A 56368-nucleotide genomic window follows, 5' to 3' on the forward strand; every position below is an offset into this window, starting at 1 on the left:
CCAACCGCCCCAGAAACCCGGGAACCGGCCCATCCGTTTAACGCCCGATGTCGGCGGAGGCGGCTATCTATCCAACCCCGAATTCCGTGTCAAATCGTTTTTTACAAAACTTTCCGACCAACCCGCCAGCCAACCCGAAGGCTTTCGGCGGAGCCGGCAGCTTCTAAAGAAACTACCGAACCCAGTCAAGCAACTTTCCGAAGAAAAGTAGAAGCCAGACTGGAGAGAAACACTTCGAAGTTCTTGCGAACTCTTTGGTATTTCTTGGAGGGCGGCTTCTAAAGAAGCCAAACCTTCCGGTCAACCACCCTTTTTACTTTTGATTTCCTGGCGACCAAGGCCGCTTCAGAGCGCAAAAATTACCCAGGACGCGCCACGAGGGAGCGCCGCAAGTTCGAAAGGATTCGATTGAGGCTGCGGAACTTAACGATCCACTTTCAGAAACGCAAGCCCCGAAGGGCGAAGGTTCCGTCCGGCGGGCCGTGGCCCCGAAGCGAGGGGCGGCTTCTAGAGACCCCTCCCCGCCCCTGCAACCCTGGAATCGCCAATCCATCCCCAGGCGCCCCATTCCGCTGTGCATGAACGACGTCACCCGAAATGCCCCCGAAGGCGGCAGGGGGACTTGCCTCGAGCCTCCGCCTCCCTCAGAAGGCTGAGCACTTCGAAAGCGCCGCCGTCATAGGCAGCTGCGCTTATATAAGGTGACCGGCGTCCATGTTGTCCCAGAAGGCGCGTTACGCCCTGCGCGCGATGATCGAACTGGCTCGGGAGAACGGGCAGGTGACCGCCGGCGAGCTGGCCGAGCGCGCCGATGCGCCGCGCAAGTTCCTGGAAGCCATTCTTCTATCTCTGGCGCGCGAGGGCCTGGTGGTCAGCCGGCGCGGCAAGTTCGGCGGCTATGTGCTGGGCCGCCCGGCCGACCAGATCAATTTCGCCGAGATCATCCGTCTGGTCGACGGCCCCCTGGCCCTGACGCCCTGCGTCAGCCGCACGGCCTTCCGCCGCTGTGAGGACTGCCGCGACCTGGCGACCTGCGCGCTGCGCGAGGCGCTGCTGCGCGCCCGCGACGCCACGGCCGCGGTGCTGGAAGGCTACAGCGTCGCCGACGCCGCCCAAGGCGCCGGCGCCGAACTGATCGAAGGCTGAGCGCGCGCTCTATATAGAGACGCCCCCCTCCTTGATCCTCGCTCAAGTAGCGAAGCGATAGCGAGGATCAAGCGCGGGCGTCAGCCCGCAGAGATATAAGCCTTGAGGCCGTCGGCTTCGGCCTGGGTTTCGCTGATCTTGTACTTCACCAGGTCGCCGATCGAGATGATCCCGGCCAGACGCTCGCCGCGCACCACCGGCAGGTGACGGATACGGCGGTCGGTCATTCGCTCCAGCAGAGCATCGACCGTCTCGTCCGGCTGAGCGAACACCACATTCACCGTCATGCAGCTGGCGATCGGCTTGGTCAGCGCGCCTGCGCCTTCCTTGGCGATCACCCGCACCACGTCGCGCTCGGACAGGATGCCGACGACGGCCTCCTGCTCGTCGATCACCACCATGGCCCCCACCTTACGCGTATGGAGCAGGGCGGCGGCCGCTCCCACGGTCTCCTGGGGGGAGGCCGTGAACACGAGGTCACCCTTGGTCTTGAGGATCTGAGATACCAGCACTGCGCGTTCTCCCTTTTTCTCTGGAGAACAAGGGTCTCGCAAACAGGCCCCATGATCAATGGGGTGCGAAAACTTGGTCACTCCGGCTTGAAAGCTTCGCCGGTCGGGCCGGCCCAGCGCGCGAACGGCCCGATCATCAGCACGCCAGCGACGAAGCCGATCAGGTGCGCTTCCCAGGCCACGCCGCCCGCGCCCATCGTCAGGAGGCTGCCGGTTACGGCCATCACCAGGTTGACGACCAGCCAGCCAAGGCCCAGCGACAGCACGCGCGGCCCGAACATCGGTCCGACCTGGCCAGGACTGTCCATGACCCGAGCGGCCGCGCCCATCAGGCCAGAGACTGCGCCCGAGGCGCCGATCACCGCCGCCGTCCGGTCCGGATGGATCGCCGCATAGCCGATCCCGGAGGCGACGCCGCAAGCCAGGTAGAACAGGCAGAAGATTCCCCCTCCCCGGCCGTTAAGTCCCAGCAGCCGCGCGACCGGCGCGCCGAACGCCAGGGCGAAGGCGCCGTTCATCAGGGCGTGAACCCAGCTGCCGTGCACGAACATCATGGTCACGACACCCGTCCAGGCGCCCTCCCAGAAGTCGCGCGGGATCAGGGCCAGCGAGACGACCGTCTCCTGGCTGGCCGACAGCAACAGGGCGTGGGTTCCGATGATGGACGCCGCCGCGAGCAAGGCGGGCCAGGGGGCGTTGAAGATCGGCTCGGGGCGCTGGGTCGTCATCGCTCTTCTATCTAGGCTGCTTCGCGGCGATGCGAAGGGGGCGCCTTGAGACCCTTCGTCGCGTTTTGGGGACGCCGCCACGGCCCTTAACCAATTTTTCGAGACCTTGGGGCTAGGTGTGAGCCTGTATCTTTTTGGCACGGGTGTTGCTTGCCGCTCCGTGTCGACAGTTCTCGGAGCCTCTCATGGCCTGGCATCGGAAGAATAAGACCCGCGCGGCGGCTCTCGCCGTCGTCGTGGTGATGAGCGCGGGCGGGGTCGCCCAAGCGCAATCGATGTCGACCAACTCGGCCTCGTTCAACGCCGGCTACGGCCGCAGCTCGGGCCAGGAGAACCGCATGGTCGACTATTCGACCCGCGACGTGAACGGCAACCGGGTGATCGTCGACGGCGTCATGCTGACCGGCGCGGACCAGAGCGTCTATTCGTCGAGCCGCAGCTCCGGCTCGCTGGACGCCTATTCGGGCGTAGGCGGCCTTGGCGGCTACGCCGGCTCGACCGCGATCGGCAACAACCTGACGGTCATCACCCAGGGCAACAACAACACGGTCATCGTCAACTCCAGCCAGGTGAACAACGGCAACGTCTCCGCCGGCTCGAACGTCGTGAAGGGCGGTACCGCGCAATGAACCTGAAGCGCACAGCTCTTGTGCTGACCCTGATGGGCGCCACGGCGTTGGCCGGTTGCGGCAGCGTGCCGGTGGCCTCGACGGCCGGCAACTACGCCACGCCGATCGGCACCGCGCCGGTCACGGCCAACCCCACCGACTATTCGGCGGCGCTGGTCTGCCTGAACCAGTACGCCCGCGCCAACCACGTGGCCGCCCCGCGCGTCGCCATCGGCCGCATCGCCGACTACACCGGCAAGGAAGAGTCCGACGGCTCGGGCCGCAAGGTCACGCAGGGCGCCTCGCTGATGGCGTTCTCGGCCTTCGCCAAGGCCGGCATGCCGATGGTCGAGCGCTTCGACACCTCGGTGTCGGAGTTCGAGCTGAAATACGCCAACAACAAGCTGATCTCGGACCGTCCCAACGCCGCGCCCGACGCGCCGGCGGACTTCCGCAAGATCCTGGCCGGCCAGGTGCCGGGCTCGGACTTCTATGTGGTCGGCGGCATCACCGAGCTGAACTACAACATCCGCTCGCAAGGCATCGACGCCTATGCCGGCGACAAGGACACCGACGGGCTGAAGGGCAACTTCCGCCGCCGGGTGTTCGTCATGAACATCGCCCTGGACCTGCGGATGGTGAACACCCGTACGCTGGAGGTGGTGGACGTCATCTCCTACCAGAAGCAGGTCGTCGGCCGTGAGATCAGCGCCGGCGTCTTCGACTTCCTCAATGGCAACCTGTTCGACATCTCGGCCGGCCGCGGGGCTCTGGAGCCCATGCAGCTGGCGGTGCGCGCCCTGATCGAGCGCGCCACCGTCGAGATGTCGGCCAACCTGTACGGCATGCCGGGTCCGCAGAGCTGCCTGCGTTACGACCCGTTCGGCGACGCCACGGTCGGCCAGACCGGCGCCTTCACGCCCGCTTACGACAATCTGGGAACGAACAATGCGCAAACCCGCGATGACCCGTCTCGCTGGAACGCTCGCCGCGATCCCGATATCCGTGATGCTAAGCGGGGTCGCTACTAGCCAGACCACCGGGTCCGGCGAAGTTCTCAACAGCCAGATCAATCTGAGCGAGATCTTCTCGGAGCAGACGCTCAACGTTCAGACCGTAACCGAAGGCGTCACCGCCAGCACCTTGGCGCACGCCAACGGCGTCTCGGTGGGCGTGACCAACGCCGACGCCTCGATCACCTCCGACCAGGTCAATCAGGGCGCGGTCTACGGCCACACCGTGGCCAATATCGGCGCGGACGCCGGCGCGGCGAGCGCCGTGCGCACCACCGCGGTCGGCAACTCGGCCGCCTTTGGAGCCTCGAACGGCACGGTCTCGGGCTTCTCGGTGCAGACCAATACGGCGGAAGTCACCGCGCGGGGCCAGGTCGAGGCCGAGCAGGCCAGCGCCGCCGACCTGACCGTCTCCACGCTGGCCATGGGCAACACCCAGGGCGTGACCCTGGACAACAGTTCGGCCGGCGCACGGATCACCCAGTCCAACCAGGCCAATGTCCTGGCCGATGGCGGGGCGATCGTTCAGTACGTTTCGGGGACCAGCGCCGTCACGGCCACAACGACAGGCAACAACATCAACGTCGCGGGCGGCAACCAGTCGGCCGCCCGTCTGATCACCGACCAGGCCAACACCGCCGACGTCACCCAGGCCAGCAAGTTCACCGCCTACGGCAACAGCTACCTGACGGCGACCATGGCCACGGCCACCGGCAACAATCTGTCGGCCGACAACGAAGGCCCGCTGCTGGACGTCGCGTCCCACCAGTGGAACACCTCGTACGTCCGGGGCCAAGCGGAGGGCTCCTCGTATCAGTTCGGCGCGGCCCAGACCGGGGCCTATGCGATCGGCAACTCTTCGCAGGTCAACAATGTCGGGACCGAGGTCGTCCTCGACAACCTGCAGACCAACACCGGCGGCGGCGTCGAGGCCGTGGCCCGGTTCGAAGGCGCCGAGGGTTACGACGCAGTGACCACCGCCACCGCCATGGGCAATGCGGTCAGCAGCTACGCCTGCTCGCGCTGCAACGCCCGCATGACCGTGACCAACACTCAGAACAACAGCGCCGACATCGGCGCCTCCTCGTCGACGACGATTTCGTCCAGCGGCCGCCAGGTCACGGGCGTCTCGACGGCGATCGGGAACAACGCCGGCTTCACGGTCGGCTCGCCCTACTAGAGCTGGAGACCTGACGGCATCACGCGAACCGCAAGCCACTTCGCTCGAAAAATGCTCTAGAGACCAAGGCCCCGTTTGGGCTTGGAGTGCTCTGATGACTTTCCGTTGGTTCGCGGCGCTTGCCGTGTCGCTCGCAACCTTGACCGCCTTCGGTCCGGCTACCGCCAGCGACGTCGGGACGTCGACCCTGCGCACGCCCATCGCCGCCGAGTATGGCTTCAAGGACCTGCTTCGCGACCCCGGCACGCCGCGCGCCGGACCGACGGACGCCGACGTCACCATCATCATGTATGCCGACTACAACTGCGGCTACTGCAAACGGATGGAGCCGGTGCTGGTCAACGCCCTGAAGGCGGACCGCCGCCTGGCCGTCGTTCACAAGGAATGGCCGATCTTCGGCGACGTGTCCGAGCATGCCGCACGGGTGGCGCTGGCGGCCAACTATCAGGGCCAGTACCCTGCGGTGCATCGCGCCTTCATGTTCTCCCCGACCCGGCTGAGCGACAAGGCGACCGTGGAGGCCATCGCCAAGCAGTCCGGCGTCGACTGGGCCCGCCTGACCCGCGATCTGAAGACCCATGCGAGCGACATCGACGCCATCCTCAAGCGCAATGAGCGCGAAGCGATGCTGCTGTCGCTGCAGGGTACGCCAGGCCTGGTGATCAACGGCTACCTGGTTCCAGGCGCGCTCACCGACGAGCAGTTGAAAACCCTGGTCCAGAAGATCCGCGCATCGCAGAAGCCGGCGGCCTGAAGCGGCCTACTCGGCGTTGACGACGTTGTAGCGCTGAAGTTCTTCGCTGCTCAGACAGCGCAGGGTCGACTTGTCGCTGCCCGAGAAGGTGTCGGCCTTCTGCTGGTACATGACCTCGGTCAGCAGGCGGCGCGAGATGCCCATGCGGATCAGGAAGTCGTTCTCCTCGGTCGCCAGCAAGGCCGAGGCCTGCTCGCGGCGGGCGATGTTGTTCAGGGTCATGTTCGAGTCGTTGCCCTTGCGGGTGACGTCGACATAGGCCTGGTAGTCCGTGCTGGCCGTGATCGTGAACATGTGCACGGCGAAGGCCGCGCCCTCGTCGATCGTGCGGATCGCCCCGCCCATGAAGGCAAAGTTGCAGGCGCTGGCGCAGCCCCAGCCGTTGGGCACACGCGTCGGCACGCCCATGGCGCGGATCATCTTGCCGATCTTCAGCCCCTCAGCCGCGTCGCCGCCGCTAGAGCCGATCCAGACCTCGTCGATCGGATCGCGGCTCTCTTCCAGCGCGCGCTCCAGCTTGTCGGCGGCGCCGGGCACGATCGCCCCGCTGAACTTGACGACACGACGGCCATCCACCTTGGCCGACTGCACCTGCACCGGGCCAGATAGCGGACCGAACACCTTCTGGATGCTGGGGCATGTGGGATTGTCGGCGTCGGGCGTGTTGGCGCGAGCCGCGCCAGCGCCGAGCAGGAGGACAGAACAGGCGGCCAGGAGGACGGATGTCTTCATCGCGTCGGAGCCTACTACGGAGCGGCGGCCAGGGTGAAGCCCGTCGCGCCCACCGCGCGGCACAGAGTCTTGGTGACCGTGGTCTCCTCGCCGCTGATGATCACCACGTCGCGCACGGCGCGGCACAGGGAGCCGTCGGCGCGCTTGGTTTCGCTCATCACCGACGAACGACCGCTGACGTCCGGACGGCTGGTCGAGGTCCACTGCGCCTGGGCGCCGACACCCTGGGTGACGACGCTCTGGGTGGCGGTGGCGGCGGCGGTCTGTTCGCCCGGATTCAGCAGGCAGGCGATCTTGTCGGTCAGCAAAGCGCCAATCACCAGTCCGACGACTTCCGCATTCTTGATGCCGGCCTTCTTGGCGGCGAGCGAAGCGCCAGCGGTGACGCCCGCGCCCAAGGCGGCGTTACCCGATGCGCACGGCGCGCTCTTGGCCGCGCCGGAAGCCAGCTGGGCCAAATTCTGCGGAAACGGCGCAGCCTGCGCACTAGTGCTGACAACACTGATGGCGACCAGGGAGATCACGGCGGCGGAAAGACGCGACATCAGGCGGGCTCCATCATTTGATAGCCGGTTAGATCGTGCGCGAGGTATCGATCGAACGCCGTCATGTGTCGAGGTCTAGACGCGCCAAAAGACGACGATGCGACAACTTGCCCCGCAAGCACGTGGACGGGTTCTGAGGGCTACCGAAAATGGGGTTCAAGCCCGGAGCGCCGCCGCCTTTGCCCAAGCCGCGATCAAGCGTCTTACGAAACCGGAGTGAAAGCGGTCGAACCGGAAGCACGGCACAGGGTCCGGGTGATCTTGGCCTCTTCGCCGCCGATGATGATGATCTCGCGGACGGCGCGGCAGTTGGCGCCGTCCGGGCGCTTGCTCTCGTTCAGAACCGACGTGACGCTGGCGACATCCGGGCGGCCGCCAGCCGGAACGGCGGCGCGGGCTGTCCCTGCGCTGAACGCAGTCAGGGCAACCAGGGTCAGCGTGATCAGGGCGGCGGCGGAACGCGACATCGAACTGAACTCCAAATGATCGTGATCAATTAAATAGTGTGCGATCTGTTATCGAGCGATCATGAATGTGTCGAGAGGCAGACATGTGAAAAACGGGGCCTGCGACAACCTGTCCCGCAGTGCGCAACCGCTTATCCGAAAAGGGCTTCAGGCCTGGGTGGCGCATCCCTTGCGCGCAACCTGCGCAGGCCGGCTGTCGCCCCAGACGGCGACCTTGGTCAGCAGCTCACGCGGGTTGATCGGCTTGCCGACGTGGTCGTCCATACCGCTGGCGCAGTAGAAGGCCACCTGGTCGGGCAGCACATTGGCGGTCAGGGCGATGATGGGCGTCAGCGCCGCCTCTCCAGCCAAGCCGCGGATGGCGCGCGTGGCCGCCAGGCCGTCCATATGCGGCATCTGCACGTCCATCAAGACGACGTCGTAGCCGCCCGTGCGCGCCGCCTCGACCGCCGTGACGCCATCGGCGACCACGTCCGCCCGGTGCCCTGCTGCACGGACCAGGGCGCCGATCAGCTCGCGATTGGCCTCGTTGTCGTCGGCGACCAGCAGCCTCAGCGGGCGGACCTCGACCGCAGCGGGTTCCACTGCCGAAACCGCCGGCGCGGCGGCTACGGCCAAGTCCAGCACGAACCAGAAGCGCGCGCCCTGCCCCGCGATGCTGTCGACGCCGATCTCGCCGCCCATCAGCCCGATGATCTCCTTGCTGATCGCCAGACCCAGGCCTGTGCCGCCGAACGTACGAGACACGTCCGGTCCCGCCTGGGCGAAGCGATCGAAGACCAGATCCAGCATGGCCGCCGGCACGCCGACGCCGGTGTCGGCCACCGCCAGCTCCAGTCGCGCGGAGCCGGGCTCAGCGCCAGGCCGCAAAGCCGCGCTCAGGGCGACTTTGCCCGCCCCCGTGAATTTCACCGCATTGCCCAGGAAGTTGACCAGCACCTGGCGTAACCGCTCGGGGTCGCCCTCCAGCCATTCGGGACAAGCCGGATCGATGCGCAGGCTGAGGTCCAAGGTCTTGGCCTGGGCCTGGGCCTCGAACAGACCCACGGTCTGGGAGAGCAGCTCGCGCAGGGCGAACGGCCGGATCTCCAGGTTCATGCCGCCGGCTTCCAGCTTTGAGAAGTCCAGCACGTCGTTCAGTGTCTCCAGCAGCACGGCCCCGGCGTCGCGAATGCGGTCCAGCCGCCCGCGTTGTTCGTCGTCCAGGCGGGAGGCGGCCAGCAAATCGGCGAAGCCCAGGATGCTGGTCAGCGGCGTGCGCAGCTCGTGGCTCATATTGGCCAGAAAGTCCTGACGCGCAGCCATGGCCGCCTCGGCGCGCTCGCGGGCCTCGGCCAGAGCGGACTGGGCCTCGACCTCCTCGGTGATGTCGGCCTCGTTGACCAGGACGCAGGGCTCGCCGGTCATCGGGTCGGGCGTACGGCGGACGGTCACGCTGTGCCAGCGAGGGCCGTGCGCGGTCGCGACGCGATAGGCGCCCTCGACGACCTCTCCGGCCAGGGCCGAACTCCACAACGCGCCGCCGACATCCCCATTGGCGAAGATCTCGGCGAAGCGCACGCGCGCCCCTGGATAGCTGGTCATCGCCGCGGGGTTGCCGAACAGGCGATATCCGTCGGCGTCATAGAGAGAGACCAGCGCGCTGGTGTGGCGCAGGGCCTCGAGGGCGCGCTGCTTCTCGGCCGGCGGCGCGACCGACGCCCCCTCGAACAGCATGGCCCGCCCGCCGCCCGGCAGATCGATGCGCGAGATGACGCTGTCCAGCGTGACCGCTACGCCCTTCGGATAGAAGGTCCAACGCTCCTCGACGGCGTCGCCGGCCTCGATGCGACCGGCGATATCGGCCATACGCCGCTGGATGGCTGGAGACTGGTCGGAGAAGTCGCGCGCCAGCAGTTCGTCCAGCGAAGCCGCGCCCCAGAGGTCCAGGGCGGCTCGGTTAGCGTAGACCTTGCGCTTTCGGACATCGTCAAACACCCAGATCGGCCGCCTCAGGCTGTCGAAGCCCAGGGTCAGCGGAACGGTGGTGTCGGAAGCGGAAAAGTTGTCCGTATTCGACTGCAAGGCGAGTACTTGTGCTCCGGTGGGGCGGGTTGCTAGCAAGGTCAGGCTTGGCGAGCTGTTAACACGCAAGGTTATCGCACCCTGATGGGGTATCGCCGCGCTCCGGGGCCGGCGGCGATTTAGACGTTCCCTCGGCGCGCCGCCTGCTATACGCCGCTCACCTTCACGACATTCCAAAGCTTTAAGTCTGTAGATCATGGCTTCTCCGACCCGCGCGCCCGTTCTCGCCCTCAAGGACGTCCGTCTCGCCGATGGGGCCAAGCCCCTGTTCGACGGCGTCGACCTGGCTCTGGAGCCGCGCGTGCGCGCCTGCCTGGTCGGTCGCAATGGCGCGGGCAAGAGCACTCTGCTGAAGATCCTCGCCGCCCAGGGCGTCGAGCCCGACAGCGGCGAGCGCGCCGTCCAGCCGGGCGCCAAGATCATCTTCGTCAGCCAGGAGCCGGAGATCACCGGCGAGACCCTGCTGGACTACTGCACGGCCGGCGGCGCCCAGGACTATCTGGCCCAGTCGGCCCTGGCCGACTTCGGCCTGGATCCGGAGAAGAGCTCGCAAGGCCTGTCGGGCGGCGAAAAGCGTCGCGCAGCCCTGGCTCGCGCCTTCGCCGAAGAGCCCGACGTGCTGCTGCTGGACGAGCCGACCAACCACCTGGACATCTTCGCGATCCAGACGCTGGAAGAGGAGCTGGCCGCCTCCAAGTGCGCCGCTCTGATCGTCAGCCACGACCGCGCCTTCCTGAACCGCGTCACCCAGCGCACCTTCTGGCTGGAGCATCGCAAGGTGCGCCGCCTCGAAAAGGGCTTCGCCGAGTTCGAGACCTGGAGCGAACAGGTTCTCGCCGCCGAGGCCGACGAGGAGCGTCGCCTGAACAAGGTGCTGGAACGCGAGAACGCCTGGCTGGCGCGCGGCGTCCAGGGCCGTCGGGCCCGCAACGAAGGCCGCCGCCGCGCCCTGATGGACCTGCGCGCCCAGAAGAAGGACCTGCAGGGCGACAAGCGCGGCTCGATGTTCATGGCCGTCGAAACCGCCTCGGTCTCGGGCAAGAAGGTGGTCGAAGCCAAGGGTCTGACCAAGAAGTTCGGCGATCGCGTGATCGTCGAGGACTTCTCGACCCGCATCCTGCGCGGCGACCGCGTGGCCCTGGTCGGCCCCAACGGCGCGGGCAAGACCACCCTGGTGCGGATGCTGCTGGGCGAGATCCCGCTGGACGCCGGGACCGTGACCCTGGGCACCAATCTGGAGGTCTCGTACATCGACCAGGGCCGCATGGCGCTGTCGGACAAGATCACGCTTTGGGACTTTCTGACCCCGGGCGGCGGCGACTCCATCATCGTGCGCGGCCAGCCCAAGCACGTGGCGGGTTACGCCAAGGACTTCCTGTTCACCGAGGCCCAGCTGCGCCAGCCCGTCACCAGCCTGTCGGGCGGCGAGCGCAACCGCCTGCTGCTGGCCCGCGCCCTGGCCAATCCCACCAACCTGATGGTGCTGGACGAACCGACCAACGATCTGGACATGGACACGCTGGACCTGTTGGAGGACCTGCTGGCCGATTTCGAGGGCACGCTGATCCTGGTCAGCCACGACCGCGACTTCATCGATCGCCTGGCCACCTCGACCATCGCCATGAACGGCCACGGTAACGTGCTGGAGACGCCCGGCGGCTGGACCGACCTGATCGACCAGAGCCCCGACTTCTTCAAGGGCGCGCGCGGCGCCGGCGCCGGTTCGTCCTTCACGCCGGTGGCCCGCAACACCAAGGCGGCCGCCCCGGCGCCCGCCGCGCCTGCGCCGGCCAAGAAGAGCGTCAAGCTGACCTTCAAGGACCAGCGTCGCCTCGAAGAGTGCGAGGCCCTGATCGCCAAGAGCCCGGCGATCATCGCCGGCTTCGAGAAAACCCTGGCCGATCCCAATCTCTACAGCCGCGATCCCGCCGCCTTCGACAAGACCATGAAGGCCCTGGACAAGGCTCGCGCCGATCTGGAGCAGGCCGAAATGGATTGGCTGGCGCTGGAAGAGAAAAAGGAAGGTCTCGCCGGCTGACCGCCGCGAACCCTCACCAGCGCTCCCTCTTGAATTGCACTTGCGAGCGTGCATTCTGCGCCGCCCAAGCTGCGGCGAAACGACACATTCGGCGATAAGCCCGCAACTGGGCGCAGCGGGGGCGTATTGATGATCGGAATGGCGCGGGCCGCTGCTCGCGTTCAACCGTCATAGCCGCTGCGCGACGCGGCCGAATGGGGGACGACCAAGGCATGCCGCATAGGCTGGCTTTGCATGAGCGCCAACGACAGACCGCCTTGCTGCTGGTCCTGTCGGTCGTGATCGTCGCCAGCCAAGTGTTCAGCGAATATCTGACGCGCACCAGCCTGGGCGTCGCCGCCTTCTGGCCCGCCACCGCACTGCTGGCGGCTGGTCTTCTGGCCCTGAACGGCTCGCGCCGCCTGGTCCTGTCGGGCGTCTTCGTCGCCTCGCACCTGGCCGTCGACCTGACGACCGGCGACGCGGTTCACCTGGCCCTGCTCTATACCGCTCTCGATACGCTGGAGGCCCTGGCCGTCTGGGGCGTCTGCCTGCGGCTGGCGCATGGAGCGCCGCGTATCCGGACCATGCGCGCCCTGACGACCCTGCCTACCATCACCACGCCGATCGCCGCCGTTTTCGCCGTTCTGTGCGCCGCAATCCTGAGCGCCGGCTTCGGCGGGTCATTCGTACAGATCGGACTGGACTGGTTCCTGCGCGACGCTCTGGGCCTGGCGGTGATGCTGCCCGCCGCCCTGGTGCTGATCGACGCCGAGCATCGCCGCTCGTTCAAGCGATCCTGGCCCGAGCAGTCGGCCCTGCTGTTCGCCGTCGCCGCCGTCACCCTGCTGTGCGCCCACCCCGCCTCGGGCGCGCCGCCGTTCCTGATCTTCCCGATCGCCCTGGCCACCGCCTATCGGCTGGGCGCGCGCGGCGCGGCCATGGCCTCGATCATCGTCGCGGTGATCACCCTGCCGATCGCCATGTCCGGCGCCTCGCCGCGCTTCAACGCTATCCTCGGTCCCGTCGCCCAGGCGCGAACCATCCAGGTGTTCATCGCGGTGCTGTTCTATACCTGCCTGGCCGCCGGCCTGGTCCTGGCCCAGCAGGATCGGCTCAAGCGACTTCTGCTGCGCCGCGAGCAGCTGACCCGCGCCGCCCGCAGCCGGGCCTTGGCCGCCACCGAGGCCAAGACCGAGTTCCTGGCCACCATGAGCCACGAGATCCGCACGCCGCTGAACAGCGTGCTCGGTTTCGCCCAGCTCCTGGCCGCCCGCCACGACCTGCCGCCCGACGCTCGTCGGCAGGTCAATCTGATCGACAGCGCCGGCGCGGCCCTGCTGACGGTGCTGAACGACATCCTGGAGTTCTCGCGCGTCGAGGCCGGCCAGATCGAGCTCCTGCCCCAGCCGACCTCGGCCCCAGCCTTGCTGCGCGACACCGTGTCGATCATGGCCCCCGAAGCCCGGGCCAAGGGCCTGGCCCTCAACATCGAGATCATCGACCCGGTCGAGGCCCTGCACGAACTGGACGCCGATCGCCTGCGCCAGGTGCTGATCAACATCCTCAACAACGCCGTGAAGTTCACCGAAGAGGGCCGTATCGACACGCGCCTGGTGATCGAGCGCGGCGAGGTCGAGGACCGTCTGCGCTTCGAGATCATCGACACCGGCGTCGGCATCGACCTGGACAAGCAGGCTTTGCTTTTCCAGCGCTTCTCCCAGACCGACAGCTCGACAAGTCGGCTGCATGGCGGCTCGGGCCTGGGCCTGGCCATAGCTCGCACCCTGATCGACGTGATGGGCGGCCGCATCGGCGTCGACAGCGTGCCGGGGCGCGGCTCGTGCTTCTGGATCGAACTGACCGCCCCGACCGCAGACGAGGCCTCTGCCCCCGAACGGCCGAAGGCCGCTACGCCGGGCGCAGCGCGGATCCTGATCGTCGATGACCACGCGGTGAACCTGGAGATCGGCGCGGCTCTGCTGTCGCTGGTCGGCTGCGAGGTCGATGTGGCCGAGAACGGCAAGCAGGCCGTCGATCAGGTGCAGAAGGCCGAGTACGACCTGATCCTGATGGACATCCACATGCCGCTGATGGACGGCCTGCAGGCGACCCGGGCGATCAAGGCTCTAGGGGGACGCGCCGGCCAGACCCCGATCGTGGCCATGAGCGCCGACGCCCTGCCCCGCCAGGTCGAGCGCTGCTACGCCGCCGGCATGGTCGACCACATCGCCAAACCCGTTCAGCGCGAAGTGCTGTACGCCAAGGTCGATCGGTGGATCCGGCGGCGCTAGCCCAACAAAGCGCTTTCCCCGGGGAAAGCCGGGGAAACGGATGAGGTGGGTTGGAACCGCCCCCAACCCCGCCTAACTTGACGATGAACAAGGGGGACTTCCGATGCAGCGCCGCGCCATACTCGCTCTGGGCCTCGCCGCCCTGATCGCTGGCTGCTCGCCCGCGTCTCAGAAGGAAGCGACCCAGCCCGGCCGGACTGCCATGAAGCTGGCCACCGACTGGCGGGCCCAGGCCGAGCTGGGCGGCTACTACCAGGCCCTGGCGACCGGCGAGTATCAGAAGCGCGGCCTGGACGTCACCCTGATCCAGGGCGGACCGGCCGTGAACGTGCCCCAGCTGCTGGCCGCCGGGGCGGTCGATGTGGGCGTCGGCTCCAACAGCTTCATCGCCCTGAACCTGGCCAAGGAAAACGCCCCGGTCAAAGCCGTCGCCGCCTTCATGCAGAAGGACCCGCAGGTGCTGATCGCCCATCCGGGCCAGGGCGTGAACGGTTTCGCCGACATGAAGGGCCGGCCGATCCTGCTGTCGGACGCCTCGATCACCGCCTTCTGGGTCTGGCTACGGTCCAAGTACGGCTTCACCGACGACCAGGTGCGCAAGTACAACTATTCCAGCGCCCCGTTCCTGGCCGACAAGCGGGTGATCCAGCAGGGGTACGCGACCAGCGAGCCGTACCTGATCGAGAAGGAAAGCGGCATCAAGCCGGCGGTCTTCCTGCTGGCCGACAGCGGCTACCCCGCCTACGCTTCGTTCGCCCTCGTGCCAGACAGCCTGATCGCCAAGAATCCGGCGGCGGTGCAGGCCTTCGTCGAGGCCACGGCGGCGGGCTGGAAGTCGTATCTCTACGGCGACGCCAAGCCGGGCGACGCGGCGATCCTGAAGGACAATCCGGAAATGACCCAGGACGTCCTGGACCAGGCCCGCGAGAAGATGCGCAGCTATGGCATCGTCGGCAAGGACGGCGAGATCGGCCAGATGACCGACGCCCGCTGGGCAGAGCTGTTCAAGGTCACCTCCGAAGCCGGCGTCTATCCTGCGGACATGGACTACAGGAAGGCCTACACGCTGCAGTTCCTGCCCAAGGGCCAATGAGCCTCGCCAGTCTTTCCGGCGTCGAGGTCGACTACGACCGTGGCCGCGCCCTGGGACCGATTGACCTGAGCCTGTCGCCCGGCGAGGTCGTGGCCCTGGTCGGGCCGTCGGGCTGTGGCAAATCCACCGCGCTACGGCTGCTGGCGGGCCTGGAGGCGCCGACGCGCGGGACCGTGACCCGCGCCGCCGGCAAGGGTGAGACCGCCGTCGTCTTCCAGGCCGCGACTTTGGCCCCCTGGCTGCCGGCGCGAGACAATGTCGCCCTGCCGCTGGAACTGGCGGGGACCTCGAAAGTCGAAGCTCGCGCCGCCGCGGACGAAGCGCTGCGCAAGGTGGGCCTGGGCGCCGCGCTCAACGCCCGCCCTGCCCAGCTGTCCGGCGGCATGGCCATGCGCGCGTCTTTGGCCCGCGCCCTGGTCACCCGCCCGCGCCTGCTGCTGCTGGACGAGCCTTTCGCCGCGCTGGACGAGATCACCCGCCGCGCCCTGGCCGACGATGTCCTGGCCCTGACCGCTGAGCTGGCGCCGGCCGTTGTGTTCGTGACCCACAATGTCGAGGAGGCCGTCTACATGGCCGGCCGCGTCGTGGTCATGACCTCTGGCCCCGGTCGCATCGCCGGAGAGGTCGCCGTCGCCGGCCCGCTGGTCCGCCCGCCCGGCTTTCGAACAACCGAAGTTTTCCGTACGGCCGCCGAAGCCGTCTCGACCCTGCTGGCCGGCGCGATGGAGCGCGCGGCGTGACCCGTGTCCTGGCCCCTCTGATCCTGATCGCCGTTCTGCTGGCCGGCTGGGAGATCGCCTGCCGCGCGCTCGGTGTCGCGCCCTATTTACTGCCGCCGCCCAGCGCGATTGGCATGGCGCTGGCGCAGTCCTGGCCGCTGTTGCTGGGCTCAGCCTGGGCGACGCTGTCGACGGCGCTGCTGGCCCTGGTCATCGCCAGCCTGATCGCCTGTAGCCTGGCCCTCGCGGTCAGCCTGAATGGCCTCTTGGAAGACGCCGTCCGCCCGATCGCCGTCACCCTGCAAGTGACCCCCCTGGTGGCCATCGCGCCGCTGGTGACCATCTGGGCCGGCATCGACCACCCTGAGCGGGCGGTAACCGGGCTGGCCGCCGTCGTGGCGTTCTTTCCGATCTTCTCCGGCGCGCTTTCCGGATTGAAGGCCATCGATCCAGACCTGTCCCGCCTGTTCGATCTCTATGGCGCCACGCCCTGGCAGCGCCTCACGCGCCTGCGCCTGCCTTCGGCCGTCCCGGCCTTGCTGGAGGGGCATAAGGTCGCCGCCGGCCTGGCCGTCATCGGGGCCGTGGTCGCCGAGTTCGTGGCCGGCTCCGGCGGCTCCCAGGGCTTGGCCTGGCGCATTCTCGAGGCCTACAATCGGTTGCAGACCGCCAAGGTCTTCGCCGCTCTGCTGACCCTGGCGGTGCTGGGCGTCGCGCTGCACGCCACCATGGAATATTTAGAACGCAAGCTCCTGAACTCATGGCGGGGCCGTTAGCCATAGATTAAGCGGCAAGGCCTAGGACTGGTCGGTGAGAGATCCCTTGTCCTGGAACGGTTCATGCGCTCCGTCGCCCTCATCGCCGCCCTCGCCTGCGCCACTATGGCGCACGCCGATGGCGTTCGTGAGAGCCGTTACGGCCCCGAACGTGAACGCGCTCCCGCGCCGCTGAACGGCTCGCAACCCTACGGCGCCCAGCCCTATGCCGGTCGCACCCTGGGCTGGAGCGGCAAGCGCGCCGACGTCGCGCCGCCTGCGCCGCAAGCCGCCTCGCGGATCGCGGCTTCCCAGTCCGCCGCTCGCAACCAGCCCTGGTGGTCGCTGCCGGTCGGTGCGCCGCCCCCGATTCAGCCGCCCGTCCAGCAACAGGCCGTCCGCGCGCCCATCCCGCAACAGGTCCCGCAGGCCCCGGCCCGCGCCCTGCCACAGAGCATCTACGACGCACCGCCGGCCCCGCCGCAACCGCAGACCTACGCTCAAGCGCCCTACGTCGCGCCGCCCGTCGTGCCCCGCGCGCTGCTGCCGGGCCAAACCACCGCCCGCACCTATTCGGTCGGCCGCGAGTTCGGCCTGCAACCCGATCCCATTCCCGCCGCGGGCCCCTCGCGCATGGTGCTGGTCGGTCCGCCGGCCACCGCGCCCGACGACGACGAGCCGACGTCCCGCAGCGACAAGAAGGACGACACCCAGTGATGGAGTCCCGCCTTCACGACCTGATCGCGCTGGCCAACGAGCCGTCCAGCGCCAAGCGCCGCGAGCTGCTGCGCGGCGTGACCGACATGTTCTTCGAGGGCGAAGGTCATGGCTCCGTCGAGATGGGCCTGTTCGACGACGTCATGAGCCAGCTGGCCGGCGAGATGGAAGAAGCGGTCAAGGTCGAGCTGGCCCAGCGCCTGGGCGAAGCGCCCGCCCCGCCGCGCGGCCTGACCCGCACCCTGGCTTCAGACTCGATCGCCGTCGCCGAGCCGATCCTACGCTCCAGCGCCCTGACCGACGACGACCTGCTGCACGTGGCCCGCACTCAGGGTCAGGACCACCTTCGCGCCATCTCGCAACGCGCCAGCGTGTCCAGCGCCGTCTCCGACGCCATCGTCGCACGCGGCGACGACGACACCCTGGGCGTCCTGTTGCGCAACGAGGGCGCCGTGCTCTCGCGCACTGCTCACGAGACCGTCGTCGACCGCGCCGCGGCCAACCCGGCCCTGCACGAGGCGGTGATCGACCGCAACAGCCTGCCAGTCGACCTGCTGAACGAAATGTACTTCATGGTCGAGGCCAAGCTTCGCGACCGGATCATGGAGAAGAACGCCGGCATGGACCCGGCCATGCTGGAGGCGGCCCTGACCGCCGGCCGCAAACGTGTGGCCATGGACGACGGCGCCCTGCCCGCCGACTACGCCGCGGCCGAGAAGGAATTCCGCACGCTGCGCGCCAAGGCGAAGATCTCGCCGCAAGTGCTGGCCGGCATGCTGCGCGCCAAGAAGACGACCCTCTTCCTGGTGGCCTTGGCCGACCTGGCCGATGTCGACTTCCACACCGCCCGCAAGATCCTGGAGCGGCGCGAGATGGACGCCCTGTCGGTAATCTGCAAGGCGGCCGACTTCGACCGCTCGCTGTTCCTGACCTTCGCCCTGCTGATCCTGGATCCCTCGGACGAGGTGATGCTGCGCGCCCGGGCCTATGGCGAGCTCTATGCCGCCCTGCCGCGCGAGAGCGCTCTTCGCACCATCCGCTTCTGGCGCCTGCGTCGCACCACGGGCGACGTCGCGGCGGCATAACAGAACCCGCTTTCCCGGCGAAAGCCGGGACCCAGGTGGCGAGCTTTGGGGCTGACGCTATCAGCGTCAGCGCTTCTCCAATCATCCCCAGCGTTTCGAGATCTGGGCCCTGGCTTTCGCCAGAGGGACGGGTTTAGGCCGCTCTCGCGCCTTGCTTGCGCCATGGCGGACAGTCAAGGTGCCGCCTTCGTTGGCTCTACCCTGGATTCTCGATGATCAGCGCTTCGCGCTTGGCGCTTGTCGCCGCCGCCGGCCTCTCGCTGGCCGCCTGCTCGCATCTTCCCTCGCCCAAGCTGCCGCTGCTGAAGCATGAGGCCACTGCGCCCGAACCGGCTGACCTGCCCGGTCCCAAGCTGGCCGACCTCAAGCCGGGCCAGTGGGCGCAAGAGCTGTCCGACGTCGCCGTCGATCCGTCCTGGCGCTTCGGGACCCTGCCCAACGGCATGCGCTACGCCATTCGCAAGAACGCCACCCCGCCGGGGCAGGCCAGCTTGCGTCTGTGGTTCGACGCCGGCTCGCTGATGGAGGCCGACGACCAGCAGGGCCTGGCCCACTTCCTGGAGCACATGGCTTTCAACGGCTCCAAGAACGTGCCCGAGGGCGAGATGGTCAAGATCCTGGAGCGCCACGGCCTGGCGTTCGGAGCCGACACCAACGCCCAAACCAGTTTCGACCAGACCAGCTATCAGTTGGACCTGCCCAAGGCCGACGACGCCACGGTCGACAGCTCGCTGATGCTGCTGCGCGAAGCGGCCGGTGAGCTGACCATCGCCCTCGAGGCCGTTGATCGCGAGCGCGGCGTCGTGCTCTCCGAGCAGCGCACGCGCGACACCCCCGGCTATCGCGTCGCCATCGCCACCCTGTCGGCGCAGATGGAGGGCCAACTGCCACCCAAGCGCATCCCGATCGGCAAGACCGAGGTGCTGAAGACCGCGCCCGCCCAGCGCATCCGCGACTTCTACGAGGCCTGGTACCGCCCCGAGCGGGCGGTTCTGGTGGCCGTGGGCGATTTCGACGTCGACGCCATGGAAGCCAAGATCAAGGGCAAGTTCGGCGACTGGGCCGGCAAGGGCCAGCCGGGCAAGCTTCCCGACGTCGGTCCGGTGGCCAAGCGCGGCCCGACCGCCAAGGTCATCACCGAGGCCGGCGCGCCGTGGTCGGTGCAGATCAGCTGGATGCGCAAGCCCGACGACCTGCTGGAGAGCAAGGCCGTCGACGAGCGCGACATGCTGGAGAACCTGGGCTTTGCGGTCATCAACCGCCGCCTCCAGGCCATCGGCCGCTCGGCCGAGCCCCCGTTCATCGCCGGCGGTGCGTTCAAGAACGACCAGTACGGCGCGGTGCGGGTGACCACCTTCGCCGCCACCGCCCAGCCCACCGAATGGCAGGCCGCCGTCGAAGCCCTGGACGCCGAGCAGCGCCGCGTGCTGCAGTATGGCGTGCGTCAGGATGAGCTGGATCGCGAGATCGCCTCCCTGCGTTCGGTGCTGGCCGCCACCGCCGCCGGCGAAGCCACCCAGCGCACGCCGGCCCTGGCCAACCAACTGGTCGGCACCCTGAACGACGGCGAGGTCATCACCTCGCCCAGCCAGAACCTGGCCTTCTACGATCAGCTGGTGAAGGGCCTGACCGCCGAGCGGGTCAACGCCGTGCTGAAGACCGCCTTCGCCGGCCAGGGCCCGCTGCTGACCATCGCCGCCCCCACCGCGATCGACGGCGGCGACAAGGCGGTGCTGAAAGCCTACGAGGACGCCCGCGCCAAGCCGGTGCTGCCGCCGTCCGCGCCGGGCGAGACCGTATGGCCCTATTCCAGCTTCGGCCAGGCCGGCAAGGTCGCCGAGCAGAAGGACATCACCGATCTGGACGCCGTCTTCGTGCGCTTCGAGAACGGCGTGAAGCTCAGCATCAAGCCGACCAAGTTCCGCGACGATCAGATCCTGGTGAAGGTGCGCGCCGGTCACGGCCTGCTGGACCTGCCGTCCGACAAGCAGAGCCCGCTGTGGTCGGGCTCGGCCTTGATTGAGGGCGGCCTCAAGCAGATCCCCGCCCAGGACATCGAGCGCGTATTGACCGGCAAGATCTGGAACGCCCAGCTGGGCGTGGAGGACGACGCCTTCACGCTCACCGGCCGCACCCGTCCGGAAGACCTGTCCACCGAGATGCAGGTGCTGGCGGCCTATGCGGTCGAACCCGGCTGGCGTCCGGAGGCCTTCAATCGGGTCAAGACCGGCTACGGCACCCTGCACGACCAGCTGCAGAGCACCACCGGCGGCGTCCTGGGCCGCGATCTCGGCGGGCTGATGCACGAGGGCGACCAGCGCTGGACTTTCCCGTCGCGCCAGCAGATCGCCGCCGCCTCGCTAGACGAGCTGAAGACCGCCGTGGCCAACCCGCTGGCCCAAGGCGACCTGGAGATCGTCATTGTCGGCGACACCACGGTCGACAAGGCTATCGCCGCCGTGGCCGAGACCTTCGGCGCGCTGCCCAAGCGTCCCGGTGACCCGCCGCTGGCGGGCGCGGAGAAGGCGCCGTTCCCCGCCCCGTCGGCCCAGCCGGTCATCCGCACCCACAAGGGTCGCGCCGACCAGGGCGCGCTGTTCATGGCCTGGCGGACGGACGACCTCTTCGCCGACCTGCAACGCTCGCGCGACATCACCGTGCTCAGCCAGGTGATGCAGCTGCGGCTGATCGACGAGCTGCGCGAAAAGCAGGGCGCGACCTACTCGCCCTCGGCCTCGTCGACCGCCAGCGTGGTGTTCAAGAACTGGGGCTATCTGGCCGTCAGCCTGGAAGTGCCGCCCGAACAGCTCGACGGCGTCGTGGCGACCATCCGTGAGATCGCCGCCGACCTGCGCGACAAGCCGATCACGGCCGACGAGCTGGAACGGGCCAAGAAGCCGCGCATCGACCAGATCGAGAAGGCCCGCGCCACCAACGAATATTGGCTGAGCGCCCTCTCCGGCGCCCAGGACGATCCGCGCCTGCTGGACGCCAACCGCTCGGTGCTGGCGGGCCTGTCACGGGTCAGCGCTGCGGACGTCCAGAAGGCGGCCAAGGCCGTCCTGGCGGACGACAAGTCCTGGCTTCTGTTGGTGAAGCCGGAAGCCGGCGCCAAGTAAGACGCAGCAAAAAGGCCCTCCCAATCGGGAGGGCCTTTTCAGTTCCGGCTCCAGGACTGGATCCTAGTAGACGACCCCGCCGACGCCGCCGTCCAGGCTGAAGCTGGCGCCCAGCGTCTGGCGTTCCTGCACCATCTCCTCACGGTAGGCGGTGTAGGTCTCGGTGGTCAGGATGGTCAGCACCTTCACACCGGCCCCGAAGCGACGCAGCAGCGAGCGCTCGTTGCAGTCGCGGGCCGGACGTTGCGGACGGCAGCTCAGCGAAGCCTGGCCCTGCACGGCGCCAGGCACGTGGTACAGCGACTCGTTCTTGCGGCAGGTGTAGGTCTGGCCGGCGCCGCCGGTGCTGATGTCGATGCGGCCGTCATAGTCGCCGACGACGTACTGCATGCGCGAGCCGGCGATGCAGCGATAGAGCTCGCCGTCGTAGCCGTCCTCGATCTCGCGGTCGGGCGTGACCTGCGAGGCCGGGTGCGGCACGTCGCGGTCGTCCAGGCACACAGCGCGCACGACGACGCGGCGCAGCTTGGTGCGGGTGGCTTCATAGGCCTGGCGGCGGCGCTGCTCGCCGCCCTCGACATTCAGACCCTGAATGTAGCCGGTGGCCATCGGTCCCGAATAGTAGCCGCCGTGACCGCCGCCGCCGTAATAGTTCACCACGCCCGCGGCCGAGCCGGCGCCCGCCGCCGCGCCCGAACCGGAGCCGGCGTTGGCGGTGGCCGAAGCCGAGGCGTTGGCGTTGACGATCACCGTCGCGCCGATGTTCACATTGACGCCCGGGATGTTGACGTTGTGACCGCCGCCGCCCTTGCAGCAGCCGATCGGCGGCGCCGGAGGCTTGGGCGGAACCGGGGGCGGCTTGCAGCACGCCGGCGGCGTCGGGACACAACCGCTCGTGCAGCCGGCCGCATAGGCCGCGCCGCCCAGCAGCACGCCGCCCAGCAGCGTTCCCAGGCCGATCGCCAGCCTACGCGGGATCAATTTCAGCGCCTTCATCACGGCGGTTCCCTTCACATCGGGTCGTTCCGCTTTGGTTAAGCAAGAAACGGGCCGAGGCGGCCGCTCCGCCTGACTTGCGCCAGAATGGGACGGTGAAGCGCTTGGCCCGGTTCTCCCAGCAAGGTCCGTGCGGTCGAAAACAGCCGCGAATGGACCCGCCAGGGGACGACGATGTTCCATCCAAGCACGGAACGATTGATAGACTATTGGCGCGACAAAAAAGGTGAATCCGCCTTGCCGCGTCGCACCGACATCAATCCGGGCGATTTCCTGGAGCTGCTGCCCCAGGTGTTCATCCTGGGCCGCGACGGCGCGAGGCTGCCGTTCCGCCTGGCCGGCGGCTTTGTTTCGGACCTGCACGCCCGCGACCTGCGGGGTCACGACGCCCTGTCGCTATGGGCCCTGGCCCACCGTCTGGAGCTGAAAACCGCCCTCGACGTCGCGCGCAAGCGCCGCACGCCGGTGGTGGTCACCGCCGACATTCGCGCTCACGGCGTACCCAGCGTGGGGATGGAGGTGCTGTTCGCGCCCCTGCAAGGCGCGTCGGGCGAAACCGACCGCTTCCTGGGCCTCTATCAACCCAAGGCGATGATGGCCCGGTTGATGGGCCGCCCGGCCTATGAGCTGGCCGTGCGCGAGATCAAGCCGTTGGGCGACGGCAACGAAGACTTGCCCCGCCTGCGCCTGGCGACCCTGGATGGTCGGCGGATCGCCTAACCCTAGGGGCTGGGGCGCCCCGCCGCATCCAAACGCTTCCAGACATCGCCCGGCAATTCCAGCCGGGCAGCGGCCATCAGCTCGTCCAGTTGCTGCAGCGAGGTGGCGCTGGCCAGTGGCGCGGTGATGGCCGGGTGGGCCATGATCCAGGCCAGGGCGACCTGGGCCGGCGTCGCCCCGACCTCTTGCGCCGCGTCATCCAGAGCCGACAGGATCGCGCGCCCCTTGTCGTTCCAATATTCGCGCTTGATCGTCGACGCCCGCGCCCTGCCCTCGAAGTCGGCCTCGGTGCGGTACTTACCGGTCAGGAAGCCCGACGCCAAACCATAGAATGGAATGACGCCCAGCCCCTTAGCCTGCGTCAGGTCGGTCAGCGCGCCCTCGACCTCATCGCGATCGAACAGATTGAACTTCGGCTGAATCGTCTCGTAGCGCGCCAGGCCCTTGGCCGCCGAAATCTCCAGGCTGGACTTCAGCCGGGCCGGCGCGAAGTTCGAAGCCCCGATCGCCCGCACCTTGCCGGCCTTCAAAAGCCGATCGAAGGCTTCCAGGGTTTCGTCCTGGGCCGCCTCCTCGTCGTCGCGATGGGCCTGGTAGAGGTCGATATAGTCGGTCTGCAGCCGCTTCAGCGAACCTTCGACCGCCGCCTCGATATTGGCGGCCGACAGGCCCGGCTGCTTGGGCCACATGGCGACCTTGGTCAGGATCAGCACCTTCTCACGCTGGCCGGAGGTGGAGAGCCAACGGCCAATGACGCTCTCGGACTCGCCGCCCGTGTGGCCAGGGACCCAGGCTGAGTAGACGTCGGCCGTGTCGACGGCGTTGAAGCCGCCGTCGACGAAGGCGTCCAGCAGGTGGTGCGAGGTCGCCTCGTCCGCCGTCCAGCCGAACACGTTGCCGCCGAACACCAGCGGCGCGGTGGAGAGGCCGGAACGGCCGAGCGGGCGATGCTGCATCCTGTCTTCCTTACTCCGCAGCCACTGCGTGGCCGTCCTCGAACACCGGAACGTCCAGCGACGCCATCGGCGCCTTGCCGCGGATCAGGTCCGAGGCGCGCTCGGCGACCATGATCGTCGGGGCGTTGGTGTTGCCGCCCACCAGGGTCGGCATGACCGAGGCGTCCACGACTCGCAGGCCTTGCAGACCCTGCACCCGCAGTTGGTCGTCGACCACCGCCAGCGGATCGCCGGCCACGCCCATGCGGCACGCTCCGACCGGGTGGTAGATGGTCTCAGCCTTGGCGCGGATCCAGGCGTCCAGCTCGGCGTCGGTCTTCACGTCGGCGCCCGGCGCATATTCCGAGGCGCGGTAGGGGTCGAAGGCGGCCTGGGCCACGGTCTCGCGGGCGATGCGCACGCCCTCGCGGATGGCGCGGCGGTCCTCGTCCGTCGACAGATAGTTGGCGCGGATGGCCGGATCGTCGAACGGATCGGCCGACTTCAGGCCCACATGACCGCGGCTTTCAGGACGCAGCTGGCAGACGTGCAGGGTGAAGCCGTCCTTCTCGACCACGGTCTTGCCGTGGTCCTGCATGATCGCCAGCACGCCGTGGATCTGCAGGTCGGGCCGGTCCAGATCGGGCCGCGACTTCAGGAAAGCGCCGCTTTCCAGGAACTGCTGCCGGCCCAGCCCCTTGCCGAACATCATGTAGTTGAGGCCGACGCCCAGCTTGTTCAGCCCCTTGTTGGCCGAGAAGGCGGTCTTGAGGTTCTTGCTGGTCCACGAGACGCAGACGTCCAGGTGGTCCTGCAGATTGGCGCCGACGCCTTTGGACTCGTGGGTCACCGCGATGCCCTGGGCCCGCAGCTCGTCCGGCGCGCCGATGCCCGACAGCTGCAGGATGTGCGGCGACTGCACGGCCCCAGCGCTGAGCAGCACCTCGGCGTCGGCGTGGGCCACCTGGCGCTCGCCGCCCTTGCCGACCGCATATTCGACGCCGATCGCCCGGCCCTTCTCGACCAGGATCTTGGTGGTCCGCGCTTCGGTTATGCAGGTCAGGTTCGGCCGACCCAGCGCCTGGCTCAGATAGGCCATGGCCGTGCTCCACCGCTTGCCGTCGCGGATGGTCAGGTCATAGGGGCCAAAGCCCTCCTGCTGGTAGCCGTTGAAGTCCTTGGTGACCTTGTGGCCCGCCTGGCGGCCAGCCTCGATCAGCGCGCCGTAGAAGGGACTGTCGCTCTCACCCTTCGACACGTGCAGCGGGCCCGCCTCGCCATGATAGGCGTCGCCGCCGCCGTGATGGGTCTCCGAGCGCTTGAAGTACGGCAGCACCTCCGAATAGGACCAGCCCGACAGGCCCATCTGCCGCCACTGATCGTAATCGCGCGCATGGCCGCGGATATAGATCATGCCGTTGATCGCCGAGGACCCGCCCAGGCCCTTGCCGCGCGGCCACCACAGGCGCCGATTGTCAAGATGGGGCTCGGGGTCGGTCCAGAAGCCCCAGTTCTGGTCGCCCTTGTCCTTGATCAGATTGCCGACGCCGGCCGGCATGCGCACCAGGATCGAGCTGTTCTTGCCGCCAGCCTCCAGCAGCAGGACCTTGATGTTGGGATCTTCCGTCAGGCGCGCGGCCAGCACACAGCCGGCCGAACCGGCGCCGATGACGACGTAATCATAGCGTTCACTGGCCATGGCCCGGACGCCCTCCCTGAATGTTATCGTTGTTAAGGCAGAGAGTGATCCGGCTTTTCGCCGCGCGCAAGGGTTGGCGAACATTGCTCGCGCAAGCTGGAACTTGTCCCTGCGGCAACGCACACAGCCAATAATGCTGAGAAGTTTGGCGGGCTTTCGGCCATCCCGCTCCGGCCAGTGCAAAAGAGTGAGCGATCAGCAGGGCCGATCGCTCACCCAGTATGGGCGATCGGTCTGATCACCCGCCCGGCAAGTCCTTGGGGGGGACGGCCTGAGACTTCCTTGAGCTAGGGGTCGCGCGGGTCCGACGGATCGATGCGCGTCGAAGCGATCGAGGGCTTGAAGATCAGCGCCGTGGGCGCGAGGCGAGCGGTGACCTGGCCGGGCTGATAGCCAAGTTCGGCCGCCGCCCTCGCCTTGAAGTCGGGGCCTTCGATATACTGGGCATGCTGGGGGTTGGTGACGATCAGCGCCTCGCGCTCCAGCGGCGCGCCCATCGCCAGCAGCCTTCGCGTGACGTTTCGAAGGTTGGTCGTCGTGTGCCGCGCATAGGGCTCGATCAGAACACGCTCGGCGGGCACGCCGTAGCGCTCGACCAGCGCCTTGCGCATCTCGACCGCTTCGACGAACGCCGTGCCCTTGGGGTGGACGCCGCTGCCGGACACGATCACGAAGGGTGCCAGACCCGCCGCGAACTGCTGGGCGGCCAAGCGGACATTGAGCTTGCCCCGGGCGCTCAACGGCGTGGAAAGATCGGTCGGTCCGACGCCCGGTGCGATGATCGCGACATACCGGTAGCGCTTCCAGTCGACGGTCGGCGCCGACGACAGCGCCGCGGCGTTGTAGGTCGCATCCAGAGGCTCGAATGCGACGGCGTCGTCCGCGCCGTTGGCGTCGAGCAGCGCCATCGCCACCGCTAGGCTCGGATCGAAATCCGCGCCCGGATCGTCACGGCCCGCTTCCGCCAGCATCATGGCGTCGGCCAGGGTGGCGTTGAACTGCGCGCTGCCCGGCGGGTCGATCGGCCCATCGATCTGCGGATAACGCGGGACGGCGCGCAGACCATAGACCTGGACGATGGCGTTCAGCCCCCTCAGCTCCCGCAGCACCTGGGCGGAAACGCCGTCGTCGGCCGCAACCGCCTTGCGACTTGCGGGCTTCAGCGCGGGTGCGGCCTGAGCGGCGACCTCGTCCATCTCCGCGTCCGTCCACAGAGACGCTCGCAGGACGCACGGCGCACCGCGCTGGCAGGCGTCCAGGCGCTTTCGCCGCTCGGCCCGCATCGACGACGCGACCTGCGCCCCCTCGGGACTTTGCGCCAGCGCCGTCAGGGCGGGAAAGAGCCGGCCGGCCAGCAGCGCCCAGTGCTTGTCGCCGACCGGCGCGGCCAGCGCGGAGCCGCCGCTCAGGGCCACGACCATCAGACAGGCGCTCATCACGAGACGGATCGCTATGCGGGACATCATGGAATTTGGCGGCTTTCCAATGGGGAGGGACCGACCAGCGCGGTCATGGCTTCCAGGGCGCGGGCGCGCTGGGTGTCGTCGAGAGTGAGATATCTCGCCGATCCGCGAGCGTCGGCCTCGAACCGGGCGACGCCGTCGGGCAGGACCTTGATCGCGCCCGGACCCGACAGCGAGAAATAGCCGCGGTCGGGACGGACCGCGTAGAGGACCGAGGTCAGGTCGAAAGTCTTGTGGTCGTGCAGCGCCCCGCTGGGCGCCGTGGCGGACCGGTAGGTCTGGTCCATGTACCGATAGGTGATCGGGATGGGATGATCTGGGGCGCGGGCGAACCGGCGCTGGATGTCCGCCCCCTTCATCCGCAGGGTGAAGCCGACCTCCGCGCCGCTGGCGACGATGGGCGTGGGCCAGTCGCGAAACAGCGCCCGGGCGGACGGGATGTCCTTGCGGATGTTGTACTCGGGGCGGCTCTTCAGGAGGACTTCGTCACCGACCCGCGCATCGGCGAAGCGGCCGGCCATGATCGACAGCAGCCGGACCTTGCGCCGCACCAGATCTCTCCCCTTCAGCGGGCTGGCCGCATCGGGTCCGCTGGCCAGCAGCCGCGCCAGATTGGTCGAGAAGCCGATGGCGACGACCACGACGCTGGCGTCCGGCTGCGCGGCCAGGGTCTTTCGCAGCAGCGCCACCGCCTCAGGCGCGTCATCCCCGTCCGCCAGGCTGTGAGGGAACTTTGGGGTTCCGTCGAGCGTGCGCAGCTTGGCGACGTACTCGGTGTACATCGGCGCGCCCGCGTCCATCGGTGCGCCGTCCCCCGCCCAGCGCGCCAGCGGCTTGACGCCATTCCGCACGAGGCCGACGGGGATGCCGGGACGGCCATAGGCGGTGTCGAGCAGATCGACATAGGCGGCGCACCAGCGGTCGTCCGTCGAGCTGGTGACAGCCAGGATCCTCGCCTCGCCGCGGTCCTGCAGCGCATGCAGCATCGCCAGGGCCAGAGCGTCGTCGATGTCGCCCCACATGTCGGTGTCGAGGATGATCGACGTGGGCGCGGCATCGCGCGCCTGCGCTTGGCCGGACATGAGGCCCGCTCCCAGGACGATGGCCGCCAGGGCCGCCACGGCTTGCTTCATACGCCCCTCCCCTTCGCCGTGCGGCCGAGCCGGCGCGACGCCGGCTCGGCCATGGCCCTTAGAACTTCACGCGGCCGCCGAAGAGGATGCGGCGATCCAGCTCCTCGACATTGAACGGCATGTGGAGCGCGCTGGACTTGTTGACCCGCTGCGATCGGGTGAGGTTCAGCACCTGCATCTGCAGCGAGAAGCGGTCGGTGAGGTCGTAGTTGGTGCTGAAGTCCAGCTGGCCGTACGGATCGGTGAAGCGCGGAATGCCGAAGTCGCTGTTGAACTCGGCCAGGAAGCGCGCGCGCCAGGAATACGAGAAGCGGGCGTCGAACCGGCCGTTGTCGTAGTAACCGACCAGATTGTAGCTGTTCTTCGACAGGCCCGGCAGGCCCGCGCTGCGCACGTCGCCGGCCGTGGCGAAGTCGGCCGAGCTCTCGGTGTAGGCATAGTTGGCCACGAAGCCGAAGTCGCGCAGGGCGTCCGACACGAAGTCCAGCCGCGACTGGGCGGTCAGCTCGAAGCCCTTGATCTTGGCCGACACGCCGTTGACCGGCCGCACGAAGGTGATCGGCCCCGTCACCAGCACCGCGTCCGCCTGACGGGGGAAGGTGCGATTCTCGACGAACGCGGTCGTGTCGATGAAGTCCTTGATGTCCTTGTAGAAGACATTGGCGCCGATCAGGCCGCCTCGCCCGAAGTACCACTCCGCGCCCAGGTCGAGATTGTCGGCGGTATAGGGCGTCAGCTCCGGATTGCCCATGGTGCCGCGGCCGCCGCTGGCGTCGATGCCGTTGAAGCTCTCGCGCGGCGCGACGTCGCCCAGGTTCGGCCGCGTCAGGGTCCGGCCGTAGGCGGCGCGCAGCACCACGTCGGGAGCGACCTCCCACTTGGCGGTCAGGCTGGGCAGGAAGAACTGGTAGGTCTTGTCGACCGTCACCGGAGTGATCTGCTGGCTGGGCAGGTTGGCGTTGATGACCCGGTTGCCGGTCGCCGACTGCTCGGTCCGGACGAAACGCAGGCCGGCGACGAGGTTGAAGCGCTCGACCTCGACCTGGGCCTCGGCATAGCCGGCGAAGGTCTTCTCGGTGACCTCATAGCTGCCGCTGGCCTCGTTCGGGATTTGACGGGTCAGGGCCGTTCCGGCGATCGGCGCGCCGCCTCGGCCGTTGGGCAGGAACAGGGCCAGCACCTTGTCCTCGTCGACATTCAGCAGCTGGTTCGGTACGGACGCGCCCGCGCCACGGACGTTGAAATCGACCAGGCTGGCGACGGCCGACAGGTTCGGCACGGCCAGGGTCGAGGTTCCGGCGATACGGTTCAGGCGGGTGTCGAACGCCTGGCGGCTCTTCTCGCGGTCCGAATAGCGGGCGCCGAACTTGATGCTCTTGAGCGCGCTGTCGAACGTGCGCTCGACGTCCAGCTTGGTCGAGAACTCGTTGTCCTCGTCGCGCGTCGGGCGGAACGCGAAGGTGTTGAACAGGAAGTTCTCTGGATTGCCGACGAAGTCCGTCGCCGTCGAGCCGAAGTCCAGATAGTCGCCGCGCACAGTGTAGCTGACCGTGCCGGGGTCGAAGACGCCCGCCGCATTGGCCAGGCGGAACGAGTAGAGGTCGAAGGTGGAGTCGTTCTCGCGACTGGAATAGCCGACCATGGGCGCGATGGTCCAATGCTCGGTGGGCGTCCACTTGGCCGAGGCCGAGGCTTGGTAGAACTGCTCGTCGGTCGTGTAGAAATTGGCGCCGACGCGCTGCTGGATGTTGGTGAAGTCGCCCTTGGTGATCACGCCGTTCTGGACCGTGATGTTGGTCGGGGCGTTGGCGCCGCCCTCGATCGCCATGTCGTCGCGCAGCGCGTTGCGATGGCTGTCCAGCTTGCCGTAGAGGCCGTCCAGCGTGAACTCCAGCGTGTCGGTCGGACGAGCCTGGACGCTCAGGGTCGAGCCGAACGTCTTGCGGTCATCCTTGACGTAGTAGTAGCGCGGGCCATTGGCGATCAGCAGGGCGCCGACGTCGGCTGAGGCCTTGATCGGCCCGGTGTTGGAGTTGCTGAACGCGCGCCAACTGCCGCCCTCGACGGTGTCGGAGCGATAGGTGGCATCGGCGTAGGAGACCGAGGCGACGACCCCGTACTTGCCGGCGTTGTAGCTGAGCAGCGCCGCGCCGCGTCCATCGGCCTTCTCGTTGATGCCGCTGTAATTGCCCAGGACCGAGGCCGACATGTGGAAGCCGTCCTTCTGGTCCAGCGGCCGCGGCGTCTGCAGCGACACCGAGCCGGCCAAGCCGCCTTCGGTCTGCGAGGCCAGGCTGGTCTTGTTCACGACCGCGCCGGTGAAGAGTTCCGAGGCCAGGATCTCGAAGCTGAAGCCGCGTCCGCCGCTGCCCTCGCTGTTGCCCAGGCTGCGTGCGCCGTCGTTGTTGGAGGTGCCGGCCACGCCGTTGACCTCGACCAGGGTGAACTGCGGACCCAGGCCCCGCAGGTTGATCGCCCGGCCTTCGCCGAAGGCGTTGCGGTCCAGGGTGACGCCGGGGATGCGCTGAAGCGATTCCGAGATGTTCAGGTCCGGAAACTTGCCGATGTCCTCGGCCGTGATCGCGTCGGAGATGCCCGAGGCGTCGCGCTTGATGCTGATCGCCCGCTCGAGGCTGGCGCGAAAGCCCTGGACGACGATCTCGTCGACGGTGGCGCCCGCATCCGGTGGGGTCGCGATCGGCAACGCGCCGCCGGTGGTCTGGGCCAGCGCCATGCCCGGCGCGAAAGCGATCGAGGCCAGTAGCGCCCCGCGCAAGCTCACTCGACGAAACAACATCACCATTCCCCTCCAAGGAATTAAATCGCTTGTAGGGATTTAATATAGCGCCAATGGGAGCGTTCAAAGTGTAATTTTTGCGACAGCACACTCCCACGGCACTCAACGCCCTCACGATAGCACCAAAATATTTTAGCGATATCAGTCATATAACTAGATTCCCGCCATTGCGTAGCAGCCTAAAGATTGGTCACGCATTGGTATTTAATTGGCCTATCTAGCGCTTAAGCCTCACGACGGGGATAAATGGCGAGACTTTCGACGGCTTGGGAAAGCCCGCCGCCCCTGAAAGCGACGAGGTCGATCTTGACGCCCATCACCCAGTTTTCGCTCATTCCCAGCCACAAGGCCGTCCTGCGGGAGATCCATCGCGCCGGATCGGCGACGCGCATCGACCTCACCAAGACCACAGGCCTGTCGACCCAGTCGCTGACGCGGATCACCAAGGAGCTGATCGACGACGGCCTGATCGTCGAGGGCGAGCGCCGCATCACCGGGCGCGGCCAGCCGGCGATCTATCTGTCGATCCGTCCCAGCTGCATGGTGTCGTTCGGCCTGGTCATCGAGCACGACCAGATCACCTGCGTGGCCTCGGAACTGGGGGGCGAGCAACTGGTCTATCTGAAACGGCACGGCGACTTCCAGAAGGCCGACGCCGCGCTCGCCGAGGCCGGGGCAATGCTGGCGACCGCGATCGACCAAGCCCCGCCCAAGGCCCTGGCGCTGGGGGTCGGCGTCTCGGTCTCGGGCTTCTTCGTCGAAGAGGGCTCAAGACGCTTCGTCTCGCGCAACGACATCGAGGGCTGGCGGGCGATCGACCTAGCCCACGACCTTCCCCTTCCGCTCCCGATGCCGGTCTTCGTCGAGAACGACGGCCGCGCCGCCGCCATCGGCCAGGCCGTCGACGGGATCGGGCGCGGGCTGGAGAGCTTCTTCCTGGTGCTGATGACCAAGGGGATCGGGGGCGGCTTCGTCTACCGGGGCGAACTGATCCGGGGCAGCCTCGGCAACGCCGGCGACCTGACGGGCTTCGTGCCGCGCAGCCCGTCCACCAAGCGCCCCACGGCCGAGAGCCTGGCCAATTTCCTGCGCCAGAAATGGAGCGCGCCGCCGACCGACGCCCAGATCGACGCGGCCCTGCGCGAAGACGACCCTGCGATCCTGGAATGGCTGGTCGGCGCGGGACAATCCCTTCAGGAGGCGTTGGCCGTGGTCGCAGGCCTCCTGGATCCCAAGGCGATCATCCTGGCGGGACGGCTCTCGCCGGCCGTGCGTCAGGCGCTTGCGGATCGGGTCAAGGTGGAGACGGTCAACTTCGCCGGCTTCCAGGCGCCGCCGCCGATGATGCTGGTCGATCCCAAGACCGACTGCCTGTCGGTCGGCGCGACCGCCCTGCCCGTCGCCGCGTATCTCTACAGCCGATAGGCGTTCAGGCCGGCTGCCCGGCGCGTCCACGGCGCAGCAGGAGCCCGGTCATGGCGACGGCGGCGATCGAGGTGGCCAGCGCCGCCCCGATCATGCTGGCCAGGTCATGCCGCCCGGCCCCCTCGATCAGCGGCCCCACGATCAGCGCGCCGACCGCGCCCGCCGCATGGGTCGCGGCGATCGCGACCCCGAAGATCGCCGCGTCCCGTCGCCGTCCGGTCCGGACCGCGTCGTCGCGCGCCAGCAGCGCCACCGCCGTCCACATGCTGGTCAGCAACGCGCCGATCGCCACCCCATGGACCAGAGCCGCGACCAGACGCAGCGACGTCTGTCCCTCTCCCATCGCCTGCGCCCAGGCCGTGATCGCGGCGACGACCGCGATGGCGATCAAGGCGCGCGCCTCGCCAAGGGCGCGCTCCAGCCGCTTCATCGCGCCCGGCCCCAGGATCGAACCGGCGCAGAACGCGCAGAGGAACCAGGCCCCCAGATTGCGCCATCCATCGACGTCGGGCGCGAAGATCAGCAGGCGTCGCGTCACCGGCAGGATGATCGCGGCCACGCAGACGATCAGGAAGACCGCGCCCCAGCCGGCCGGCGCCCGCCGCCTCTCCCGCACCGTCGGTTCGGGCGCAGGCATGGGCGACGGCGGCCGGATGCCCAGCATGAGCGCGGCGCTGACGACCACGCCGATCGCGACCAGGGACAGCGCCGGCAAGGCCAGGCCTGCCAGACGCCCGCCGGCCCACAGATAGGCCAGGGTGATCGCCAGCTTGGCGATGGGCGACAGCATGGTCTGCAGCCGCACGTAACGACGGGTGTCCTCGTCGTCGCGGGGCAGGATCGAGCTGAGCGCCTTTTGCGGAATGTCCTGCAATGCGTACCCCACGCGAAAGGCCAGCCCCGCCGCCAGGAGGACGCCAAGATCAAGGGCGGTGAACTGCAGCACGAAGGACACGCCGGTCACGATCGCGCCGACCAGCTGCAGCCAGAGCAGCTTGCGCGGCGAGAGGCCGAGCGCCGTCATCAGATAGCCCGCGCCCAGCGTGGCCAGCGCCCCGACCGACAGGAACAGAAACAGCATCTGCCCGACCGCTTCCCCCGCCAGGCCGACCTCGGCATGCAGCCGCCACGCCAACAGCATGTCGGTCGTCAGCCAAGGCACGCACTTGCCGAAGTTGCCCGCGCAGAAGAGAGGACGATTGAGGTCGAAGCGGGCGGGCGACTTGCGCGCGTCCGATACAGCCTTGGTCGCCGAAGCCAGGGTCATGGTGGGTCCAATAGGGACCAACGGTTACAGGAAGACGTCAACCCCGGCCTGGCCTAGGCGGCGGCGTCGGGCTCACTCGCGATGGCAAGCCATGATCGCCTGCCCTGAAGAATGGGCGTTCACACCTAATCGAATCCAGCCTACGCTACCTATGGGCGAGCCGACATGCTCAAACCGTCGCGTCAGGCGAGGTCTTCCCCCTGCGCTGCGGACCGTGTCTGCCCGCCCCTTCCGACGTCCCTCTCGATCGGACGCCAGAAGCGGGAGCGTCGTCGCCATCCCCCCAAAACGGCCGGCGACGCTCCCAACAGCCATTAGCCTTCGACCGCCCTCAGATCGCGGGCGTAACGCCTCCAGTTCTCGACATAGTGCAGGGCCGAGGCCTGCAGGATCATCGCCTGGTGCTCGCTGACCTCGCGGATGATCTTGCCCGGCGCGCCGACGACCATCGAGTTGTCCGGGATCTCCTTGCCCTCGGTGATGAGGGCGCCGGCGCCGATCAGGCAGTTCTTCCCGATCTTCGCGCCGTTCAGCACGATCGAGCCGATTCCGATCAGACTGCCGTCGCCGATCGTGCATCCGTGCAGCATCACCATGTGGCCGATGGTGACGTTGGCGCCGATGGTCAGGGGAACGCCAGCATCGGTATGAAGAACCGAGCCGTCCTGGACATTGCTGTTCTCGCCGACGGTGATCGGATCATTGTCGCCGCGGGCCACCGCACCCCACCAGATGCTGGCGTTCTTCTTGAGAATCACGTTGCCCATCACGCTGGCCGACGGCGCGATCCAGTATTCGTCCTGCGGCGGAAGCGTCGGGGTCACGGCGCCCAGCGAATAGACAGTCATCCGTATGCCTCGTTTCTTGTGAGCGATTTTCCGGTTAACGCCCCATAAACCATGATTTGCCATTGTAGGAGGGCGGAACGAGAGGGAACATTCCTTAAGCGGGAATCACTTTCTTCTCCCCGCTGACGAAGACGGGGTGTTGCTCTTGGCGTTTCGGCGTACAGCATCGACCATCGCAGGCTCTCCCGAGCCGCCGCGTCGCGCGCCTGATTTCGTGCCTGGCTTCGTTTCTGTCCAGCCCACCGACAACCAGCTCACAAGTAAGGACGACGCCTTTTGGCCTCGTCCTTTTTTCATGCCCGAATGGAGGCTTTGATGACCAAGCGAGCCCTGAAGCGGATGGCGCGCGAAGGCGCGTATGAGACCAGCCAGTATGGTGATGACGCCAAGGTGCGTCGCCTGCCGGTCGATGTTCGCGACCGTGGGAACAGCTGGAACCCGCTGGGGCATGACGGCGCGCCAAACAATCCAGAGCGCGATCAGAGCTACCTCAAAACGATAAAACCGAAGTCGCCAGGTCAGGCCCAGTTGATGGAGGCCATCGACGAAAAGAACCTTGTCATGGCGCTCGGCCCGGCTGGCACCGGCAAGACCTACATCGCCATCGCCAAGGCCGTGGAGGCCCTGGAGGCGGGCCGCGTCAATCGCATCGTCCTGTCGCGTCCCGCGGTCGAGGCCGGCGAGTCGATCGGCTACCTGCCCGGCGACATGGAGGACAAGCTGGCCCCCTATCTGCGCCCGCTCTACGACGCCCTGACCGATCGCCTGTCGGTCAAGCGCATGCGGGCCCTGATGGCCGAAGGCGCCATCGAGATCGCGCCGGTCGGCTTCATGCGCGGCCGCACCCTCAACAACGCCTTCGTGGTCATCGACGAGGCCCAGAACTGCACCTACATGCAGCTGAAGATGCTGCTGACCCGCCTGGGCTGGCACTCGACCATGGTCGTCACCGGCGACCCGAACCAGTCGGACCTCTTGCCCGGCATTTCGGGCCTGGCCGACGTCGCCGACCGCTTCGAGGCAGTCTCCAACATCGCCGTCGTCCGCCTGGCCGACCGCGACATCGTCCGCCACCCGCTGGTGGCCGAGATGCTGGGCGTGCTCTGAAACTTTCACGTCCGGTCGACCTGGAAAGCGCTCCCTTCGCGGAGCGCTTTCTTTTTTCGCCAAGGTCGAGAACAGCATTGACCGCTCTCGAAAGTTGAGCGCCAATACTGACGATATTCAGGCAACATAGGGAAGCTGCGATGAAGACCCGCTCCGCCTTCGCCCCGACCGCCTTCGCCCTGGCCGCTGTGACCGGCGCCCTGATGGCGACGACCGCCTTCGCCCAGACCGCAAAAGCCCCCGCTTGGACCCCGCCGCCCGGCATGGGCGCGCAAATGCCCATGAGCGGCTTCGGCGCCGATGTGTGGTCCGTCATGGCCGTGCGGAGAGCCGACGAGAACGCTCTCAAGATCGTCGACAAGGGCGGCTGGAGCCGGGCCCGCGAAGCCGCCGCCGCCATCAATGGCGGACGCTGCGGCGAGGCCGGTATCATCGCCGCCCAAGCCCAGGACACGCGCCTGATGGAAGGCGTCAAGCGCGCCTGCAAGTACGGCTGATCCGACTTAACCCGGCCGCTCCCTAGAGCGGAGCGGCCCCTTCGAGAGGATTCGATATGCGCGAGTTTCTGCTTGGCGCCGTCGCAACCCTGGTGATCGCAGGCGCGGTTCAGGCCCAGACCCGAACCCTCACCAGCCCGGTCACCACCACGCCAAACCTCAACTACTCCACAGCCAACTATGATGGCTGGAGCGTCAATTCACTGCATCCGGCGAGAGGCCGGATGCTGAAGGCGATAGATGCGGAAACCGACCGGCATTCGTGGTCCCGCGCCCGCCAAGCCGCCATCGCCATCAATGACGGTCGCTGCGCCGACGCCGTAGCCGTCGCCATGTCGGCCAAGGACGCCAAGCTGCTCAGAGGCATTCAACGCGTCTGCAAGGGCGCGTAAGCGCTGGAAAGAGAACAATCGTGCGCAAGATCATTCTCGCTGGCGTTTTCGCCGCCCTGTCGACCAGCGCCGCGATCGCTCAGACGGCGCCCGGCGGTCCGCCGGCCAATACGATCTTCGTCGATAACATCACCGCCGGCGGCTATTCGGGCTCGCAGCGCCTGATGAACGTGCCGCAGATCAACTATACCGAAGAAGCCCGCCTGAGAGCGGTCCGCGCGCGCGCCGCCGCTGGCCTCATCCGCGATGGCCGGTGCGGAGACGCGGCTCGCCTGGCGCATCATCAACGCGACGAGGCCATGGTTCAGCGCATCGGCGAGGTCTGCTCCACCGCTGCGCACGCGCCGACGCCGCCGGCATAGGCGGAACGAAAAGGACCGCTCCCCAGCCTTTCCGGCATGAAAGCGGCGGGAAACGGCGTTCCGGGGACGAAATCTGAGCTTGAGTTGTAGGCGGTCGGGCGTGCAAGGTCCGGCCGCTTTAACTTTTTGGACTCTTAAATGGCCGACCTCACAGCGCCACGCTCCGAACTGACCCTCCGCGGGATCGGTCTGGGCGTCCTGATCACGCTCGTCTTCACCGCCGCCCAGGTCTATCTGGGCCTCAAGGTCGGCCTGACCTTCGCGACCTCGATCCCCGCCGCCGTCATCTCGATGGCCCTGCTGCGGGCGTTCAAGACCTCGACCATCCAGGAAAACAACATCGTCCAGACGATCGCCTCGGCGGCGGGGACGCTGTCGTCGGTGATCTTCGTCCTGCCGGGCCTGCTGATGATCGGCTGGTGGTCGAACGTGCCGTTCCTGCCCACCTTCGGCGCCTGCGCCGTCGGCGGCATCCTGGGCGTCATGTACACCATCCCGCTGCGCCGGGCGCTGGTGACCAACTCGCCCCTGCCCTATCCCGAAGGCGTCGCCGCGGCCGAAGTGCTGAAGGTCGGCACCGGTTCGCGTGAAGGCGCAGCCGAGGGCAAGGCCGGCCTGGCCGCCGTCAGCATGGGCGCGATCGCCTCGGCCCTGTTCGGCGCCCTGGCCGCCATGAAGGTGTTCGCCGCCGAGGTGGCCGGCTACTTCAAGGCCGGCGCCGGCGCGACCGGCCTGGGCGCCTCCAGCTCGCTGGCGCTCATGGGCGCGGGCCACCTGATGGGCATCACCGTCGGCATCGCCATGTTCACCGGCCTGTTCATCGCCTGGGCGATCCTGGTGCCGATCCTGACCATCGCCACTCCAATGCCGGGCGCGGACGCCGCCACCCACGCCCTGAAGGTGTGGAGCACCCAGGTCCGCTTCCTGGGCGCCGGCGTCATCGGCGCCGCCGCCATCTGGACCCTGGCCAAGCTGATCGGCCCCATCCTGTCGGGCCTGAAGTCGGCTTTGGAAGCCGCCAAGCAGCGCAAGAGCGGCGGCGAGGCCCTGCCCCGCGTCGAGCAGGACCTGCCGATCGGCATCGTCGGTCTGGTCACCCTGGTGCTGATGGCCCCGGCCGGCTGGTTCCTGGCTCACTTCCTGGCCGGCGGCCCGATCGCCGGCCTGACCGTGCCGCTGGTGGCCATCGGCATCGGCTACCTGATCGTCGCCGGCCTGCTGGCCGCCGCGGTCTGCGGCTACATGGCCGGCCTGATCGGCTCGTCCAACAGCCCCGTGTCCGGCATCGCCATCCTGACCGTGCTGGGCGCCTCGCTGATGGTCGGCATGGCGAGCCGCGGCATGATTGGCCCGGACGTCACCAAGGCCCTGATCGCCTACGCGCTCTACGTCACCACCTGCGTCCTGGCCGTGGCCGTGGTCGCCAACGACAACCTGCAGGACCTGAAGACCGGCCAGCTGGTCGACGCCACCCCGTGGAAGCAGCAGGTCGGCCTGATCATCGGCGTCATCTCGGGCGCCATCGTGATCCCGTTCGTGCTGGAGCTGCTGAACCGCTCGAACGGCTTCGCCGGCGCCCCGAACCTGCATGCCATTTCGGACCAGCCCCTGGCCGCGCCGCAGGCCACCCTGATCTCGACCCTGGCCAAGGGCGTGCTGGGCGGCGATTTGAACTGGACCCTGCTGGGCGTCGGCGCCCTGATCGGTCTGGCGCTGGTGGCCGTTGACGCCATCCTGCGCAAGACCAGCAACGGCCGCTTCAGCCTGCCGGCCCTGGGCGTGGGCCTGGCCATCTACCTGCCCAGCACCGTGACCGCCCCGGTGGTCGTCGGCGCCGTGGCCGGCTGGCTCTACGAGAAGATCGTCAGCAAGGACCGCGCGGCCGAGCCGGCCAAGCGTCTGGGCGTGCTGATCGCCTCGGGCTTCATCGTCGGCGAGAGCCTGTTCAACGTCTCGCTGGCGCTGCTGATCGTCACGACGGGCAAGGGCGAACCCCTGGCCCTGCCGTTCGCCCCGTCCGAACACATCGGCATGCTGCTGTCGCTGGTCGCCGCGGCGATCACCGTGGTCGGCCTCTACCGCTGGTCCCGCAAGGCCGCCGCGAAGACGGTCGAAGCTTAAGGCTTTCAGCCGCCTCTGAAACGGAAACCCCGGAAGGTCCGCCTTCCGGGGTTTTTGTTTGTGTAGCGAACCTAGCGCCCCCTCCGTCTCGTCGCGTATCCGCGCCGATCCACCTCCCCCGCTTTGCGGGTGAGGATGAGCTGTCCTCTCCTCACCCGTGAAACGGGGGAGGTGGCGCGCGGCGTAGCCGCGTGACGGAGGGGGCGCTGTCGAGCCGCCCCCTACGCCGCCGTCAAAATCGTGAACGCCACTTCGCGCCGGCCGCGATAACCCAGCGACTCATAGAGGCCGATGGCCGTGGCGTTGTCGGCGTAGCTGTGCAGGAAGGCCTTCTCGCCACGCGCCAGGATGCGAGCGGTCACCTCACGCAGCAGGCGGGCGGCATAGCCCCTGCCGCGATGGTCGGGATGCACGCAAACGCCGCTGGCCTCGGTGTAGCCGTCCGGGCGCATCCGCTCGCCGGCCATGGCCGCCAGTCGGCCATCGACGCGCACGCCGATGAAGTCGCCCAACTGGTGGGTGCGGGTGAAGAACGGACCGGGCTTGGTCAGGGTGGCCAGGGCCAGCATCTCGGCCGCGTCAGCATCGCCCAGCGGCAGCATGTCGAACGCCACGTCCCAGGCCGGCGCGACGGTCTCGGCGACCATCTGCAGGCAAATGGCGCTGGAGACCACCTTCGTCCCCGGGGCCGGCGGCGGCGCGACGGGCTCGACCAGGCCGACATTTCCGCGCGCACGCACCAGCTCGCCCAGGGCGGCCAAGCTCTCCGGGCTGTGGTCGATCGTGGCGGCGAACAGGCCGTAGTCCGGATCCATCCGCATCGCCCCGCCGTGAGGAATGGCCAGATGGCCCTGCCGGCCGTTGAGCGTGGCGAAGACGGGACGGTCGAGAATGTGCGGGGTCATGCGGGACAATAGGCTGCGATCAACGCCCTGACAGCCCCGATCACGGCCTTGGCCGGTTTGTCGTCGCCGTCGAACATCTGGCTGGAGGTGAAGACGCCCTCGATCAGCAGCATCATCGCATCGCCCAGGGCCTTGGGATCTGACGCGCCCATCTCGGCGGCCTTGGCGTGCAGGCGCTCGCGCAGCGCCTGCTTGTGGACCTGGGCGACTTGCCGGCCGGCGTGCTCGCGGTCAGGATATTCCACGATCGCGTTGGAGAGATTGCAGCCGCGATAGTCGCCACCGCCCGAGCGCTCGGCCAGGCCGCAGAAATAGGCGACCATCTGGGCCTTGGGGTCGTCGGGATGCAGGATCTCGGCTGCCTCGAAACGCGCCCAGAAGCCGGTCTCGACCTCGCGCAGCACGGCGGCGACCAGTTCATCCTTGGATTTGTAGCTGCGGTACAGGCTGGGCTTGGTGACGCCCGCCCTGGTGACGATCTCGTCGACGCCGACCGCGCGGATGCCCTCGCGATAGAACAGCTCGCGCGCCGTGTCGAAGATGCGTTCGGCGGCGCGGGGGGCGGGTGCGTAGGGTCCGGACAGGACCTCTTCTGGCGTTCGCTTGGACATGGCTCTTGACGATGTTACTTACCGGTACGTATGTAGTCGAACAACCCCGTACCGATCGGTTACATCGAGACCTCCATGACGACGACCGCTCGCCGCCGCCCGTTCGGACAAAACTACGCCTTCGTCGTGGCCGCAGCGATTTTCCTGTCGCTGCTGGCGGCCGCCGGCCTTCGCGCCGCCCCGGGCGTGCTGATCCTCCCGCTGGAGAAGGCGTTCGGCTGGGACCGCGCCTCGATCTCGCTGGCGGCCGGAATCGGCATCTTCCTGTACGGCCTGACCGGCCCGTTTGCGGCCGCGCTGTCTCAGTCGTTCGGCTTGCGCAAGACCGTGACCCTGGCCTTGCTGCTGATGGCGGTGTCGACGGGCCTCTCGGCCTTCATGACCACCACCTGGCAATATGTGGCCACCTGGGGCGTGCTGGCCGGAGTCGGCAGCGGCGCGGTGGCCATGGTGCTGGGGGCGACAGTGGTGAACCGCTGGTTCGTCGCGCGGCGCGGCGTCATGATGGGCCTGCTGGCCGCCTCGACCGCGACCGGTTCACTAATCTTCCTGCCCGGCATGGCCCTGATCGCCGACCACGGCGGCTGGAAGCCGGTGGTGATCACCGTCTCGCTGGTCTGCCTGTTCCTGGCCCCGCTGGTCTGGCTGCTGATCCCCGAGCGGCCGTCGGACATCGGCCTCAAGCCCTATGGCGCGCCGGACGACTATGAGGCGCCCGAGCCGATGGGCGGCGCCAACGCCCTGGCCTACGCCTTCCAGGCCCTGGGCCGGGCGGCCAAGACCCGGACCTTCTGGCTGCTGTTCCTGGGCTTCTTCATCTGCGGCCTGACCACCAACGGCTTGGTGGGCGTGCACATGATCGCCTTCTGCGGCGATCGCGGCATGCCCGAGATCAAGGCCGCCGGCCTGCTGGCGCTGATGGGCCTGTTCGATCTTGTCGGCACCACGGCGTCGGGCTGGCTGACCGACCGCTACGACCCGCGCAAGCTGCTCTTCGTCTATTACGTGCTGCGCGGGCTCTCGCTGATCTACCTGCCGTTCTCGGACTTTTCGGTGGTCAGCCTGTCGGCGTTCGCGGTGTTCTACGGGCTGGACTGGCTGGCGACCGTGCCGCCGACCGTCCGCCTGGCCACCGAGGCCTTCGGCGAGCGCGACGCGCCCATCGTGTTCGGCTGGATCGCGGCGGGGCACCAGCTAGGCGCGGCCACGGCGGCCATCGGGGCTGGCGTCATCCGCGCCAGCCAGGGCCAGTATGTCGAGGCCTTCGTCATCGCCGGCGCGGCGGGCCTGATCGCCGGCGCGGCCTCTCTGATGATCCGCCGCGCGGTCCCCAAGCCCATCCTGGCCTGAGGCGCGCGGCGGTCAGGGAGCTTTAGTCCAGGTCTTCGGCCAGGATGGCCATTTCGAACATGTAGGAGCCGTCTTCGTCTTCGTCCTGGAATAGGACGCCGATGAACTCGCCGGCGACTTCGACCTCGGCCGAGTCCTTTTGCTTCGGACGGGCCTTCACGGCGATGTGCGGGTTGCCGAAGGTGCGCTTCAGGTGCGCTTCGAGCTTGGCGATGGCAGTGGCGTCCACGGGGGGCCTCGTTGTTGCTGAGCGCCGGGGCGCGTTGTTGGGGCGAAACTAGCGCCCGCCGCGAGAGTCGCAAGACGCTTCGGGTGGAAGAGGTGTGGACGCTCCCTGTTCCAGCAGCCAATCGCGGAACAGAAGCGCCTCTTTCGTCGCGCCGTCGGGCGGGGTGACGGCCACGATCCGGGCACGGCCGTGTGTGAAGCCCAACGGCGCGACCAGCCGTCCGCTGGCCAGATCTCGCTGCACGAAGGCCCAAGGTCCGATCGCCACGCCCAGGCCGGCCGCGGCGGCCTCGATCATGTAGAAGTAGTGGTCGAACACCTGCTCGCTGGCCGGCGGCGGTAGGTGGTCCAGCTCGAAATTACGCGCCCAGTCCGACCAGCCTTCCAGGAAGGTCCGGGTCAGCAGGCGTGGCATGGTGCAGATGCGCTCCAGGCTCATCGGTTGGGCAACCGCAACCTCTGGCGACATGATCGGCCCGTGATAGTGCTCCATGAACGGCCAGACCTCGGCCTCGTAGGTAACCACCGTGTCGGGCGAGCGCATGCGGATGGCCAGGTCGACGCCGTCGGCCTTGAAATCGAACGGGCCGTTGGACTCGGCAACCCGCACCGGGATGTCAGGATAGGCGGCCTGGAAGCTGGGCAGTCGTGGGATCAGCCACTTCATGGCGAAGGTCGGCAGGCACGAGACGACCAATGGCCGCGGGCCAACCGGGACCGGCTGCGGCACGGCCGCCTCGATCTGGTCGAAAGCCGGCGAGAGGGCCTGGGCCAGCTTGAGCCCCGCCTCGGTCATCCTCAGCCTTGAGCGCGGCCCTTCGGTCAGAGCGACGCCCAGCTGCTCTTCCAACTGGCGGATCTGGCGGCTGACCGCGCCGTGGGTCACGCACAGCTCGTCGGCGGCCAGGGTCATGCGGCCGTGGCGGCCGAACGCCTCGAAGGCGCGCAGGGCGTTCAACGATGGAAGCTGGCGGCGGGCCATGTGAAGAAACCTCACAGAAGGCCGACGGATAAGTCGTTATCTCAAGCGGTGCAACGGGCCGATAAGAACGGCCATGTCCTCCGCCCGCATCACCCTTCCCCAGGTCCTGGCCCTGATGGCGATCTGGACCGCCGTGCTCTACGGCGTCGTCGCCAAGCCGGCCGTCAGCCAGACGGCGCTCACGACGAAGCCGACGGTCGCCTGCGCCAAGGATGTGAAGGAAATCCAGACCCCAGATAGGGGTTGGGCCCCGACGCGTCTCGCGGTCGGGGCCCCGGTCCGCCCACTAGGTCGGGGGGGCGTAGAGGGGCGGACGTGAGATAAACGCCGTCTCCCGAACGCGGTTCCGCGATCTAACGTTGTGGCGCGAGTTTTATTTCGAACAGCTTGGGCCACAGCTTTCCGGTGACGAACAGGCGGTCGCCGGCGGCGTCGTAGGCGATGCCGTTCAGCACATCGTCCTGCTTTCCGGTGACGCCGGCTTCCTTCAAAAGGCCCGCCAGCTCGATCCAGCCGGTGACCTTGCCGGTGCTCACGTCGATGCGAGCGATGCGCGTAGTCTGCCAGACATTGGCGAAGAGCTCGCCCTTCACCCACTCCAGTTCGTTGAGGTTGCGCACCGGCACGCCGTGGTCGGTGACCTCGATCCGGCCGATTTCCTTCAGGGTCTCGGGGTCGAGAAAGCGGATGAACGAGGTGCCGTCGCTCATCATCAGGCGCTTGTCGTCGCGGGTCAGGGCCCAGCCCTCGCCCGGATAACTGAACTCGCCGATCTTCTCGAAGGTGTCGATGTCGTAGATCAGGCCGACCTGGTCGGTCCAGGTCAGCTCGTAGAGCCGGTTCTTCCAGTCGACGACGCCCTCGCCGAAGTAGCGGCTGTCGACGATGCGCTCCTGCTCGGAAACGCCGGTCTCCAGGTTCCACTTGCGGATGAACGAGCGGCCCACCAGGCCAGTGCTCTCGAAGATGAAGCCGTCGCGGTAGAACAGCCCCTCGGTGAAGGCGCGGGTGTCATGGGGATAGGTCTTCACGACCGTGTAGCCGCCCACCGGCGCGGTCTGCTGCGAACAGGCCGGCAGGCCGACTGCCAGGGTCAGCGCCAGGGCGACGCCGGCGAAGCTGAACTTCACAGCCCGCACTCAGATCTCGTAGTCGCCGTAAACCACCTCGGCCAGGGTGTGGTCCATGGTCTTGGCCGGCTCCTCGCAGGTCGGGCAGTTGACCAGCTTGGCCGGCACGCCGGCGGCCGTGCAGTGGGCCGGCACGGGGCGCAGCACCACCGAGCCCGAGGCGACCTTGGCGTAGTCGCCGACCGTGATGTTACCCAGCACCTTGGCGCCGGCGCCCAGCAGCACGCCCTTGCCGATCTTGGGATGGCGATCGCCGCGATCCGAACCCGTGCCGCCCAGGGTCACGCCATGCAGCATCGAGACGTCGTCGCCGACCACCGCGGTCTCGCCGATGACGATGCCGGTGCCGTGGTCGATGAACACGCCCTTGCCGATCCGGGCGCCCGGATTGATGTCGACCTGGAAGATCTCGCTGGCGCGACTCTGCAGGTAGAAGGCCAGGGTTTCGCGCCCCTCGGTCCACAGCCAGTGCGACACGCGGTGGGTCTGCAGGGCCAGGAAGCCCTTGAAGAACAGGAACGGCTGGACATAGCCCTTGCAGGCCGGATCACGCTCGAACACCGCTTTCAGGTCGGCCTCGGCGGCCTCGACCATCGACGGGTCGGCCCGGAAGGCGCTGGCGGCGAACTCGCGCGCCGTCATCGCCCGCAGTTCCTGGTCGCCCAGCTTGCGCGCCAGCTGGAAGCTCAGCGCGTCGGCCAGGTTGTCATGGCTCAGGATCACCGCATTCAGCAGCGAAGCCAGGGCCGGCTCGGCCTTGGCGGCGTGTTCGGCCTGGTTGCGCAACGCGATCCAGACAGGGGTGTCCGTCTCGGATGTCACGACTTCCAGATGCTTGGCCATCGGGCTCTCCCTTCCCAGAAGGCATGCGACTAACAGCATCTATAGACCAGATGCTCGACAAATCCTTCACGGAACCGTCGCCGCTCAGATCAGGGCAAAATCGCCGGGGTCAAGGTCTCGATGAAGAAAGAGACGATATCGCCGGTCCGTTCCAGCGGGTTCAGGCCCTCACTGTCGCCCGCCAGCATCGTCGCCAGCGTGCTGGTCGACACCGCGTCGGGGCCTGCCGGCACGACATCGGAGATCACGCCGCACTGCAGGGCCCGCATCGGCCGACCGGTCGAGTTGATGCGCGCGGCGGCGTACAGGTGAGCGCAGTCCAGATTGACGATATCGCAGCCCTCCAGCCGATAGTGGTCCAGCAGGGCGTCGTACTCGCGATAGATCGCATCGCCCGTCGCCACGCGGACCGGCTGCAGCGCCTGGCCCCGCCACAGGGCGTGCGCAGCGTTGATCAGGTCTTGGTCGGCCCGCAGGATCCGCGCGCCGGTGTAGTGCGGGGTCGTGCCGTCGGCCGCCAGGGTGTCCTCGGCCAGATAATAGTCGCCCATCCCCAGGTCGCGGGTCCCAAGGCCGCCAGCCAGGCCATAGGCCAGGACGAACTCGACGCCGTAATAGGCCAGCTCCTCGACGGTCGAGCTGGACACCGGCCCGCCATAGACATGGGCCAGCGACAGGAAGCGTCGGCCATTGTGGTTCAGCAACCGCACGCTGTCGGGCGAGACGTGGATGAAGTGCTGGTCGGTGACCCGCTCGGGGCTGTAGCGCTCCAAGACGGGCGGCGGCGGGCAGTAGCCGACCAAGGCCACCTTCACGTCGCCGAAGACGTCGGGCGCGAAGCGGCGGCCGACAAGGCTCTGCGGCGTCAGATGGGGCGCTTTGGTCATGACCGTCTTTCCAGACTCAGAAGGGGCGCCGCCCTTCTGGCCTGGATCGCGCGGATCTCATCTGACGAGGATCAATTACAGAATGGCGGCCGCCAGTTCGGCGGGCAGCTCGCCCCGCACCGCCATCAAATGGACGCGTAGCAGCAGCGCCACCGTGATCGCGTCCGGCATGTGACCGGCTACGGCGGCGTCCAGGGCTTCGCGGAACGGCACGCGGGCCACGGCCAGGTCTTCGGTCTCGTCCGGCGCAGTCTCGGTGGAGGTCAGGCCCATGGCGAGGAAGCCGTGACAGATCTCGTCGGTCACCGAGTTGGACAGCTCCAGGCGCAGCACCTGCCGCCAGTCGCTGGCCTGCAGCCCCACCTCCTCGGCCAGCTCGCGCTTCGCGCCGTCCAGAGGGTCCTCGGCCAACGGCGCACCGCCTTCGGGCAGCTCCCAGCTGTAGTTGGCCAGGGAAAAGCGATTCTGGCCGACCAGGGTCACCGTGCCGTCGTCGTGCAGCGGCACCACACCGATCGCCTGGTTCTTGAAGCCGATCTTGCCATACAGCGCCGGGCGCCCGGTGGGCGCGATGGCCTGATATTCGGTCAGGGTGATCCAGGGATTGTCGTAGACGACCTGGCTGGACGAGACGCCCCAGGGCTTTCCGTGCGGCTTCAACCAGGCGGGTTTTTCGGTCATCTGAAGCGCGTCCCTTGTGGTGGCCGGACCGCGGCCATAGGTGAGCCGCTTATAGAGCTTCGGAGTGATCGTCTTGACCGGTTCCGTTCCCCCCGCCCCCGAATTTGGCGAAACGCTGCCGATCGAGGCCTCGCCGCAGGTCGTCGCCTTCCTGGCCAAGCGCCGCTCGGCCAGCGCCATGACCCTGACCGCGCCCGGACCTGATGACGCCCAGTTGGCCGACATCCTGCGCCTGGCCGCCCGCGTGCCCGACCACGGCAAACTGGCCCCCTGGCGGTTCATCGTGCTGAAGGGCGAGGCCAAGGACGTCTTTGCCGAAAAGATCACCACCCTGGCCGATAGCCAGACCAATCCGACCAAGGCCAACGCCGCCCTGCGCAAGCTTACCCGTCCGCCGGTCTGCGTGGCCGTGATCTCGCGCCACCTGGACGGCGAGATCCCCGAGTGGGAGCAGCGCCAGAGCGCCGCGGCAGTCTGTCATCAACTGCTGCTGACCGCCGAGGCTCTGGGCTGGGGCGCAAACTGGATCACCGACTGGTACAGCTACGATCCGCGCGCCCTGGAAATCCTGGGCGTGATACCCGGCGAGAAGGTCGCCGGCTATCTCTATCTGGGCACGGCGACCGAAGCCCCGCAGGAACGTCCCCGCCCGGACGTGGCGGCGATCACGAGCGTATGGACCCCAGCCTGAGGTTGGAGCGTTCGATCTTCGCACAGGAGGCCAAGATGGCGCGACGCAAGGATCCCTGGACAACCCTGGCCTTCGACAGCTGGACCCTGGGCCTCGAAGCCTCATCGGTGATCGGCCTGCGCATGATGAAGTTGGCGGCCGGCGGCGCAGCCGCCCAGGCCGAGGCTCAGCTGATGGTCGGTGAGAAGGTCGCCGCCGGTCTGACCTTGCCGATGCTGGCCATGACCGGCCAGTTGGGCGCCAGCGGCCCGGCCATCGCCTCCGGCTCGCTGGCCCACCTGCGCCGCAAGGTGCGCGCCAACCGCCGCCGGCTTTCAAAGAGCTAACCTGCCTAAGAGCTGGACTTGGCGAAACGACCGACCGAGGGCATATTCAAGGCATGAAAGTCACCTCGACCGAGACTTTGAAGGCGCTTCGCCAAGCTCGTGCGAAGTACGGCACGTGGTCGGAAGTGCTCAAGCACGCCCGGCGCGACAAGGACGGCATCCTGCGCGTCCCGCGCGCCGTCGACGAAACCGAACTGGCCGCGCGTAAGGCCGGGTGACGTTCAGCTTCAATCTCGTCCTGGCGCTGTTCCTGCTGGCGCCGGGCTTCGCTTTCGTGATGGGCATCTATTATGGCGGGCCGCGCACGCGGCTCGAGCCCACGCCGCCGCCGCCCAACTCCCTGGTCGCCCTGGCCCTGGTCACCAGTGGGGCGCTCGTCGCTCACCTGGCCTGCGCCGGCGTCTATGCGCTCTTCGAACTGGTCGCCTTGACGCTCAAGGCCAGCTGGAGCCTGCCGCATCCCAATCCCTATGTGGTGGCGCTGAGCCTGGGCAAGGGCGCCGATCGCTATCGCGAATTCGGGGTGTTCTGGGCGCTGCTGAACCTGATGGTTCTGTCGGCGGCGACGTTCGGCGCGACCCGCTTCCTCATCGACTGGCGCCTGCGTCAGCACAGCCGCATCCGCGGCGCGCTGTACGGCTGGCTCTCGGAAGCGACGATCAGCGAAGGCGCGATCGCCTATGTGGTCACTACCCTGGAGCTGGACGGCGCATCCGTCGGCTACCAGGGCGTGCTGGAATACATGACCCTGGACTCGTCCAAGCAGATCGTCTCGCTGGTTCTCACCGACTGCGAGCTGTTCACCATGGTGGCCAAGGGCGGCATGGTCCACCGGGTGCGCAATCCGCGCGAGGTCCCGCTGGAGAACATCGTCCTGGGGCGTGAGGCGATCCGAAACATCGCCTTCACGCCGATCGGAACGGAGTAGTTCAGCCGCGGCCGCGGTACGGGGCCACGCCCTGGTCGGGGACCCACAGGCCTTCCGGGGCCGGGCCGGTCTGCCAGAACACGTCGATCGGGATGCCGCCGCGCGGATACCAGTAGCCGCCGATGCGCAGCCAGCGCGGCTGGGCGATCTCGACGATCTTGCGGGCGACCTTGACGGTGCAGTCCTCGTGGAACGAGCCGTGGTTGCGGAAGCTGGTCAGATAGAGCTTCAGCGACTTGCTCTCGATCAGCCACTCGCCCGGGGCGTAGTCGATGACGAGGTGAGCGAAATCCGGCTGGCCGGTGACGGGGCACAGCGAGGTGAATTCCGGCGCGACGAAGCGGGCCAGGTACAGCACGTCATGCTGCGGGTTGGGCACGCGCTCGAGAACGGCGGCCTCGGGGTTTTCGGGAGCGTCGACGACGCGGCCCAGCTGGGTGACGTTGAGATCGGTCATCGCCGCGATTTAGGCCTCCCTGCGTCGCGAGACAAGCCGCGCCAGCCTCGCTACAAAGTCGCAAACAACTGTTTGCCAAAATAAAGAGGGAGAGACGGTGATGCGGGACTTCGACGGTTTCACGGTGGTGATCACCGGCGCTTCCACGGGCCTGGGCCGCGCGATCGCGGTGGAGGTCGCCAAGCGCGGCGCCGGCCTGGTGGTCGTCAACTATGCTCGCAGCGCCGATGAGGCCGCAGAGACCGCTCGCCTGGTCGAGGCGGAAGGCTCCAAGGCTGTGCTCGTCCAGGGCGACGTCGCCGTGGACGAGGACTGCAAGAAGATCGTCGCGGCCGCCGCCCCCACGGGCCGCATCGACGCCCTGTTCAACAACGCCGGCATGACCAAGTTCGCGCCTAACCACGCCGATCTCGACGCGGTGAACGCCGAGGATTTCCTCAAGCTCTATTCTGTCAACGTCGTCGGGGCCTTCCAGATGGTACGCGCCGCCCGCGCCCTGCTGGAGGCCGCGCCTTCGCCGGGCGCCGTGGTCAACACCGCCTCGATCGCCGGCGTGGTCGGCAACGGCTCGTCGGTGCCCTATGCCGCGTCGAAGGGCGCGATGACGACCATGACCCTGTCGCTGGCCCGAGCCCTGGGCCCGCGCATCCGCGTCAACGCCGTCTGCCCCGGCTTCATCGACACGCCGTGGTTCAAGGACATGCCCGATGAGTCGCTGGAACGCCTGCGCGCCGGAGCCGCAGCGGCCACGCCGCTGAAGGTCGCCTCGACGGCCGAGGACATCGCCGGTTCGGCCGTCTTCCTGGCCTCGCCCGCCTCGCGCCACGTGACCGGCGAGACCTTGCTGGTCGACGCCGGCCTGCATCTGGGCGGCGCCAGCTTGGCGATGCGCTGACGCGGACAGAAGCGGCCGCGCCACACGACAAGCGAGATTCACCATTCTACAGCTTGTTACGCGTGCGCGGCCTTTCTGTAGCAAATGCTTCACACCGCGCCTGAATTTTAGGCGCCGGGCGCCCTTCTCGCTGGCGTTACATCCCCCCTGATTGCCACCCGACGGCTGCGCTCAGCTAATCGACCTCGGGACGCAAATGCGCTTGCAGGCGCAGTCGAAACCCAGGGCCAACCTGGGAGACGATGCAGAAAAGGGGATAAACCAATGAAAGCCATGAAGATCGCGCTGGCCGCCGCCACCGCTGCTATCGCCCTGGTCGGGGCCGGAGCCGCCTCGGCTCAGGAAGTAAGCGTTTCGTACAATGTCGGCATCTTCAGCGACTACGTTTTCCGCGGCGTGAGCCAGACCCAGAACGATCCGGCCCTGCAGGGCGGCATCGATGTCTCCTACGGTCAGTTCTACGTCGGCACCTGGGCCTCGAACGTCGACTTCGGCGGCCCCAATCCGGACGCTGAAATCGACCTCTATGCCGGCTTCAAGCCGACGGTGGGCGACACCTCGTTCGACTTCGGCGTGCTGTACTACGGCTACGTCAAGGACAAGAACGGCGCGCCGGGCGCCAACAGCTACATGGAGCTGAAGGCCGCCGTCGCCCATCCGGTCGGCAAGGCCACCATCGGCGCGGCCTTCTACTACTCGCCGGAATATTCCGGCAATTCGGGCTACGCGACCTACTACGAGCTGAACGCCGCCCTGCCCCTGGCCGACAAGCTGACCCTCAGCGGCGCGGTCGGCTCGCAGAAGTACGACAAGATCGGCACCTATGCGACCTGGAACGTCGGCGCGACCTACGCCCTGACCGACAAGCTGGCCGTCGATCTGCGCTATGCCGACACCGACGCCCACAGCTGGGGCAAGGTCTATGACAGCCGCGTGTTCGCCAGCCTGAAGGCCACCTTCTAGGGCGCGAACACTCAAGAATGACGAGGCCGCCCTGGCTCCCCCAGGGCGGCCTTTTCTATGCCTGCAGCTCTATGCCGGCTCCTTCGGGGGCCGCATGGCCAGCACGGCCACGAACACCACCGCCGTCACCGCCGCGAACAGCTGGAAGGTCGGCGAGAAGCTGCCCAGCCGGTCACGCATGGCGCCGGCGATGAACGGCCCCGCCGCAGACACCGCGCCGACCAGACAGGTCAGCGAGAAGAGCTCCAGATTGCTCTGCCGGCCGTAGTAGTTCAGCAGCAGCACGGTCACGGCCAGCACGGTCAGGCCAAAGCCGACGCCGGTGCCGATGGCGTAGACCAGCATCAGGGCCGGGCTCGTCGCGTGGGCCAGGGCCAGCAGGCCCGCCACCAGCATCCCTTGCGCCAAGACCAGCAGCCAGCGCGGGTCGATGCGATCGCCCAGCGCCCCGCCGGCCAGCCGGGCCATGGTCTGCATCAGCGATTCCAGGCTCAGCATCTTGGCGGCCAGGGCGGCGGCGGCCACCGAGGCCACGCCAGCCGCGATCCCCAGTTCGGTCAGGTGCGAGACCGAAACGCTGGCCACGGTCACCCCGACCAGCAGGTGGCTGAAATAGGCCGCGACGAGAATGTAGAACTGCGGCGTGCGCAGGGCTTGCTTGACGGTCCACTCGTGGGCGGTGCGGTAGACGCTGGCGTTGGCCGGGGCCTGGCGGGCCTCTTCCTCGACCTCGAGATCGACCTCATGGGCGGCCTGGGCCAACCACTTCGAACCGCCGACCATCAGGGCGCAGACTAGGCCGACCATGGCGGCCAGGGCCGCCTGGACGATCCAGTACTGCCGCCAGTCGTCGCCGCTGGCGCCCATCAGGCTCAGCGCCATCCAGGGCCCGGCCGCGCCGCCCAGCGAACCGAAGGTGAAATAGACGCCGAACGGCAGGGCGCGCTTGCGGAACAGCGACGACAGGACGTGAGTGCCGGGGATCAGCGCCGCCATCTGGAAGCCGACGCCGCACGCGGCCGCGCCGGCATAGTAGCTGAGCAGGCTCTCGGAATTGGCCAAGCCTAAGAACCCGCCGGCCAGCACCGCCGCGCCCAGCATCAGGGTCCCGCGCACGCCGATCTTGCGGATCAGGATGGCCGGCAGCCATGACGACGCGCCGGTGAAGACGCCCAGCACCGAAAAGCCCAGGAACGCCTTCTCGAAGCTCCATTTCAGCTCGCCGATCATGGCCGGCAGCACCACGCCCAGCGAGCCGTAGGTCGAGGCGGTGATCAGGAACAGCAGCAGGCTGAACGCGGCCAGCAGCACCCAGGGGCGGAAGCGGTCTTTGAATTCGGTCACGATCAGAAGGTCCGCTTCAAGGTGGCCCGCCATTCGCGGCCCTTGCCCGGCAGGGCGCCGAGGTTGGCGTAGGTATCGGCGTCGGGGGTGAAATAGAACGTGTTGAACAGATTATCGATGTTGAACGACAGGCTGTACGCCCCGCGCTGCACATAGGCCGAGGCGTTGACCAGCCAATAGGCAGGATACTGCACCGCGTCCTGCACCGTGCCGGCCGTGCGGCTGACATGGCTGGCGCCCAGGGTCGCCCCGGCTTGGCCCCAGTCATAGGCCTTGCTGGTGTAGGTCCCGTACAGGCTGACCACCGACTTAGGGGTCAGGGTGTAGGCGTAGTCGCCGCTGCGGCCCGGCAGGGTCGCGAAGCTCCAGACCACGTACGAGCCGCCATAGCCCTGCGCGCCTGGCACGCCGGCCGTGTAGGCGGGGATGTACTGGAACGACGTGTCCGGCCCCTTGATCGTCGTGCGCTGGCTGTTGCCGGCGAAGGTGAAGGACAGGCGCTCGGACGCCAGCCAGCGGACCTCCAGCTCGACGCCCTTGGCGCGCGTGCCCTGCACGGTCGGCGCCGCGATGGCGCCGGCGATCTGGGTACGGTTCTGGCGATAGGCGGCCAGCGAGCCGATCAGGGTCCCGCGCAGCAGCTGGAACTTCACGCCCGCCTCGGTCAGGTCCGAGCTCGACAGCCACGAGCTGTCGGCGATCAGGTTGGGCGCGAGGTCACCGGCCTGGCTCATCTCCAGGGCCGCGGCCTTGGCGTAGCTGGCATAGGGCATCAGACCGATCGGCAGCTTGTAAGTCAGGCTGGCGTTCCAGGTCGCCTTGTCGCGGTCGGCCGACTGCCGGCCGGCGACCACATAGCTGAGGATCCCGGTGTCCTCGCTCTCGACGCTGTAGCGATCCCAGCGGCCGCCCAGGACCAGGTTCAAGCGCCCGGCCTCGATATCGGTGGTGATGAAGACGCCGGTCTGCCGCCACTTGGAGCGGTTGTCGTTTTCCCACTGCATCCCGATGCCGCCCGACTCGTCGTCGAACGGGCTGTCGATGGTGTCGGTCGCCGTGGCCCCGAAGCTGATGTCGCGGCGGTCCAGAGCGATCAGGCCGCTGTTGTAGCTCTCGCGCCGGCGGCCCTCGAACCAGCGATGCGCGCCGCCGACCAGGGTGCGGGCCTGGACAGCGCCCACGCGCGTCGGGAAGGCGTAGGCGACCCGGACCTCGCTGACCTTGGCGTCGATCGCCGAGGGGTAGCCGTAGGAGACGAAGCGCTTGTTGTCCTGGCGGTCGTGGAACAGCTGCAGCTTCAGCGACCGGTCCTCGCCCAGATCCTTGGCCAGGTCGAAATAGAGGGTCTGGGTGTTGGTCTTCGAGAAGTCGGCCGGGCTGATATAGACCGTGCGGCGGTCTAGCCGGGTCGTGCCTACGCCGACGTCCAGGGTGTGGACCGCGTCGCTCGTGGGGAAGCCGTAGTACGGCAGGTAAAGCGCGCTGGCGTAGGGATAGGCCCCGACTTCATTGGGCGTGATCTTGCCGTTGCCGTCGACGTCCCGCAGCGTCGTGTCGCGGCCGGTGATGTAGGTGCGGTTGTCGATCAGGTCCTGGGTCAGGCGGTTCCAGCCTGGCGTCTGCACGTCGCCGTCTGAGTGGAAGACCATGCCGCCGAAGGCCGTGCTCCAGCCGCTTCCCAGGTCGAAATCGGCCGAGGCCTCCAGCGTCTGGTGACGCGGATAGACACCCTTGTAATAGCTGTGGCTGTCCTCGGCCTCGCCATAGACATAGACGCCGCCCTCGGTGCGGCCCAGCGACACCGGCGCGCCGAACTGGGCGGTGACCAGCTTCTTGTTGTAGCTGCCGAAGGTGGCGGTCGCCTCCCCTTCCGGCCCGGCCAGGAAGCGGCCTTCGTCGCGGGCCGACTTGGGGATGAAGTTGACCAGCCCGCCGACCTTGCCGGCGCCATAGACCGGCGTGGGCGGACCGCGCAAGATCTCGATCCGCGCCGCCCCGCCGATCGGGGTTGAATAGGTGCCGCGATTCTCCACCCGCTTGAAGCCGCGGAAATAGTTCTCCGCCAGGGTGCCGCGGATGTTGAGCGCGCCGGGCACGCCGTAGAAGCTAGCGGTGTGGGTGCCGGGCGCGACCTTGGTGGCGCCGTCCAAGGTCAGCACGCCGTAGCGCTCCAGGGTCAGGTCGCTGACCAGGCTGGCCGAGCGCGGCGTCTCGATCAGCGGCTTGGCGATCCCGAACACCGTCTGGCTGGGCTGCTTTTCCAAGAGGCCCGCCTTGTCGCGCGCCACGATCACCACGGCGTCGACCTGGTCGGTCAGCTGGGTCTCGGCCTGGACCGAGGTGGCGCAGAGCATCGCGAGCGCGCTAGCGGACAGCAGCAGGGTTTTCGACATCGGGTTCGGCCTCGCTCGCCGCCGAATGGGAAGCCCCGACGGTCAAGGTCCCCGATATCTGGTGATCGCTTGACGTTCGTCAAAATGCCTTCTGACATTTTACATGAGATTGCGAAGGCGCTGTGGCGCCGATGTCGCAGGTGACGCGGCGTCCGCTAGCCTTGCACGTCCAGGATCTTCAGCATCGCCAGGCGCGAGCCCTCGACGTCGCCGCTGGCGATGACGCGGGCCACTTGGCGGTGCTCCTCGATCTCGTCCAGCAGCTCTTGCTCGGACGCGCCGTTGAACGAGAACACCCAGAAGCGAGCGGCCTTGTGCTGCAGGGGGATCAAGATACGGGCCAGCGTCAGGTTGCCCGAGGCCCGCGCGACCAGGGCGTGGAAGCGCAGGTCCATGGCCACCAAGGCCGGCAGGTCGGCGTCGCGGGCGGCCGCCTCGCCCTCGACGAAGACGTCGTACATTTCCTGGGCCTCGGCCTTGGAGGCGACCTTGGCGGCCAGGGTCGCGCAGTGCGGCTCGATCAGCACCCGGGCGTCGTAGCCCTGGCGCAGCTCCACCAGATCCAGCGACGCGACAGTGGTGCCCGAACGGGCGCGGCGGATGACCAGCCCCTCCAGCGCCAGGCGGCCCAGGGCGTCGCGCACCCCGGCCAGGCCCGCTTCGTAGCGGGCGGCCAGCGACTGCTCGTCCAGCCGCGAACCGGCCGCCAGCTCCCCCAGGATCAGGTCCAGCAGGATCTGCTCATAGACCTTGGTCTTCTGTAGCTCAGGGGCCCAGTCCTCCAGACCCGAGGAATTGGCCACGTCCAGCACCAGCCGGCGCGCGGCGGGCGATTTCTGCAGGGGCGAGGCCATGGCGAACTCCGAAGCGGCGGCCGCTGCTAGGTAAGGTGAAATGTCAGGCGAGGCCAGCGGGTCAGAACGCCGGCACCACCGCGCCGGCGTACTTCTGGGCCAGGAACGCCTTCACCTCGGGCGAGGTCAGGGCCGCGGCCAGCTTCTTCACCCGCGGGTCGTCCTTGTTGTCCGGACGGCCGACCAGGTAATTCACATAGGGGCTGGTCTTGTCCTCGGCGATCAGGGCGTCCTTGGACGGGTTCAGCTTGGCGTCCAGGGCGTAGTTGGTGTTGATCACCGCCAGATCGACCTGGCTCAGCACGCGCGGCAGGGCCGGGGCTTCCAGCTCCTTGAACTTCAGGTTCTTGGGGTTGGCGGTGATGTCCTTCAGGGTCGACAGGTCGCTTGGGTTCTTCAGGGTGATCACGCCGTTCTTGGCCAGCAGGATCAGGGCGCGGGCCTCGGTGCTGGCGTCGTTGGGAATGGCCACGGTGGCGCCGTTCGGCACTTCGGCGATCGACTTCCACTTGGTCGAATAGGCGCCGATCGGCTCGACGTGGACGCCAGTGATCGTGACCAGGTCCGTGCCCTTTTCGCGGTTGAAGTCC

Annotated in this window: 55 protein-coding genes and 2 pseudogenes (1 of these 57 cut by a window edge); 30 read left to right on the forward strand and 27 right to left on the reverse strand. The window is 67.7% G+C overall.

The annotated features are described in order from the left end of the window. Both E1H18_RS26535 and E1H18_RS20310 read left to right on the forward strand, forming a co-directional pair. A pseudogene (locus E1H18_RS26535) lies at nt 1-211 on the forward strand (hypothetical protein); the annotation flags it as partial. 503 nt (nt 212-714) lie between these two features. Further along, entirely contained in the window at nt 715-1146 is a 432-nt protein-coding gene (locus tag E1H18_RS20310) for an Rrf2 family transcriptional regulator (protein WP_172271886.1), read from the forward strand. An 80-nt stretch (nt 1147-1226) separates the two neighbouring features. On the opposite strand, the gene E1H18_RS20315 is transcribed toward E1H18_RS20310, so the two are convergent. Together E1H18_RS20315 and E1H18_RS20320 are read right to left on the reverse strand one after the other, a co-directional pair. Next, nucleotides 1227-1658: a CBS domain-containing protein gene (locus tag E1H18_RS20315; protein ID WP_172271888.1), complete on the reverse strand. Its 432-nt coding sequence runs from the start codon at nt 1656-1658 to the stop codon at nt 1227-1229. A gap of 77 nt (nt 1659-1735) precedes the next feature. Then, nucleotides 1736-2386, reverse strand: coding sequence for a rhomboid family intramembrane serine protease (locus E1H18_RS20320; RefSeq protein ID WP_172271890.1), 651 nt, complete (start codon nt 2384-2386; stop codon nt 1736-1738). 185 nt (nt 2387-2571) lie between these two features. On the opposite strand from E1H18_RS20320, the gene hfaA reads away from it, so the two are divergent. The 4 genes from hfaA to E1H18_RS20340 all read left to right on the forward strand — a co-directional run bounded on the left by hfaA (nt 2572) and on the right by E1H18_RS20340 (nt 5941). Then, the gene (hfaA, locus tag E1H18_RS20325; RefSeq protein WP_172271892.1) at nt 2572-3015 is read left to right on the forward strand and encodes a holdfast anchoring protein HfaA; all 444 of its coding nucleotides are present in this window, start codon (nt 2572-2574) and stop codon (nt 3013-3015) included. After that, nucleotides 3012-4025, forward strand: a complete 1014-nt coding sequence (gene hfaB, locus E1H18_RS20330) for a holdfast anchoring protein HfaB (protein WP_172271894.1) — start codon at nt 3012-3014, stop codon at nt 4023-4025. Before hfaA ends, hfaB begins: the two co-directional genes overlap by 4 nt. Next, entirely contained in the window at nt 3943-5187 is a 1245-nt protein-coding gene (gene hfaD, locus E1H18_RS20335) for a holdfast anchor protein HfaD (protein WP_172271896.1), read from the forward strand. Before hfaB ends, hfaD begins: the two co-directional genes overlap by 83 nt. Before the next feature lie 94 nt (nt 5188-5281). Further along, nucleotides 5282-5941: a DsbA family protein gene (locus tag E1H18_RS20340; RefSeq protein ID WP_172271898.1), complete on the forward strand. Its 660-nt coding sequence runs from the start codon at nt 5282-5284 to the stop codon at nt 5939-5941. 6 nt (nt 5942-5947) lie between these two features. Here the strand turns inward: E1H18_RS20340 and E1H18_RS20345 are convergent, their stop codons facing one another. From E1H18_RS20345 to E1H18_RS20360, 4 genes are all read right to left on the reverse strand, one after another. Continuing rightward, entirely contained in the window at nt 5948-6673 is a 726-nt protein-coding gene (locus tag E1H18_RS20345; RefSeq protein ID WP_172271900.1) for a hypothetical protein, read from the reverse strand. Nucleotides 6674-6687: 14 nt separating this feature from the next. Next, nucleotides 6688-7218, reverse strand: a complete 531-nt coding sequence (locus tag E1H18_RS20350; protein WP_172271902.1) for a hypothetical protein — start codon at nt 7216-7218, stop codon at nt 6688-6690. 203 nt (nt 7219-7421) lie between these two features. Further along, the gene (locus E1H18_RS20355; RefSeq protein ID WP_172271905.1) at nt 7422-7685 is read right to left on the reverse strand and encodes a hypothetical protein; all 264 of its coding nucleotides are present in this window, start codon (nt 7683-7685) and stop codon (nt 7422-7424) included. Between the two features lie 147 nt (nt 7686-7832). Continuing rightward, complete coding sequence (locus tag E1H18_RS20360) at nt 7833-9749, reverse strand: PAS domain-containing hybrid sensor histidine kinase/response regulator (protein ID WP_172271908.1); 1917 nt, start codon at nt 9747-9749, stop codon at nt 7833-7835. Between the two features lie 196 nt (nt 9750-9945). Between E1H18_RS20360 and E1H18_RS20365 the strand changes: the two genes are divergently transcribed. The 8 genes from E1H18_RS20365 to E1H18_RS20400 all read left to right on the forward strand — a co-directional run bounded on the left by E1H18_RS20365 (nt 9946) and on the right by E1H18_RS20400 (nt 21548). Beyond that, nucleotides 9946-11787, forward strand: a complete 1842-nt coding sequence (locus E1H18_RS20365; protein ID WP_172271911.1) for an ABC-F family ATP-binding cassette domain-containing protein — start codon at nt 9946-9948, stop codon at nt 11785-11787. A gap of 212 nt (nt 11788-11999) precedes the next feature. Next, nucleotides 12000-14060: an MASE1 domain-containing protein gene (locus E1H18_RS20370; RefSeq protein WP_172271914.1), complete on the forward strand. Its 2061-nt coding sequence runs from the start codon at nt 12000-12002 to the stop codon at nt 14058-14060. 103 nt (nt 14061-14163) lie between these two features. After that, the gene (locus E1H18_RS20375; RefSeq protein ID WP_172271917.1) at nt 14164-15153 is read left to right on the forward strand and encodes an ABC transporter substrate-binding protein; all 990 of its coding nucleotides are present in this window, start codon (nt 14164-14166) and stop codon (nt 15151-15153) included. Next, nucleotides 15150-15893 (forward strand): ABC transporter ATP-binding protein, encoded by a 744-nt coding sequence (locus tag E1H18_RS20380; protein ID WP_172271920.1) that lies wholly within the window; start codon nt 15150-15152, stop codon nt 15891-15893. Before E1H18_RS20375 ends, E1H18_RS20380 begins: the two co-directional genes overlap by 4 nt. Further along, nucleotides 15890-16648, forward strand: a complete 759-nt coding sequence (locus E1H18_RS20385) for an ABC transporter permease subunit (protein ID WP_172271923.1) — start codon at nt 15890-15892, stop codon at nt 16646-16648. The genes E1H18_RS20380 and E1H18_RS20385 overlap by 4 nt, the downstream gene beginning before the upstream one ends. Nucleotides 16649-16711: 63 nt before the next feature. Next, nucleotides 16712-17344, forward strand: coding sequence for a hypothetical protein (locus E1H18_RS20390; protein WP_172271926.1), 633 nt, complete (start codon nt 16712-16714; stop codon nt 17342-17344). After that, nucleotides 17344-18429, forward strand: a complete 1086-nt coding sequence (locus E1H18_RS20395; RefSeq protein ID WP_172271929.1) for a DUF2336 domain-containing protein — start codon at nt 17344-17346, stop codon at nt 18427-18429. Before E1H18_RS20390 ends, E1H18_RS20395 begins: the two co-directional genes overlap by 1 nt. Nucleotides 18430-18641: 212 nt before the next feature. Further along, on the forward strand, nt 18642-21548 hold the full coding sequence (locus tag E1H18_RS20400; protein WP_172271932.1) for a pitrilysin family protein: 2907 nt from the start codon (nt 18642-18644) through the stop codon (nt 21546-21548). 63 nt (nt 21549-21611) lie between these two features. Here E1H18_RS20400 and E1H18_RS20405 read toward each other — a convergent pair whose 3' ends face one another. Continuing rightward, nucleotides 21612-22544, reverse strand: a complete 933-nt coding sequence (locus E1H18_RS20405) for a hypothetical protein (protein WP_172272781.1) — start codon at nt 22542-22544, stop codon at nt 21612-21614. 174 nt (nt 22545-22718) lie between these two features. Between E1H18_RS20405 and E1H18_RS20410 the strand changes: the two genes are divergently transcribed. After that, nucleotides 22719-23264, forward strand: coding sequence for a PAS domain-containing protein (locus E1H18_RS20410; protein WP_172271935.1), 546 nt, complete (start codon nt 22719-22721; stop codon nt 23262-23264). 2 nt (nt 23265-23266) lie between these two features. On the opposite strand, the gene E1H18_RS20415 is transcribed toward E1H18_RS20410, so the two are convergent. The 5 genes from E1H18_RS20415 to E1H18_RS20435 all read right to left on the reverse strand — a co-directional run bounded on the left by E1H18_RS20415 (nt 23267) and on the right by E1H18_RS20435 (nt 31291). Continuing rightward, nucleotides 23267-24220, reverse strand: coding sequence for an aldo/keto reductase (locus tag E1H18_RS20415; protein WP_172271938.1), 954 nt, complete (start codon nt 24218-24220; stop codon nt 23267-23269). Nucleotides 24221-24230: 10 nt separating this feature from the next. Beyond that, the gene (locus E1H18_RS20420; RefSeq protein ID WP_172271941.1) at nt 24231-25898 is read right to left on the reverse strand and encodes a choline dehydrogenase; all 1668 of its coding nucleotides are present in this window, start codon (nt 25896-25898) and stop codon (nt 24231-24233) included. A gap of 287 nt (nt 25899-26185) precedes the next feature. Then, nucleotides 26186-27334, reverse strand: coding sequence for a YdcF family protein (locus tag E1H18_RS20425; protein ID WP_172272784.1), 1149 nt, complete (start codon nt 27332-27334; stop codon nt 26186-26188). A 26-nt stretch (nt 27335-27360) separates the two neighbouring features. Continuing rightward, complete coding sequence (locus E1H18_RS20430; RefSeq protein WP_206679106.1) at nt 27361-28494, reverse strand: nucleoside hydrolase; 1134 nt, start codon at nt 28492-28494, stop codon at nt 27361-27363. A 58-nt stretch (nt 28495-28552) separates the two neighbouring features. Beyond that, the gene (locus tag E1H18_RS20435; protein WP_172271944.1) at nt 28553-31291 is read right to left on the reverse strand and encodes a TonB-dependent receptor; all 2739 of its coding nucleotides are present in this window, start codon (nt 31289-31291) and stop codon (nt 28553-28555) included. A 306-nt stretch (nt 31292-31597) separates the two neighbouring features. Here E1H18_RS20435 and E1H18_RS20440 point away from each other — a divergent pair, with 306 nt between their 5' ends. Beyond that, nucleotides 31598-32716, forward strand: coding sequence for an ROK family transcriptional regulator (locus E1H18_RS20440; protein ID WP_172271947.1), 1119 nt, complete (start codon nt 31598-31600; stop codon nt 32714-32716). A gap of 4 nt (nt 32717-32720) precedes the next feature. Here the strand turns inward: E1H18_RS20440 and E1H18_RS20445 are convergent, their stop codons facing one another. Together E1H18_RS20445 and E1H18_RS20450 are read right to left on the reverse strand one after the other, a co-directional pair. Beyond that, nucleotides 32721-33983 (reverse strand): MFS transporter, encoded by a 1263-nt coding sequence (locus tag E1H18_RS20445; RefSeq protein ID WP_172271950.1) that lies wholly within the window; start codon nt 33981-33983, stop codon nt 32721-32723. A gap of 314 nt (nt 33984-34297) precedes the next feature. After that, nucleotides 34298-34831 (reverse strand): gamma carbonic anhydrase family protein, encoded by a 534-nt coding sequence (locus E1H18_RS20450; RefSeq protein WP_172271953.1) that lies wholly within the window; start codon nt 34829-34831, stop codon nt 34298-34300. Between the two features lie 303 nt (nt 34832-35134). On the opposite strand from E1H18_RS20450, the gene E1H18_RS20455 reads away from it, so the two are divergent. The 6 genes and pseudogenes from E1H18_RS20455 to E1H18_RS27395 form a co-directional block, all read left to right on the forward strand. Next, entirely contained in the window at nt 35135-35938 is an 804-nt protein-coding gene (locus E1H18_RS20455; protein ID WP_172271956.1) for a PhoH family protein, read from the forward strand. Between the two features lie 140 nt (nt 35939-36078). Beyond that, nucleotides 36079-36435 (forward strand): hypothetical protein, encoded by a 357-nt coding sequence (locus tag E1H18_RS20460; RefSeq protein WP_172271959.1) that lies wholly within the window; start codon nt 36079-36081, stop codon nt 36433-36435. A gap of 56 nt (nt 36436-36491) precedes the next feature. Next, entirely contained in the window at nt 36492-36827 is a 336-nt protein-coding gene (locus E1H18_RS20465; RefSeq protein ID WP_172271963.1) for a hypothetical protein, read from the forward strand. Nucleotides 36828-36847: 20 nt separating this feature from the next. Continuing rightward, on the forward strand, nt 36848-37189 hold the full coding sequence (locus E1H18_RS20470; RefSeq protein WP_172271966.1) for a hypothetical protein: 342 nt from the start codon (nt 36848-36850) through the stop codon (nt 37187-37189). A 138-nt stretch (nt 37190-37327) separates the two neighbouring features. Continuing rightward, a complete protein-coding gene (locus E1H18_RS20475) occupies nt 37328-39310 on the forward strand; it encodes an OPT family oligopeptide transporter (protein WP_172271969.1) in 1983 nt (660 codons plus the stop codon). A gap of 73 nt (nt 39311-39383) precedes the next feature. Then, nucleotides 39384-39497 (forward strand): annotated as a pseudogene (locus E1H18_RS27395) (hypothetical protein); the annotation flags it as partial. A 34-nt stretch (nt 39498-39531) separates the two neighbouring features. Here the strand turns inward: E1H18_RS27395 and E1H18_RS20480 are convergent. Both E1H18_RS20480 and E1H18_RS20485 read right to left on the reverse strand, forming a co-directional pair. Continuing rightward, nucleotides 39532-40215 carry a GNAT family N-acetyltransferase gene (locus E1H18_RS20480; protein ID WP_172272788.1) on the reverse strand — a complete coding sequence of 228 codons (684 nt, stop codon included), beginning with the start codon at nt 40213-40215 and terminating at the stop codon, nt 39532-39534. Next, nucleotides 40212-40826: a TetR/AcrR family transcriptional regulator gene (locus E1H18_RS20485; protein WP_172271972.1), complete on the reverse strand. Its 615-nt coding sequence runs from the start codon at nt 40824-40826 to the stop codon at nt 40212-40214. Before E1H18_RS20485 ends, E1H18_RS20480 begins: the two co-directional genes overlap by 4 nt. A 75-nt stretch (nt 40827-40901) precedes the next feature. On the opposite strand from E1H18_RS20485, the gene E1H18_RS20490 reads away from it, so the two are divergent. Beyond that, complete coding sequence (locus E1H18_RS20490; protein WP_172271975.1) at nt 40902-42176, forward strand: MFS transporter; 1275 nt, start codon at nt 40902-40904, stop codon at nt 42174-42176. 22 nt (nt 42177-42198) lie between these two features. Here E1H18_RS20490 and E1H18_RS20495 read toward each other — a convergent pair whose 3' ends face one another. After that, entirely contained in the window at nt 42199-42405 is a 207-nt protein-coding gene (locus E1H18_RS20495; protein WP_172271978.1) for a DUF3126 family protein, read from the reverse strand. Between the two features lie 48 nt (nt 42406-42453). Further along, a complete protein-coding gene (locus E1H18_RS20500; RefSeq protein ID WP_172271981.1) occupies nt 42454-43386 on the reverse strand; it encodes a LysR substrate-binding domain-containing protein in 933 nt (310 codons plus the stop codon). Between the two features lie 73 nt (nt 43387-43459). Between E1H18_RS20500 and E1H18_RS20505 the strand changes: the two genes are divergently transcribed. Next, complete coding sequence (locus tag E1H18_RS20505; protein ID WP_172271984.1) at nt 43460-43705, forward strand: hypothetical protein; 246 nt, start codon at nt 43460-43462, stop codon at nt 43703-43705. Nucleotides 43706-43739: 34 nt separating this feature from the next. Here the strand turns inward: E1H18_RS20505 and E1H18_RS20510 are convergent, their stop codons facing one another. The 4 genes from E1H18_RS20510 to E1H18_RS20525 all read right to left on the reverse strand — a co-directional run bounded on the left by E1H18_RS20510 (nt 43740) and on the right by E1H18_RS20525 (nt 46996). Beyond that, nucleotides 43740-44516, reverse strand: coding sequence for a glutaminyl-peptide cyclotransferase (locus tag E1H18_RS20510; protein WP_172272790.1), 777 nt, complete (start codon nt 44514-44516; stop codon nt 43740-43742). Nucleotides 44517-44525: 9 nt separating this feature from the next. Continuing rightward, complete coding sequence (cysE, locus tag E1H18_RS20515) at nt 44526-45359, reverse strand: serine O-acetyltransferase (protein ID WP_172271988.1); 834 nt, start codon at nt 45357-45359, stop codon at nt 44526-44528. A gap of 89 nt (nt 45360-45448) precedes the next feature. Beyond that, nucleotides 45449-46246 (reverse strand): hypothetical protein, encoded by a 798-nt coding sequence (locus E1H18_RS20520; protein WP_172271991.1) that lies wholly within the window; start codon nt 46244-46246, stop codon nt 45449-45451. A gap of 75 nt (nt 46247-46321) precedes the next feature. Further along, nucleotides 46322-46996 (reverse strand): NUDIX domain-containing protein, encoded by a 675-nt coding sequence (locus tag E1H18_RS20525; protein WP_172272792.1) that lies wholly within the window; start codon nt 46994-46996, stop codon nt 46322-46324. A 4-nt stretch (nt 46997-47000) separates the two neighbouring features. On the opposite strand from E1H18_RS20525, the gene E1H18_RS20530 reads away from it, so the two are divergent. Genes E1H18_RS20530 through E1H18_RS20545 form a run of 4 tightly spaced genes read left to right on the forward strand, consistent with a single transcriptional unit; the run spans nt 47001 to nt 48872 of the window. Next, entirely contained in the window at nt 47001-47618 is a 618-nt protein-coding gene (locus tag E1H18_RS20530; protein ID WP_172271994.1) for a nitroreductase, read from the forward strand. A 35-nt stretch (nt 47619-47653) separates the two neighbouring features. Further along, complete coding sequence (locus E1H18_RS20535) at nt 47654-47944, forward strand: hypothetical protein (RefSeq protein WP_172271997.1); 291 nt, start codon at nt 47654-47656, stop codon at nt 47942-47944. A gap of 53 nt (nt 47945-47997) precedes the next feature. Then, nucleotides 47998-48162, forward strand: a complete 165-nt coding sequence (locus E1H18_RS20540; RefSeq protein WP_172272000.1) for a hypothetical protein — start codon at nt 47998-48000, stop codon at nt 48160-48162. After that, nucleotides 48159-48872 (forward strand): hypothetical protein, encoded by a 714-nt coding sequence (locus tag E1H18_RS20545; RefSeq protein ID WP_172272003.1) that lies wholly within the window; start codon nt 48159-48161, stop codon nt 48870-48872. Before E1H18_RS20540 ends, E1H18_RS20545 begins: the two co-directional genes overlap by 4 nt. 1 nt (nt 48873) lies before the next feature. On the opposite strand, the gene queF is transcribed toward E1H18_RS20545, so the two are convergent. After that, a complete protein-coding gene (gene queF, locus E1H18_RS20550) occupies nt 48874-49329 on the reverse strand; it encodes a preQ(1) synthase (RefSeq protein WP_172272006.1) in 456 nt (151 codons plus the stop codon). A gap of 100 nt (nt 49330-49429) precedes the next feature. Between queF and E1H18_RS20555 the strand changes: the two genes are divergently transcribed. Together E1H18_RS20555 and E1H18_RS20560 are read left to right on the forward strand one after the other, a co-directional pair. Beyond that, complete coding sequence (locus E1H18_RS20555) at nt 49430-50224, forward strand: SDR family NAD(P)-dependent oxidoreductase (protein ID WP_172272009.1); 795 nt, start codon at nt 49430-49432, stop codon at nt 50222-50224. 264 nt (nt 50225-50488) lie between these two features. Further along, nucleotides 50489-51187, forward strand: a complete 699-nt coding sequence (locus tag E1H18_RS20560) for a TorF family putative porin (RefSeq protein ID WP_172272012.1) — start codon at nt 50489-50491, stop codon at nt 51185-51187. A 69-nt stretch (nt 51188-51256) separates the two neighbouring features. Here E1H18_RS20560 and E1H18_RS20565 read toward each other — a convergent pair whose 3' ends face one another. From E1H18_RS20565 to E1H18_RS20580, 4 genes are all read right to left on the reverse strand, one after another. Continuing rightward, a complete protein-coding gene (locus tag E1H18_RS20565) occupies nt 51257-52564 on the reverse strand; it encodes a CynX/NimT family MFS transporter (protein WP_172272015.1) in 1308 nt (435 codons plus the stop codon). Then, nucleotides 52534-54924: a TonB-dependent siderophore receptor gene (locus E1H18_RS20570; protein WP_172272018.1), complete on the reverse strand. Its 2391-nt coding sequence runs from the start codon at nt 54922-54924 to the stop codon at nt 52534-52536. The genes E1H18_RS20565 and E1H18_RS20570 overlap by 31 nt, the downstream gene beginning before the upstream one ends. A gap of 155 nt (nt 54925-55079) precedes the next feature. Then, nucleotides 55080-55778, reverse strand: coding sequence for a GntR family transcriptional regulator (locus E1H18_RS20575; protein WP_172272021.1), 699 nt, complete (start codon nt 55776-55778; stop codon nt 55080-55082). 61 nt (nt 55779-55839) lie between these two features. Further along, nucleotides 55840-56368 carry the 3' portion of a MetQ/NlpA family ABC transporter substrate-binding protein gene (locus tag E1H18_RS20580; protein ID WP_172272024.1) on the reverse strand. 287 nt of this gene lie beyond the right edge of the window, so only the last 529 of its 816 coding nucleotides appear in the window; its start codon lies beyond the right edge, outside the window; its stop codon occupies nt 55840-55842.

This window comes from Caulobacter sp. RHG1 (genome assembly GCF_013181195.1).
Taxonomy (GTDB): Bacteria; Pseudomonadota; Alphaproteobacteria; order Caulobacterales; family Caulobacteraceae; genus Caulobacter.

Coding starts and splice junctions, on each gene's coding strand:
- E1H18_RS20375 (WP_172271917.1), top strand. CDS start 14,164: ATGCAGCGCCGCGCCATACTCGCTCTGGGCCTCGCCGCCCTGATCGCT.
- E1H18_RS20535 (WP_172271997.1), top strand. CDS start 47,654: ATGGCGCGACGCAAGGATCCCTGGACAACCCTGGCCTTCGACAGCTGG.
- E1H18_RS20565 (WP_172272015.1), bottom strand. CDS start 52,564: ATGGCGGGCCACCTTGAAGCGGACCTTCTGATCGTGACCGAATTCAAA.
- E1H18_RS20435 (WP_172271944.1), bottom strand. CDS start 31,291: ATGTTGTTTCGTCGAGTGAGCTTGCGCGGGGCGCTACTGGCCTCGATC.
- E1H18_RS20500 (WP_172271981.1), bottom strand. CDS start 43,386: ATGGCCCGCCGCCAGCTTCCATCGTTGAACGCCCTGCGCGCCTTCGAG.
- E1H18_RS20410 (WP_172271935.1), top strand. CDS start 22,719: ATGTTCCATCCAAGCACGGAACGATTGATAGACTATTGGCGCGACAAA.
- E1H18_RS20400 (WP_172271932.1), top strand. CDS start 18,642: ATGATCAGCGCTTCGCGCTTGGCGCTTGTCGCCGCCGCCGGCCTCTCG.
- E1H18_RS20365 (WP_172271911.1), top strand. CDS start 9,946: ATGGCTTCTCCGACCCGCGCGCCCGTTCTCGCCCTCAAGGACGTCCGT.
- E1H18_RS20480 (WP_172272788.1), bottom strand. CDS start 40,215: ATGACCCCGCACATTCTCGACCGTCCCGTCTTCGCCACGCTCAACGGC.
- E1H18_RS20345 (WP_172271900.1), bottom strand. CDS start 6,673: ATGAAGACATCCGTCCTCCTGGCCGCCTGTTCTGTCCTCCTGCTCGGC.
- E1H18_RS20340 (WP_172271898.1), top strand. CDS start 5,282: ATGACTTTCCGTTGGTTCGCGGCGCTTGCCGTGTCGCTCGCAACCTTG.
- E1H18_RS20430 (WP_206679106.1), bottom strand. CDS start 28,494: ATGAAGCAAGCCGTGGCGGCCCTGGCGGCCATCGTCCTGGGAGCGGGC.
- E1H18_RS20320 (WP_172271890.1), bottom strand. CDS start 2,386: ATGACGACCCAGCGCCCCGAGCCGATCTTCAACGCCCCCTGGCCCGCC.
- E1H18_RS20505 (WP_172271984.1), top strand. CDS start 43,460: ATGTCCTCCGCCCGCATCACCCTTCCCCAGGTCCTGGCCCTGATGGCG.
- E1H18_RS20575 (WP_172272021.1), bottom strand. CDS start 55,778: ATGGCCTCGCCCCTGCAGAAATCGCCCGCCGCGCGCCGGCTGGTGCTG.
- E1H18_RS20555 (WP_172272009.1), top strand. CDS start 49,430: ATGCGGGACTTCGACGGTTTCACGGTGGTGATCACCGGCGCTTCCACG.
- E1H18_RS20405 (WP_172272781.1), bottom strand. CDS start 22,544: ATGAAGGCGCTGAAATTGATCCCGCGTAGGCTGGCGATCGGCCTGGGA.
- E1H18_RS20560 (WP_172272012.1), top strand. CDS start 50,489: ATGAAAGCCATGAAGATCGCGCTGGCCGCCGCCACCGCTGCTATCGCC.
- queF (WP_172272006.1), bottom strand. CDS start 49,329: ATGACCGATCTCAACGTCACCCAGCTGGGCCGCGTCGTCGACGCTCCC.
- E1H18_RS20370 (WP_172271914.1), top strand. CDS start 12,000: ATGCCGCATAGGCTGGCTTTGCATGAGCGCCAACGACAGACCGCCTTG.
- E1H18_RS20490 (WP_172271975.1), top strand. CDS start 40,902: ATGACGACGACCGCTCGCCGCCGCCCGTTCGGACAAAACTACGCCTTC.
- E1H18_RS20390 (WP_172271926.1), top strand. CDS start 16,712: ATGCGCTCCGTCGCCCTCATCGCCGCCCTCGCCTGCGCCACTATGGCG.
- E1H18_RS20420 (WP_172271941.1), bottom strand. CDS start 25,898: ATGGCCAGTGAACGCTATGATTACGTCGTCATCGGCGCCGGTTCGGCC.
- E1H18_RS20460 (WP_172271959.1), top strand. CDS start 36,079: ATGAAGACCCGCTCCGCCTTCGCCCCGACCGCCTTCGCCCTGGCCGCT.
- E1H18_RS20455 (WP_172271956.1), top strand. CDS start 35,135: ATGGAGGCTTTGATGACCAAGCGAGCCCTGAAGCGGATGGCGCGCGAA.
- E1H18_RS20540 (WP_172272000.1), top strand. CDS start 47,998: ATGAAAGTCACCTCGACCGAGACTTTGAAGGCGCTTCGCCAAGCTCGT.
- E1H18_RS20520 (WP_172271991.1), bottom strand. CDS start 46,246: ATGACCAAAGCGCCCCATCTGACGCCGCAGAGCCTTGTCGGCCGCCGC.
- E1H18_RS20450 (WP_172271953.1), bottom strand. CDS start 34,831: ATGACTGTCTATTCGCTGGGCGCCGTGACCCCGACGCTTCCGCCGCAG.
- E1H18_RS20570 (WP_172272018.1), bottom strand. CDS start 54,924: ATGTCGAAAACCCTGCTGCTGTCCGCTAGCGCGCTCGCGATGCTCTGC.
- cysE (WP_172271988.1), bottom strand. CDS start 45,359: ATGGCCAAGCATCTGGAAGTCGTGACATCCGAGACGGACACCCCTGTC.
- E1H18_RS20395 (WP_172271929.1), top strand. CDS start 17,344: ATGGAGTCCCGCCTTCACGACCTGATCGCGCTGGCCAACGAGCCGTCC.
- hfaA (WP_172271892.1), top strand. CDS start 2,572: ATGGCCTGGCATCGGAAGAATAAGACCCGCGCGGCGGCTCTCGCCGTC.
- E1H18_RS20485 (WP_172271972.1), bottom strand. CDS start 40,826: ATGTCCAAGCGAACGCCAGAAGAGGTCCTGTCCGGACCCTACGCACCC.
- E1H18_RS20355 (WP_172271905.1), bottom strand. CDS start 7,685: ATGTCGCGTTCCGCCGCCGCCCTGATCACGCTGACCCTGGTTGCCCTG.
- E1H18_RS20475 (WP_172271969.1), top strand. CDS start 37,328: ATGGCCGACCTCACAGCGCCACGCTCCGAACTGACCCTCCGCGGGATC.
- E1H18_RS20445 (WP_172271950.1), bottom strand. CDS start 33,983: ATGACCCTGGCTTCGGCGACCAAGGCTGTATCGGACGCGCGCAAGTCG.
- hfaB (WP_172271894.1), top strand. CDS start 3,012: ATGAACCTGAAGCGCACAGCTCTTGTGCTGACCCTGATGGGCGCCACG.
- E1H18_RS20425 (WP_172272784.1), bottom strand. CDS start 27,334: ATGAGCGCCTGTCTGATGGTCGTGGCCCTGAGCGGCGGCTCCGCGCTG.
- E1H18_RS20350 (WP_172271902.1), bottom strand. CDS start 7,218: ATGTCGCGTCTTTCCGCCGCCGTGATCTCCCTGGTCGCCATCAGTGTT.
- E1H18_RS20380 (WP_172271920.1), top strand. CDS start 15,150: ATGAGCCTCGCCAGTCTTTCCGGCGTCGAGGTCGACTACGACCGTGGC.
- hfaD (WP_172271896.1), top strand. CDS start 3,943: ATGCGCAAACCCGCGATGACCCGTCTCGCTGGAACGCTCGCCGCGATC.
- E1H18_RS20415 (WP_172271938.1), bottom strand. CDS start 24,220: ATGCAGCATCGCCCGCTCGGCCGTTCCGGCCTCTCCACCGCGCCGCTG.
- E1H18_RS20310 (WP_172271886.1), top strand. CDS start 715: ATGTTGTCCCAGAAGGCGCGTTACGCCCTGCGCGCGATGATCGAACTG.
- E1H18_RS20465 (WP_172271963.1), top strand. CDS start 36,492: ATGCGCGAGTTTCTGCTTGGCGCCGTCGCAACCCTGGTGATCGCAGGC.